The following is a 56,903-nucleotide window of genomic DNA, read 5'->3' on the forward strand; positions in this document are numbered from 1 at the left end:
GGCATCCGTGATCTCGAAGAGCTGGTCCTTGGTCTCTTCGGACACCGAGGATGCCTGACCTTCGAATTGGAAGCGCACCAGAGCCGCCGACCCGTCATCGGAGATCAGGCCCGAGATCGACTCGTCATACGGATCACTGACCGCCAGGACTCCGTCGATGCCCTCGATCTGATCGATGGTGGCCTCGATCTCGTCGGGGAACGGCGCATCCTCGACCGTCGTGCCGTCGGGGGCGACGACGATGAACTGCGCGCTGGTCCCCGAGACCTCGGGAAAGGTCCGTTGGAGCTCCTTGAGTCCTTCCTCGGACTCGGTGCCCGGGATGGAGAACGTGTTATCGGTGCCCTGCTGAAAGAGCAGTGCGCCGCCGCCCGCGAGGATCAGCACGAGAAGCCAGGAGGTCAGCACCCGCCACGGATGCCGATACGCCCATCTTCCGAGGGCATACAGAGCGGTGGACACGGGTCTTCCTCCGGGAGTCGTCGAGTGAGGGTTCGATACACCGGTGTATCCGATACGCATGTGTATCGTAGACGATTGCAGAGACGCCCAGGCTGAAGGCTCGGTGTGAACGCGTCGACGGGAGGAGGTCGTGATGGAGCAGTCGGATGACGCTGCCACTCGCCACATCCTGGACGCCATCGACGGGATCGTGCCCGAGGAGGCCCGCGGCCGCGAACGCACGAAGGCCCGGCTCATGCGAGCCGCGTACGAGGTGTTCGCCGAGGTCGGCCTGGACGGGGCATCCGTCGAGGCGATCTGCGAGCGCGCGGGGTTCACGCGCGGGGCGTTCTACTCCAATTTCTCCACCAAGGATGAGCTGTTCTTGGAGCTGGTCCGCGCCGTGACCGATCGCAAGCTCGAGGCGGTGTCCGACCGGGTGGACGGGTTGCGCGCCCGGGACGCGACGTTGACGCCGAGCGAGCTCGTGCAGAACGTCCTCGAAGGCACCGTCGAGGGGCTGCTGGATGTCGTCCTCATGAACGAGATCCGACTGCGTGCGATGCGCGATGACGAAACGGCGCGCGCCTACCTCGCCTGGCTGTCGAGTCTGATCGACCGGGTGCAGCAGATGATCGAAGCGCTGGCGGACTCCTACGGCCTGCGGCTTCGGCTCCCGGCGCGGGACTTCGCTCGACTCGTGCTGATCGTCTGGGAGGATGCGCTGGTGTCAGCGGCGATCGAGCGGCTCGACTATGTCGGATTGCGGACTCGGGCCGAGAAGCGTACCCAGCAGCTCGCGATAGCGCTGGTCGACACGTCATCCTGAACGATCGGCCGCGTCGGTACCGGAGTCACCCGACGGATGCGGCAAGCAGCGCGTGGCACCGCGCGAGGCGTTCTGCCCACCAGCGGCTGCGTTCGGCGGGCGCCGCGTACTCCGCCAGGGCTGACGCATCGACCTCGGGCCTGCGAACCGGGACGGTTCCGTGCTCGGGTCGCAGCGGGTCGACGGTGACGTCGGCCCCCAGCAGCGATGCGGTGCCGAGACCACAGTCGTAGTCCAGCCGGGGGAGCGCGCCCGCGAGGGCTGCCCCCATCGCCAGTCCGACGGAGGTGTCCAGGGCGCTCGAGACGACCACCGGCAGACCCGCCTCGGCCACCAGCTGCAGGACGCGGTGCACCCCACCGAGCGGCTGCGCCTTGATCACCAACAGATCCGCGGCGTCCGCGCGGGCGACCGCGAGCGGGTCGTCGGCCTTCCGCACGCTCTCGTCGGCGGCGATCGGCACTCCCATATAGCGGATTCGGCGACGGAGCTCCCGCAGCTCGTCCAGGCGTGCGCAGGGCTGCTCGACGTACTCGAGGTCGAACTCCGCGAGCGCGTGGACGGCGTGCTCGGCCTCGTCGAGGCTCCAGGCTCCGTTCGCGTCGATGCGGATGCGGCCAAGGGCGCCCATCGTCTCGCGCACCGCACGCACGCGGGCGATGTCGTCAGCCAGGGTGCCGCCGCGTTCGGCGACCTTGACCTTGGCGGTGCGGCATCCGTCGAATCGCGCGAGAACCTCCGGCACGGCAGCCGCCGAGACGGCGGGAACCGTCGCGTTCACACGGATCTCGGTGCGATGCGCGGTCGGGGCATTCTGCCAACCGAAGTCGATCGCCGCCGCGAGCCAGGCGCTCGCTTCGGCATCCTCGTACTCTGCGAAGGGAGAGAATTCGGTCCACCCCGCGGGTCCTCGCAGCAGCATCGCCTCGCGGTGCGCGAGGCCGCGGAACGGGGTCACCAGGGGAAGCGAGACGACGTACGCGTGAGCGCGCACCTCGTCGAGTGGAGGAACCGACGGAAGGTGCAGGGCGGCTGGCATGCTCTCATCCTGCCCTGCGTGCGAGGTGTCTGCTCGAACCGTCGGCCCGGTCGAGCCGTCGGCCCGGTCGAGCCGTCGGCCCAGCCGAACCGTCGGCCTCGGCCCGGCCCGCAGCCGGGTCCAGGTCCGTAGGCTGACCATATGGCCCTCCTCGAGACTCCCGTCCGCCTCGGCATCCAACTGCGCCCCCAACACGTCGCGTACTCCCAGATCCGGGACGCCTTGCTGTGGGTCGAGGACTTCGGGGCCGACATCGCCTTCACCTGGGATCACTTCTTCCCGCTGTCGGGGGACCCCGACGGTGCGCACTTCGAATCGTGGACCATGCTCGGCGCCTGGGCCGAACAGACCGAACGGATCGAGTTCGGCGCGCTGGTGAACTGCAACAGCTATCGCAACGCCGATCTGCAGGCGGACATGGCCCGAACCGTGGATCACATCAGCGCCAAGGGCGGCGGCACGGGGCGGTTCATCTTCGGAACCGGCTCCGGATGGTTCGAGAAGGATTACGACGAGTACGGCTACCCGTTCGGTACCGCAGGATCACGGTTGGACGATCTGGCGTCGAGCCTGCAGCGGATCGAGGAGCGATGGGGAAAGCTCAATCCGGCCCCCACCCGCGCGATCCCCGTCATGATCGGCGGCGCTGGAGAGCAGAAGACCCTCCGACTGGTGGCGCGCCATGCCGACATCTGGCACAGCTTCGTCGGCCCCGATGACCTCCGCCGCAAGCTCGACGTGCTCGAGGAATGGGGGCAGCGCGAAGAGCGCGACCTCTCCCAGCTCGTGGTCTCGAACGAGATCGGCAGGCGCGAGACGGACGAGGTCGAGAGGCTCTACGAGAGCGGTGTCCGCCTGTTCACTCTCGGCCTGGACGGGCCGGATTGGGACTTCGCCGCCGTCAAGCGCTGGATCGCGTGGCGGGACGCGAAGAACGCCGACTGACCGGCCCGCTGCCCGCAGGGCTCGGCGCCGTCAGTCGACGGGCCCGCCGCACACGCCGCAGATCCCGCTGGGGGGAACCTCCACGAAGCAGGTCGTGCAGACGGAGGCCACGCGCTCGGGCGCTGACGGCGCGCGGCTGGTGCGCGGTTTCGGTGCCGGGCGCGACCGGGCACGTGCAGCGGGCGCGGACGCCGGCCGGGGAGCGGCGACGGCGGGACGGTGGGTGAGGCAGTAGAACCGCACGAATCCGGCGGGGTTGTTGGGGTGCCGGTGCTTGACCACCCACAGCTCGGTGCGTGGGAGCGGAGCGGATCCGGAGGGGCAGCGGGCGCAGCGGCTGTCTTCGCCGGGCACGACCTCGGATGCCTGCAGCGGAGTGTCGAAGGGGAGCGCGTCCCGCCAGTCGGACGACGTCCTGATCTGCATCCGCGTGTCTCCTGCCTGTCCCTCCCAGGCTACCGGTCTCGCGCCCCCCGGTCGTTTGCCGGCCGGTGACGCCTCGAGGAACTCCAGGCCGTCTCGCTGCCCGCGTAGGCTGGGCGCGTGAGCGTCTCCGAGCTGTTCGATCCGGATGCCTGGGTTCTTGCGCCCGGCGCGGAGGACTACACCGACATCACTGCGCACGTCTCGACCGACGGGCGCATCGCCCGCATCGCGTTCGACCGGCCCGAGGTGCGCAATGCCTTCCGCCCGCGCACCGTCGACGAGCTCTACCGCGCGCTCGATCTTGCCCGACAGGACTCGCGGATCGGCGTCGTCCTGCTCACCGGGAACGGCCCGAGCCCGAAGGACGGCGGCTGGGCGTTCTGCTCCGGGGGTGATCAGCGTATCCGTGGTCGCGACGGCTATACGTACGCCGCCGACGACGCGACCGCGCCCGATCCGGCACGAGCCGGCCGACTCCACATCCTCGAGGTGCAGCGGCTCATCCGCTTCATGCCGAAGGTCGTCATCGCCGTCATCCCCGGCTGGGCGGCCGGTGGCGGGCATTCTCTGCACGTCGTCTGCGACCTGTCGATCGCGAGCCGCGAGCACGGGCGGTTCAAGCAGACGGATGCCGACGTCGGCTCCTTCGACGCCGGGTACGGCTCGGCGTATTTCGCCCGGCAGATCGGTCAGAAGTTCGCGCGGGAGGTGTTCTTCCTGGCCGAGGAGTACTCGGCGCAGCGTGCCTACGAGATGGGGGCGGTCAACCGGGTCGTGGGCCACGCCGACCTCGAGCGCGAGGCTCTCGCGATGGCCAGGACGATCCTGACGAAGTCGCCGACGGCGATCCGGATGCTGAAGTTCGCGTTCAACGCCGTTGATGACGGACTCGTCGGTCAGCAGGTCTTCGCCGGCGAAGCGACCCGGCTGGCGTACGGCACCGAGGAAGCCGTCGAGGGGCGGGATGCGTTCTTGCAGAAACGCGATCCTGATTGGTCCCCGTACCCGTGGCACTACTGAGCCTGCCGGGACGGCAGCCGGAAGACCTGCTCGCCGCCCTGGCGGATGCCCAGGCCGACACTTCCGTCCTCGTCGAGACGTCGGGGTCGACGGGATATCCGAAGACGGTCGTCCTCCCGATCGCGTCGCTGCGTGCGAGCGCCGAAGCCACTGCCGCTCGCATCGGGAAGGGAACGTGGCTGCTCGCTCTCGCGCCGACGTATGTGGCGGGGCTGCAGGTGCTCATGCGCAGCATCCACGCCGGAACCGTGCCCGTCGTGGTGCCGCCGTCCGCGTCGGCGAGGGAGTTCGCCCGCGCTGCGGCCGCGATCGCCGCGCCGCGGTACACCTCTCTCGTTCCCGCGCAGCTGGCCCGGCTCCTGGATGCCGTCGATGAGCCCGCCGTTGCGGATTGCCTCCGCGGGTTCGAGGCGATCCTCGTCGGCGGCCAATCGTTGCCCGCGGAGCTGGCGGATCGGGCGTCGGTCGCGGGTGTGCGCGTGGTGCGCACGTACGGCTCGAGCGAGACCAGCGGCGGATGCGTGTACGACGGTATCCCGCTCTCGGGAGTCGGCGTGCGCATCGTGGACGGGGAAGTGCAGATCTCGGGTCCGGTCCTCGCGAGCGGGTACCTCGACGACCCGGAGCGCACGGCGTCGGCCTTCGTCACGGATGCGGCCGGAACGCGGTGGTACCGGACCGGCGACCTCGGCGAGTTCGATGGCGTCCTGCGGGTGACCGGCCGCCGCGACAACGTCATCGTCAGCGGCGGCATCAACGTGTCCCTCGATCGCGTGGAGCGCGTCGTGCGCACCGTGCCCGGACTCGAACGGGCGGTGCTGCTCGGGGTCGACGACCCTCGCTGGGGGCAGGCATCCGTCATCGTGATCGAGCGACAGTGCGCGGGAGATGAGGGCGCGCTCGACGAGGCGCGGCGGCGTGTCGAGCGGGAGATCGGCGCGGCCGCGCGGCCCCGCCAGGTGGTCGCGGTCGCGCAGTTTCCGCTCCTGCCCTCCGGCAAGACGGACGTCAGGGCGCTCCGCGAGCAGATCGCAACGCTCTAGGATTGCTCCCCGTGGCAGCACCCTCGAAGAAGAAGAAGCGTTCTCGGCCTCGGAGCACGCCGCATCCGGGTTCGACCAACGCCGCGCGCCGCGATCACCGTTCCCCGGTGGCGGCGCCGACACCGGCGACCGCGCGCGACTGGATCGGGGCAGCGCGCCTGCGGACCCTGCCGCTGGCTGTCACCCCGATTCTCGTGGGGACCGGTGCGGCGCTCCTGGTCGAGCGGCCGCTTCACTGGGTCATCGCGCTCGCGTGCCTCGTGGTCTCGGTGAGCCTGCAGATCGGGGTCAACTACGCGAACGACTACAGCGACGGCATCCGTGGCACCGACGCGTACCGGGTCGGCCCCGCCCGCCTCACCGGCGCAGGCAAGGCCAAGCCGCGTACCGTGCTCGTGGTCGCGCTCGTCTTCTTCGGGATCGCGGGGGCCTCGGGGCTCGCGATCACGATCCGCACCGAGCAGTGGTGGCTGATCGCCGTCGGCGCAGCATGCATCGTGGCCGCGTGGTTCTACACGGGCGGAAAGCGACCCTACGGATACGCCGGACTGGGCGAGCTGTTCGTGTTCGTCTTCTTCGGGCTCGTCGCCACGCTGGGTACCACCTGGGTTCAGGCGTTCGCGCTGCCCCAGGAGGCATGGTTCGGTGCCGTCGGGACGGGTCTGCTCGCGTGCGCCGTGCTCCTGGCCAACAACCTGCGCGACATCGACCAGGACCGTGTCGCCGGCAAGCGCACGCTCACGGTGCTGATCGGCCGCCGCGCGACGCAGGTCGTGTTCACGGTCTTCGTGCTCATCCCCTTCGGGATCGCCGCCTACCTCGCGCTCTTCTACCCGGTGGCCTGGCTGACGGCGATGGCGCTGCTGCTGGCGCTTCCGGCCATCCTCATCGTGTGGACCTACCGTCAACCGCGGGAGCTGGTCATCGCGCTCGCGCTGACCTCAGGGACGTCCCTCGCCTACGGGGCCTTCCTGTTCTGGGCGTTCGCCGGCTGAGCGTGTGGCGTCGGCATCTGCCGCTTCCGCCCGATCACGAGGGTCGGCCGCGCCCGTCGGCGCCGCCTCGCCGACGGCAGCATCCTCGACCTGCTCATCGGTCGGGGCCGCGCGCCGCGTCCGCCGAGCGGCCAGCGACGCGGACACCTCGTCGAGCGGTCGGCGCAGGAACAGGACCGACAGGCTCAGGCCGATGAGCGCCGCGAAGATCGCCGACAGCCAGTAGAACTCGCGGCCGATGGGCAGCAGCATCAGGATGCCGAACGGAACGAGGAAGAACAGGATGCGCAGCACCGTATACAGCCAGAAGGAGCGCGCGTTCACCCCTCCATCGTAGGCGCCGGCGTGGGTGCTCGATTCGAGCGGGCGGTCAGTGCCTGCCCAGCCCCGGTCGGCTGAACCGACCTAGGATGGAGATGTGCCCCGCGTGCTGTTGATTCTGGCGTTGGTGGCGACCGCGTTCTGGGTCTACACCATCGTCGATTGCGCTGTGCAGCCACCGACCCGACACCGGGGCGTCAGCAAGCCGCTGTGGATCGTGATCGTCCTGGTGCTTCCCGTCGTCGGTGGCGTGCTGTGGCTGCTTGTGGGCCGCGCCCGGCGTGCGAAGGTTCAGCCGTCGCGCGCTCCGGATGACGATCCCGAGTTCCTGGGTCGTATCGGGTCCATCTCCGATCAGGACGAGCGCATTCGCCGACTCGAAGAGGAGCTCGCGATGCTGGATGCCGAAGAGGCGTTCGAGGCTCCGACCCAGCCAGGACCCACCACCGATCCGGAGGCGGCAGCCACACCGCGCGATGATGACGATGAGCCCCGCGGATCACGCGGAGCCGCGTGACGGGCATCCGGTGAGCGACCATCCTCGCGGGGGGACGCGTTCGCCCGCGACCGACGCCGCGGCGGCGCTGCTCGATCAGCTGATCGAGCTCGGGATCCGTGACATCGTCCTGAGCCCGGGCTCGAGGTCACAGGCCCTCGCGCTGGTCGCCGCCGACGCCGAGGAGCGGGGGTGGTTACGACTGCACGTGCGCATCGATGAGCGGGTGGCGGGATTCACCGCGCTCGGCATCGGCCGCGAGTCACGGATGCCGGCGGCTGTCGTTTGCACGTCCGGCACCGCGGTCGCAAACCTCGCACCTGCCGTCCTCGAGGCTCACCACTCGGGCGTTCCGATGCTGCTGCTGACCGCCGATCGCCCGCCGGAGCTTCGGGGCGTCGCGGCCAACCAGACCACCCGTCAGCCCGGGATCTTCGGCCCGAATACCCGCTTCGATCTCGACGTGCCGACTCCGACCGAGATCGACGACACCGGTGACGGCGACTCGTCGGCGGCCCTCCGCGAGATCGCCACGCAGGCGATGACCGCCGCCCTCGGCGACGACCTGCGTCCCGGAGGTCCGGTCCACCTCAACCTGCCCTTCCGTGAGCCGCTCGCCGGTGCTCTGCCGCCGTGGTGGTCCTCGTCGTATCCGCGCACCGCAACCGTCGACATCCGCCCCGAGCACGGTGCGGCCGCCGAGACGGACGCGGCGTCCGAGCCGGGGTCCGAACAGTCCGGCGCGCTGTACCAGGGCGGCGGGGGTATCGGCGATGCGGAAGACCTGGTGCCCACGGGCGGCATGCCGCACGTGCTGACGCGCGGCGTTCGCACCCTCGTGCTCGCCGGTGATGGGGCGGGTCCGGGAGCGGAGGCACTCGCGTGGGACGGCGGCTGGCCCCTGATCGCCGAGATCGTCAGCGGAGCGCGCTTCGGGCGTCATCTCGTGCACGGCTACCGAGAGCTGCTTCGCCGACCTGAACTGCGCGACCCGATCCAGCGGGTCGTCGTGCTCGGACACCCGACGCTCGCGCGGGAGACCACGGCGCTCCTGTCCCGCGCCGACGTCGAGATCATCGCGCTGCGCGGCCCCGGTGAGACCGTGAATCTCAACGGCGCGACCGTCGCGGTCTCCGCGCTCGCCGCGGCGCCGCTGGCCGAGACCACGCCGGAAGCTGTCGAGGCCGATCGCGCGTGGCTGGGTACGTGGATGCGGGCATCGCGCGCGGCATCCGTCGATCTCTCGATGCCGGCGCCGGACGGTGCGGCGCTTGCGTCCACCGACCCGCAGACGCGACTGGGGGCGATCTCTGCCGAGCTTGCGGTGCTGCGCGAGAAGGTCGACCGGGTTGCCCTGGTGGATGCGATCTGGCGGGCGAGCTGGCCACACGACCGACTCGTGTTCGGTTCCTCTCGTCTGGTGCGTGTGGCCGATGACGTCCTGCCGGGCAAGAAGGTGGTCGTGCACGCCAACCGCGGGCTTGCCGGGATCGACGGCACCGTGGCGACCGCGATCGGCGTGGCGATCGCCAGCCAGTCGGAGGGAGCTGTCGGTGTCACCCGAGTGCTGGTGGGGGATCTCGCCCTGCTTCACGACGTCGGAGCGATGCTGCTCAGCCCCACCGAGCCCGCACCGCGCATCCAGCTGATCGTCGGCAACGACTCCGGCGGCACGATCTTCGACGGTCTCGAGGTGGCCGCGCTCGGATCGCAGGCCCTCCGCGACCGAGTGTTCTACACCCCTCACGAGGCCGACCTCGGCGCGTTGGCGGCGGCATATGCATGGAGCTACGTCCGCGTCGACACGCGCGCGCACCTCGATCAGGTGTTGACGTCGCCGGTCCACGGGCCCCAGCTGGTCGAAGTGCCGCTCCCGCGCTGAGCGCTGTGCCGGGTCCATGATGGACGGGTGATCGCGAGAAGTCAGACGTACTGGACCGGCGACGTCGCCGAGCTCCTCCGGGTCGGGGAGGGCTTCGTGCTCTCGAGCGTGGAGCCGGGCTCGACTCCCGGCTACGGAAGCGACAAGAAGCAGGCGGCGCAGGACCTCGCCGCAGGGGTCGCCGAACTCGGCCTGTTGCAAGAGAAGCTGTTCGCCCAGAGCAGGGTCGGCGCGACGGATGCGGCGGTTCTGCTCGTGCTGCAGGGCATGGACTCGTCAGGCAAGGGCGGTATCGTGCGTCACGTCGTCGGATCGGTCGATCCGCAGGGGGTCTCGCTCGCGTCCTTCGGCGCGCCGACCGAGCAGGAGCGCGCCCACGACTTCCTGTGGCGGATCGAGCAGAAGCTGCCCCCCGCGGGTCGGATCGGCGTCTTCGACCGATCCCATTACGAGGACGTGCTCATCGGGCGGGTGCGTGCTCTCGCGGATGCCGAGGAGATCGAGCGTCGCTACAGCGCGATCAACGAGTTCGAGCGGCAGATCGCGGCCTCCGGAACCCGCATCGTCAAGGTGATGCTGCACATCTCGTATGCGGAGCAGAAGGCTCGACTCATGGAGCGTCTGGATCGTCCCGAGAAGCACTGGAAGTTCACGCCCAGCGACGTCGACGAACGCACCCGCTGGCCGTACTACATGGCGGCGTACCAGACCGTCTTCGAGCGCACCTCGACCGAGCATGCGCCCTGGTATGTCGTCCCTGCCGACCGCAAGTGGTACGCCCGGCTGGCCGTTCAGCATCTCCTGCTCGAGGCGCTCGAATCCATCGATCCGCAGTGGCCGAGCGCGGACTACGACGTCGCGCTCCAACGGGAGCGTCTCGCTGCGACGTGAGAGTTCACCGACCCGTACCCGGTGTCTGCAAGGATGCGGCCCATGGATGACGAGTTCGAGGGATTCCTGCAGCAGGTGACGCCGCTGCTGAGAGAACGCCGACTCGACGAGTTGCGCGCTCTTCTGGCCGACGAGGATCCCGCCGAGATCGCCCAGCTGCTCGAGCGCGAAGACGCGCGCGACCGGGCGGTGCTCTACCGGCTGCTCCGGCGCGACCAGGCGCTGGAGGCGTTCGAACTGCTCGATCCGGGGATGCGCGCCGAGCTCATCGGTGGCCTTCGCGAAGAGGATGTCGCGAAGGTGTTCGAGGAGCTCGACCCCGACGATCGTGCCCAGTTGATCGATGAACTGCCGGCCGGTGTCGCGAGGGAACTCATGCGCGGCCTCTCGCCCGCCGAGCGCGAGCTGACCGCGCCGATGCTCGGCTACCCGAAGAACAGCGTCGGACGGTTCATGAGCACCGAGTACGTGCGCCTCTCGCCGCAGCTGACCGTCGGGGACGCGCTGACTCACGTGCGTCACCGCGGCATGGATGCCGAGACCGTCTACATGCTCCCGGTCACCTCGCCCCACCGCCGGGTTCTCGGTGTCGTGGGTCTTCGCGAACTCGTGATGGGGCGGTCGGACTCGAGTGTCGACGAGCTCATGACCGAGGCGCGCACCGCGCGGGCAACGGATGCCGCAGAAGCCGCAGCGCGGTCGCTCGTTGACTCCGGCCTTCTTGCCATGCCGATCGTCGACAGCGAGGACCGGCTCCTCGGCATCCTGACGGTCGATGACGCGGCCCGCATTCTCGAGGAAGCCGAAGACACGGATGCCGCGCGCCAGGGCGCATCCGAGCCGCTCGGGCGCCCCTACCTCACGACTCCCGTGCTGAGGATCGTCCGCGCGCGCGTGGTATGGCTGTTGGTGCTCGCCGTCTCGGCGCTGCTGACGGTGCAGGTGCTCGGGATCTTCGAGGCGACGCTCGAGCAGGTGGTCACCCTCGCCCTGTTCATCCCGTTGCTGACCGGCACCGCCGGAAACACCGGGTCGCAGGCGGCAACGACCGTCACCCGTGCCCTCGCGATGGGTGAGGTGCGAAAACGCGATGCGCTCACGGTGATGTGGCGGGAGATGCGCGTCGGGGCGTTCCTCGGTGGACTCTTGGGCATCCTCGGTTTCACGCTGGCAAGCCTGGTGTTCGATCCCGCTCTGGGCGCCGTCATCGGGCTCACGCTGCTGTTCATCTGCACGCTGGCAGCGACGGTGGGTGGGCTGATGCCGATCCTCGCGATGGCCGTGCGCGCCGACCCTGCCGTGTTCAGCACGCCCTTCATCTCGACGTTCTGCGACGCGACGAGCCTCATCATCTACTTCGCCGTCGCGACCTGGATCCTGCAGCTGGGCTGACCGCCCGGCGGGATCAGGCGAGGGCGTCGACGATGGGCCGGAACTTCACCCGGGTCTCGAGAAGCTCGGTCTCGGGGTCGCTGGCTGCGACGATGCCTGCTCCCGCGTGGGCGACTACGGGGATCGTGTCGGAGTACATCGCGAACTGCCGTTGCTGCTCAGCGCCGATCTGCGCGCAGCGCAGGGCGATCGCCCACTCGCCGTCGCCGCGGGCATCGATCCACCCGACCGGTCCGGCGTAGCGACCGCGGTCGAACGGTTCGAGGCGGCGGATCACCTCGAGGGCGGCATCCGTCGGCGTGCCTGCGACAGCCGCGGTCGGGTGCAGCACGCGGACGAGGTCGAGGGCAGACGCGCCGTTCGACAGTCGGCCCGAGACGTCGGTGGCCAGGTGCCACAGATTCGGGAGCTCAAGCAGGTGCGGCTCGTCGGGAGCGACCAGATCGCGGGTCAGGGGGGCTAGCGCCTCCACGACGCTCGTGACGGCGAATCGGTGCTCATCGAGGTCCTTGCGGCTCGCCTCGAGCGCGTGCGCGGCCGCGGCGTCCTCGTCGGCATCCGCGCCGCGCGGGGTGGTGCCGGCGAGCACACGCGCTGTCACGGTGCCGTGGTCGACGGTGATGAGGGTCTCAGGGCTCGCGCCGATCAGGCCGTCGACGGCGAACGTCCACGTGTCGGGGTAGTTCGTGGCGAGTGCGCGAACGAGGCGCCGCAGGTCCGCGCCTGCCGGAATCGTGCCGATGAGATCCCGCGCAAGGACCACCTTCTCGACCTCGCCCGCCACGATCGCCTCGATGCCGGCACGCACGGCCTGCTGGTAGGCGTCCGGCAGCAGCAGACCCGGTCCGAGGGTCGCCGACCAGTGAGGGCCGTACGGTTCCGGTGACGGGGCCGCGCTCTCGTCATCGGTCTGGCCCTCGCGGCGGATCGTGGTGGTCCACGCGCGACCCGCGTGTACCCCGGTGATCGTGCTCGGCACGACGAGGTACGGGCGTGTGGTGGAGGTCGGGTCGAACCCGAGCGCTCCGAATCCGACCAGACCGGTACCGGGCAGCTCCAGGGGATCGGACACCCGGGCATCTGCCGTGATCTCTCGCCAGATCTCGGCGAGCGGGATCGACATCGGGGGCGCACCCCGGCCGCCCATCTGCATGACCGGGCGGCCCGAGCCGACGATGCCTTCGCCGCGACGCAACCACGCGAGCGGGTTGCGCGGGTCGGTCAGGACGAGCAGATCGTCGACCGGTTCGATCTCCCTGGTCTCGACCACCAGGGGTGGCAGACGAAGCGAGCGGGTCACCTCACCAGCCTAGACTTCCGACGTGGATGCGGATCGAACGGGCAGGCCCGCGCCGGGCACGGTGACGCAGTTCCGGTGGCGCAAGTGGGATGGCGGCGTGCACTGGGTGCACGACTGCGTCTATCTCGGTCACGACGAGTGGGGCGAGTGGTTCGGACAGCCCGTCGGATGGCGCAGCATCCGTCCCGGCCGGGACGTCGTGACCTCGGCGCCCAACGTGTCGCTCATGCCCCCGAGCGGTCAGTACGCGCTGACGGTGAACGCCGCGCCCTCCCGGACTCGCGTGTACATCGATCTCGGCTGGGACATCGGCTGGTCGCCGTCCGCTCCCGGCGTCGCCGAGGGCATCGACATGGACCTGGATGTCGTCAAGACGCTCGACGGGCGCGGAATCTGGATCGATGACCGCGACGAGTGGGACCAGCACCGCGTGCGCTACGGCTACCCGCGCGAGGTGGTCGTACGCCTCGAGGCGCTCGCCGTCGATCTTGAGCGGCGAGTGCGGGCGAACGAGGCGCCGTTCGATGACGCGACCGCGGATGCCTGGCTCGAGCGGCTCGCCGGACTCGGACTTCCGCCTCAGGAGTTCGGTCGTTGAGCGAGCGCAGCGAGACGAAACGCCTCGGACTGGCCCCTCAGGCTGCGCTCTAGACTCGACAGGTGAGTTCCGACCAGGCGCATCGCGCAGACCTTCAGAAGGACCCGGCCCGCGTCAGCGGGATGTTCGACGAGGTTGCCGCGGGTTACGACCGGACCAACACAGTCTTGAGCGTCGGCAACGACCGCTTGTGGCGGAAGGCGACCACGCGTGCTCTGTGCCCTCGCCCGGGTCAGCGCATCCTGGATCTGGCGGCGGGAACGGGCACCTCGAGCGTCGCGATCGCCCGCACGGGTGCTGAGGTCGTCGCCGCGGACTTCTCTCCGGGAATGATCGCTGAGGGCCGGCGGCGCCACGCGAACGTACCCGGTGTGACCTTCGTCGAAGCCGACGCGACAGCTCTGCCGTTCGGCGACGCGGAGTTCGACGCCGTGACGATCTCGTTCGGCCTCAGGAACGTGCAGGACCCGGATGCCGGCCTTCGCGAGATGCTCCGCGTCACCAAGCCCGGTGGACGCCTCGTGGTGTGTGAGTTTTCGCACCCGACCTCACCGGCGGTGGCATCGCTGTACCGGCTCTACAACGATCGTGTCCTTCCCCCTGTCGCGCGCCTCGTGAGTTCGAATGCCGACGCCTACGACTACCTCAACGAGTCGATCCGGGCGTGGCCCGACCAGCCGACACTGGCGGGGCGCATCCGGGCCGCCGGTTGGGTCGACGTCGCATGGCGCAACCTCACGTTCGGTGTCGTCGCCCTGCACCGGGCCCGCAGACCCGTCGAGGACGGTGGGTCACAGCCCCGGTAGGCTGTTTGCGTGACCCCTTCCGCGTCAAGCTCCCGAATCGCGAGCCAGCTGGGTCTCGCGGAACGGATCTTCGCGGGGCCCCGAGCGCGGCGACTCATCGACGGCGTCGAGGCCGGTCTTGATCGGGTCGACACCAGCCTGGAACGCGAACTGCACGTCTCCGACGCGCTCGCAGACGCGACCAGCCGCTATTTGTTCGAGGCCGGCGGTAAGCGGGTGCGCCCGATGCTCGCGCTCCTGACCGCCCACCTCGGTGACGGTGTGACCGACGAGGTCGTCGAAGCCGCAACGGCTCTCGAGATGACACACCTCGGCTCGCTGTATCACGACGACGTCATGGACGACGCCGACAAGCGCCGGGGCGTCCCCAGTGCCCACTCGGTCTGGGGCAACAACATCGCGATTCTCACGGGCGACCTGCTCTTCGCGCGGGCGAGCCAGATCATGGCGCGGCTCGGTGAGGGCGCCATCCGTCTGCAGGCGAACACGTTCGAGCGTCTCGTGCTCGGACAGATGCACGAGACGGTCGGCCCGGCGGATGCCGACGACCGCGTCTCGTTCTACCTCCAGGTGCTCGCTGACAAGACCGGTTCGCTCATTGCGGCGGCAGCGCAGTCCGGCGTCGTCTTCAGCAATGCCCCGGACGAGTACGAAGAGCCGGTCCGGGCCTTCGGCGAGGCGGCAGGCGTCGCGTTCCAGCTGCTCGATGACGTCATCGACCTCTCGGCCGACCCCGATGAGACGGGGAAGGTGCCCGGAACAGATCTGCGGGCGGGCGTGCCCACGATGCCGTATCTGCTCCTGGCGCGTCGTGACGACGCGGAGGCGCGCGTCCTGCGGGAGCGCATCGACGACGGTGTGGCCCAGATCGCTGACGGAGCCGACCCCGCACTGCTGGATGAGCCGCTGGCGATGCTGCGCGCGGACCGTTCCACACGCGAGACCGTCGAGCTGGCCACCGCCTGGTCGCGCGACGCGATCGCCGCCCTCGATCCCATCCCCGACGGCCCGGTGCGCGAAGCCCTCACGCGGTTCGCGCAAGCGGTCGCCGACCGCTCGAGCTGAACGATCCCGGCGCCTCGCGTCGAATCACCGTGCTCTCGCGTCCCGAAAGGAACCCATGACCACTCTGAGGTTGGCCATCGTCGGTGCAGGCCCGGCAGGCATCTACGCCGCCGACATCCTGCTGAAGGCGGAGCGGTCGTTCGACGTGTCGATCGACCTGTTCGAGCAGCTGCCGGCCCCCTACGGCCTCGTGCGCTACGGTGTCGCCCCCGACCATCCACGCATCAAGGGTGTGATCTCAGCGCTGCGCGAGGTGCTCGACCGCGGCGACATCAGGATCTTCGGGAACGTCGAGTTCGGTCGCGACATCACGCTGGACGACCTCAAGCGCCACTACAACGCCGTCATCTTCGCAACCGGCGCTGTGCGAGACGCGACCCTCGACATCCCGGGTATCGACGCGGACGGCTCGTACGGCGCGGCCGACTTCGTCAGCTGGTTCGACGGGCATCCGGATGTGCCCCGTACGTGGCCGCTGACGGCCCAGTCCGTCGCGGTCGTCGGCAACGGCAATGTCGCTCTCGATATCACGCGGATCCTCGCCAAGCACGCCGACGATCTGCTGTCGACCGAGATCCCCGCGAACGTGTACGACGGACTCAAGGCCTCCCCCGTGACCGATGTGCACGTCTTCGGCCGCCGCGGACCCGCGCAGGTCAAGTTCACCCCTCTGGAGCTTCGCGAGCTGGGCGAGCTGCGCGACGTCGACATGGTGGTCTACGACGAGGACTTCGACTACGACGAGGCGTCCCGCACCGCGATCGAGAGCAACAAGCAGGTCAAGGTCATCGACCGCGTGCTGCAGGAGTGGCGGACGCGTCCGGGCGCGAACAACGCCGGAGGGACGGCATCCCGGCGCCTGCACCTGCACTTCTGGGCCAAGCCGCTCGAGGTGAAGGTCGACGACGAAGGCCACGTGTCGGGCTTCGTGTACGAGCGCACCCGGCCGGACGGGCAGGGCGGCGTCGTCGGCACCGGTGAGATCCGAGAGGTGCCCGTTCAGGCCGTGTACCGCGCTGTCGGGTACTTCGGCTCCCCGCTCCCCGAGGTGCCGTTCGATGAGCGCCACGGCGTCATCCCGAATCACGAGGGTCAGGTGCTTCACGCCGACTCGAACGAGCGTGTGCCCGGCATGTACGCGACCGGGTGGATCAAGCGCGGACCGGTCGGACTGATCGGTCACACCAAGTCCGACGCGATGGAGACCGTGCGTCACCTCATCAACGACCAGGGGTCGTGGTGGCAGCCCGAGGACCCGTCCGAGGCCGCGATCCCCGCGCTTCTTGCGCAGCGCGGGGTCCAGTGGACCGATCTGCAGGGGTGGCACCGTCTGGACGAGCATGAGATCGCGCTCGGCGAGCCGGAGGGGCGTGCGCGCATCAAGGTCGTGCCGCGCGACGAGATGGTCACCATCTCCCGGGGCGAATGACCTCCGCGCGGGGACTGTCGCCGGGGCTCATCGCAGCGCTCGGCTTCGTCGCCGCGGTCGGTCCGTTCGCGACCGACATGTACCTCGCCTCCTTCACCGACATCGCCAGCGATCTCGGTGTCGACGCTGCCGCCGTGCAACTGACACTCACGTCGTTCCTCGTTGGTGTGGCATCCGGTCAGCTCGTGCTCGGCCCCTGGTCCGACCGAGTCGGTCGGCGACCGGTCCTGATTGCGGGCGGAGTGGTCTTCGCGGTCTCGAGCATCGCCATCGTGTTCGCGCCGACGATCGCTGTCTTCGTCATCCTTCGGTTCGTGCAGGGCTTCTCCGGGTCCGCGGGAATGGTGCTCGCTCGCACCGTCGCCGTCGATCTCAGTCCGAAAGAGACGGCGGTTCGCGCGCTCAGCCTGATCGTGGTGGTCGTGGGCGTGGCGCCGCTGATCGCGCCGCCGATCGGTGGTCTGCTCAGCGAGGCGGTGGGGTGGCGCGGGGTGATGGCCTCACTCGCTGTCGTCGCGGTGGCGATGCTGGCCGTCTCGCTCTGGGTCGTTCCCGAATCCCTCGCGCCCGAGCATCGCCATTCGGGCGGGATGGGGGCAACGTTCCGCTCCTTCCGGAGCCTGCTTGCCGATCGCGGCTTCCCGCTGTACACGGGTGCCTTCGCGTTGACCTTCGGCGCGATCATGGCGTACGTGTCAGCCTCGCCGTTCGTCGGTCAGGTCGTGCTCGGCATGTCGCCGGCGATGTACTCGATCTCCTTCGCGGTGGCAGCGAGCGGCGTCATCCTCTCGAACCTCGTGAACGCGCGGATCGCGGTACGGTTCGGGCCGAGACGGATGCTGGTCGTCGGCCTTGGGTTCACCACCGGCGCCGCGGCGTTGCTGCTGGGTCTGACTCTTGCCGGCGCGCTCACGGTCGTCGGATTCGTGACCTGCGCGTTCTTCCTGACCCTCGGCCTCGGATTCACGATGTCCAACTCGAGCGCGCTCGGACTGGCTCGCGCCGACCGGGCCCGCGGCGCCGGATCCGCGATCATGGGCACATCGCAGTTCGTCGTCGGTGCGATAGCCTCCCCGCTCGTGGGGCTCGCGGGAGAGGACACCGCGGTGCCCATGGCCGTCGTGATCGCCGTGATGATGGCGCTCTCTCTGCTGCTCGGCCTCCTGGCCCTGCGAATGACCCGGCGCGGCCGCCGGTGAGGCCTGCGCGTGCGGGGTGACCACGGCGCTGTCGTAGATTGAGGGTGTTGATCTGCACCGGTGAGTGACCGACGTGCACCGAGTGAAGGAGTCGCCGTGTTCCGATCCCGCCTTGCGCCTGCCGCCGCTGTCATCGGCATCCTGCTGCTTGCCGGATGCGCGCCGACACCCGAGCCGTCATCCACCCCCAGCGCCGCAGCGAGCGAGAACGACGGTGCCTCGGCGGAACCCACCGTTTCGACCGAATCGGCCATCGCGAACGTTCCGACCGACTGCGCCGCCGTCGGCACTGCCGAGAGCCGCGCAGACACCGTCGACCAGCTCACGCTCCAGGGCGACGGGGTCGGTTTCGAACGCCCCGTTCCCGAGGGTGCCACACTCCTGCTCGGGTGCGATTGGATCGCCGGCGACACCACAGGGCTGCTGTTGCTGATCAGCGAGGTGGATCCTGCAGCCGCCGAGGCGTACGTCGCCACTCTCCCAGACCAGGGCTACACCTGCGTCACCGGGGATGCCGGCAACCCCGTCTGCCAGATGGTGACGCCCAGCTCGGAGTACCCCGTGGACACGGTCGAGACGATCACCAGCCGTGAGGACATCTGGATCTACTCCTCCTCGACCAACCTCGATGCCGACATGCTGCTGAGCGACCTGAACCAGCAGATCTGGGCGAACTGAGACACCTTCGTATTGCCGCTCCCGCGCGCCCGGGGCGGGAGCGGGCGTGGCAGGATCGACAAGATGAGCACGAACAGCCGCAGCGATGGTCCCCAGCCCATGAGTCGTCGTGGTCTTCTCGCCTCAGCCCTCGCGGCGGGCACCGTCGGTGCACTGGCCGGTGCGGCGGCGCCCGCGGCAGCCGCCGAACTCCCGCCCCAGGAACCCGATTCGCCGTGGGTCAAGGGCTCGGGTTTGAAGCTTGCTGACGAGTGGGTGCCGTTGCCGGCGGACTACCCCTGGCGCCCCGGCCGGATGATCTACTACACGATCATCGAGGGCGACCTGTCCGTACCGGGACGACGCCAGTGGGCTGTGGTCCTTCCGGATGGCAGTCAGCGCTCCTTCCCCGAGACGGCCTTCTTCTCCCAGCTGAGGATGGCGTTCGCTGAGCGTGGCTGGCGGTGGGAGTCGACCAGCCATCCAGCGGCGTCGCACGTCGTGGTCTACCTCTCGCTGAACGACTTCCTCGCCGCGGGACTGGGAAACGCGCCTGCGATCGCGTGAGCCGGTGCGGCGATAGTCTCGACGTATGGAAGAGGCCTGGCTTCCTGACCTTCTGGGCGGCCGCTTCGCGCAGCGCACGCTGCACCTGGGTAGCGACGACGAGGGTGAGGTCGTCGCGACTGTCGTGCGGCTCCTCCCGTCGTGGCCGGCCTCGTGGACGGGCTCGCTGCGCGATGTCGACGTCCTCTACGTCCACGGATGGTCGGACTACTTCTTCCAGACCGGCCTCGCGCAGTGGTGGGCCGAGCGGGGTGCCCGTTTCTACGCGCTCGACCTGCGCAAGTACGGCCGGAGTCTGCGCCCCGGCCAGACGCCCGGCTACGTCTCGTCGCTGACGGAGTACGACGCCGATATCGCCGCGGCGCTGTCGGTGATGGGGCGTGGCGAGAACCCGGGTCGGCGTCTTGTGCTGTTGGGGCACTCCACCGGAGGTCTGACCCTCTCGCTGTGGGCGGCCCGGCATCCGGGGGTCGCGTCCGCGCTCGTGCTCAACAGTCCGTGGCTCGAGTTCCAGGCGGGGGCGTGGGGACGAGAAGCGCTCTCGCCTCTCGTAGCGGCCCGCGCACGGTGGGATCCGCTGGGCACGCATCCGGTCGTCGACCTCGGCTTCTATACGCGTGCGCAGCGGGAGGTGGGGACTCTGCCGGACAGTCCCGACGGTTGGCGGCCGGAGCGCGGATTTCCGACTCGCCCCGGGTGGTTGAAAGCGGTGCTGGACGGACACGACACCGTTGCGCGGGGGATCGAGGTCGGATGCCCCGCGCTCGTCCTGCTCTCGAAGCGGTCGAGCTCGCCGCTGTCCTGGCGTCCCGAGATGATCGAAACGGACTCCGTCCTCGTCGTCGACGACATCGCTCGCGCCGCTACGCGTCTGGGCCGTCTGGTGACGATCGCCCGGATCGAGGGCGCGCTCCACGACGTGTTCCTCTCGCGCCAGCCGGCGCGCGACGAGAGCTACCGGGTCATGGCGGAGTGGATGCGGTAGTTCTCGGCCCGTTAGGTGTCCCCGCTCTCCGTTAGCGTTGAAGGGTTGCGCAGATCGAGGGGACACAGTGTGGTCACGGGTGAGCTGAAGCGTCAGGTCGACAAGGTCTGGGATGCCTTCTGGTCGGGCGGCATCGCCAACCCCGTCGAGGTGATCGAGCAGATCACCTATCTGCTGTTCATCCGGCGCCTCGATGACCTGCAGTTGCTCGCCGAGAAGAAGGCGTCGCGTTTCGGGGGCGAGGTCGAGAATCCCGTCTTTCCCGAGGGTTACGACAGCGATCTGCCGAGCCGTCGACCGTATCGGGATTTGCGGTGGAGCGTCTTCACGAACTTCTCGCCCGTCGAGATGTTCGAGGTTGTGTCGGAGCATGTGTTTCCGTGGCTGCGTCAGCTCGGCGCCGAGGGGTCGAGCTACGCACGCAACATGCGCGATGCGCGTTTCACGATCCCGACGCCGGCGCTGCTGACCAAGGTCGTCGACCTGCTCCGCGATATCCCGATGGAGGATCGCGACACCAAGGGCGACATCTACGAGTACATGCTCTCGAAGCTCGCGACGAGCGGCACGAACGGGCAGTTCCGTACGGCCCGGCACATCATCCAGCTCATGGTCGACCTGCAGCGCCCGCGCCCGGATGACGTGATCATCGACCCAGCGTTTATGCGCAAGTCGGATGTCTCAAGAGACATCCAAGCGCCGGTCAGGCTGGTGCTTGGAGGTTCAAGTCGGTCGCTCTGCTCTCCCGTGAGAACTCGAGCCACCACCCTGCGAAGGCAGCCGGCGCAATCACTTCCAGCCTGTGCACGCCTTCGCCAACCGGAAGGACCTTGACGAGGCGCGCGTCAGCCTGCGCGGATGTTCCGACCGGCGAACCAAACTGGGCCGATGGGTCCTCTCTGAGGGCTTCCATGATCGAGTGCGCGACTCTTTCCACGGCCACTGCGAGAAGCGTTTCAACGTCGCCATGGAGGTCAAGCTCGTAGGCGGACCACACCGCGGCGGGGTCGAGGTCACAGGTCACCGAGGCTGCGGCACGTGCCTCAGCGACGCCCTTGCGATCGATAGCTAGAACCTGCTCCAACGTGCCTTGCGGATGCGCCCACACCCCGTGGTCCGCAAGCAAAGTGAGGAGCCGCGCCTTTCGGATGCCCTCCGCAGTCGACTCGTCATCGAGACCGGCCAACCAAGCTCCCCTCGATGCGGGATCGCTCGGAACCTTAGCCTCATCCGCTTTGCGGATTAGGGGACGCAGCACCGTTGAGATCCGACCGGGGCTCTCGGCGAACGTCTCCGTGATTGCACTTGAGAGCCCCGGCAGTGAGTCGAGGGTGCGCTGCATCTCGGGGTCGAACAGCGCGTCAAGATCACACACCGCGCGTACGTCCAAGCCCAGCTTCGTGCAGATCTCCAGCCATAACGCCACACCGCCGCTCCCGCCGCAGTCGACGAGATCTGTCTGCGCGACCACTTCCGCCGACGCGACGCGTGTAAGAGTTGTAGACATCGCGGCGACATCCGTCACACCCTCGAGCAGAACAGGTCGGGGCGAGAACACGATGTCGCTTACCAGTTGTGGATTCTGTGCGAGCGAAGCCTCCACGCGGTCCGCTTGCACATCCAAGACGCTCTCGCTCATCCGGCGCGGCGGCGATCCGGCGCCGAAGACCCAAATCGACGCCAAGTCGCTGGCGAGTCGTGGCCGCAAGAAGCTCGGCTCGTGTGTGACTACGATCGCGGATCGTCCCGACTGCTCGCATTCTCTGTTCAGCTCGGCGAGCCACAGCCTGGCCATGGAGGGGTGCAGGTGGAGTTCCGCCTCATCGACAACAAGCAACCGCCAGTCATCTCGATAGACCGCGGCGAGGAGGACCACCAGCTCGCGAAGACCGTGACCCTCGTCTCGAAGCAACGAGTACTCGACTGATCCCATGCGCACGTACGGGTCTAGGAATCCGGCTGTTTCGCGCAGTTCGATGGATCGCCCGAGAGCGCGACGGATGAAAGCTGCAACGCGTAGCAGGACCTCTGGCTCCTCACGAAGCGCATAGAGCTCAGTGGTCGCGAGACCAGCGAGCCTTGCCATCTCGAGGATCTGTCGGCGTTCTTCCTCGCCGATTGGGACGCCGCGGTACTCGGTGGGTGTTGAACCCCAGCCGTGGTTAACAACGTTCATCAACCCGACCAGGCGATCGGTTGTCAGGATCCGCTCGCCTGTGGCCAAGGCGATCGCGCGAGCGGCCTTTGACTTTCCGCTGCCATTTCGCCCGACGAAGTACTGGACTGGGTGCGACCAGTCCGAGATCTCGATGAATTCGTGCTCAGAGCCAACCGAGTCGATCCCAAAGACGCCAGCTCGTCTGATGGTGACCGAGTCGGGGAACTTGTCACCATCAGTCGGCATTCGACTGATGGACGTCACCTTGAGCGGAGGGTCCCAGGTGTGGATGGCGAGGAACTGATCTGCAGCTTCCCGCTCACTGCCCGCGTCAACCTGCTGACGGTCGATACTGCCACCATTCGGCGCTACCGCCGACACGAGGAATCGGGTCATTGATCGTGTCCAGACTCTGGTCAGTTCTCGAAACCGGAGCTCGGGTCGAACTTGAGAACGCGCGCGTTCTCGGAGATCGTGCGCACTTCGCCTTCGTCGAATCCGTCGCTCTTGCTGGCCTGGATGTCGATGGTGATCTCGAGCTTGGCGCCGGCGCCGGCGAGGCGGTCGATGATTTCGCGAGTCACGTTTCCGATGTCGCGCGAGTACCGGTCGGGGTCGACCTTCACGGAGCCGAAGTAGCGGCTCGGGCGTCGCGGCGCGGAGCTCTCTTCGTTCGATCCCTCCTCGTCTGCTTCGTCATCGATCAAGACGACGTCCACCGGGCCGACCTCGGCGGCGCCGTCCTCTGCTGCGCGCCGGGCGGCTTCTCGAGCGGCGGCGGCACGATCTGCAGAGGCCTGTTCGTCGGCCTTGTTCCAGTCCACGAGGAGCGTGCTGTCGGTCACCTGGAGCGCGGCGTTCTGCGCAGGCGGCACGATCAGTCCGCGGTAGCGACTGGCCTCAGTGTCCTTCGCTGACGCGATCGCGAACTTCTCGCCGTCGACGAGGACCGAGTTGAGCGAGCGTTCGATCGCGGAGTCGAGCGTCTCCCTCTTGACGAGGCGCGGCAGGTAGACGTAGCGCGTGAAGTAGCCCCACAACTCGCCAACGCTGATCTCGCCCTTGTCGCGCCACAGCTGCCCAAGCTCCTGATGGAGGGTCGCTCCGAGGATCGGCGCACCCAGCTCGGTCACAAGCTGATCGTCGCGGGACAGCTTTGCGGCGACGCGCTCGGCAAGCGAGCGGCCGCTCGAGTCCGGCACCTTGTCGGTGATCAGCTCGAACGGCTTGGTGGCGTCGAACTGCTCGGGGTAGACCGCCCACACGAAGGTGTCGCGGATTCGATCCGAGACGGTCCGATCCAGGCGCGTGACCCAGTCGTCGGTCTGCTTGCGCTGCTGTACCGACAGGTTGAGGCTCTCGCTGGTCGCCTGCACGCGCTTCCACGCGAGATAGCTGCGAGCAGCGGCCTCCAGGCTCTCCAGCTCGCTCTTATCGGCCACCAGGAACACGAGAGTGTTGCGGTGCACGCGCTGGCTGGCGCCCTTGGTCTCGATCGCCTCGCGCACCCACTGGTGGGCTGAGGAGTTGGCACCGTCGGACTTCCGCCGCGAGTGGCGCGGGTGGACGATCACCAGGCGCGCGTCTTCGAGGTCGGGGATGTCGGCGCTGGATGCCGGCGCGACGTGAACTCGATCGAAGACACCGCGCGCACGTTCCTCGCTGCGAAGTCGCTCGGTGATCTCGTTCCACACGGTCTCGACGTCTTCGCGGAGTCGCTCGGCATAGTCGTTCGCAGTCTTCGTCACCGACGGCTGAGTGTCGAACCAATAGTGGCCCTGTTCCTCGTAGAAGTACGTCGACCGCTGCGCGAGCAGCTCGATCGCACTGCCGAAGTTGCCGAGCGTGTCACCGGGCGCCGCGGTTCCGAGCCAGACGTACTGCTTATCCAAGCCTTTCCGCGACGCCTTGATCCTCGGGGCAGCTCCCATGAAGATCGTTCGCGCGATCCGCTGCGTCACGAACCGCTGGCCCAGATTGGGGCGGTCGAGGTCGATCTGTTGCGCCATCGACCCCGGACCGTCGATGTCCGAGTCGATGATCGGCTTCCACTGGTCCTCGAGATACTGAGTGAGGTCGGTGTTGACCGTCGTCGCTTCCAGCGGCACGTTGCCGGGGAGGATCAGCGGGGACGTGTCGTTCGAAGCCCACAGCTCGTGCACGATGGACGACACGAGCTTGAGCACGCCGCGGGTGCGCTGGAACCGTTCCAACGTTGACCAGTCCTCGTAGAGGCGATCCAGCAGCTCGGGGTGCAGCGGGTACGACGCGCGAATGCGCTGCTCGTAGTCGTCACTCGGTGCCGCGGCATCCCGGGGGAATAAGGCGGTGTTGCTCCGATAAAGAGTGACGAAGCTGCGAGCTACGGCGGAGATCGTGGTCAAGCCCTCAGCGTTCGGCGCCTGGAAGATCCGGCGGCGGACGATCTCGAACGACTCGTCCTTGCTCGACGGTCGCCACTGGTCGGCGACCCGGCGGATCACGTTCTGCAGGCGCTCCAGCGCAAGCTGGCCGTTGGCGCCACCGATCTCGATGTCGCTACCGCTACCCGCATCACCGGTATCAGATGCCGGGATCGAGACGACGAGCATCGCGCCGGGCACTGACCGCACGACCTCCGTCAACGACTGCGCGAACGTGAACTGTGTCTCGAACGAGCCTGACGGAAGCTCCTTGTCCGTGACGAGCTGCCGGGCGTACGCGACCCACTCGTCGATCAGGATCAGCGCCGGCGAGTACTTCGCGATCAGCGTCCGCAGCGCTTCACCGGGGTTCGTCCCAGCACGGTCATCGTCTGCGATGAGGTCGTACGCCGCGCGGCCGCCGAGCTGCCACGCGAGCTCGCCCCAGAGCGTGCGCACCTCGGTCCCGTCGTCCTTAATGAGAGGTGATCCCGCCTTCAAGTACGTGCCGACGAGCGCGACGCGCTTCACGCCCAGCGCCGCAAGATCCGGGTTTCCGGTCTCGGCGATGAGCTCCTGCAGCTCCTGCGGGAAGTCCTTTGCGGGGGTGCCGCTGAAGAGGTGGTAGAGAGCGAGCATCGAGTGCGTCTTGCCACCACCGAAGTTGGTCTGCAGGTTGACGACCGGACTCGCGTTGCCGTCCCCGCCGCCCACGCGTCGGAGCGCGCGCGACAGCAGATCCCGCAGACCCTCTGTGAGGTAGGTGCGGGTAAAGAACTCGACCGGGTCGCCATACTCGGGGCTCGTCGCCTGACCGGTTCGCACGAGATGCAGGTCGGCAGCGAACTCGGATGCCGTGAACTCGCCGCGTGCCACATCATCGTGCGGGCGGATAACCTCGCGCCACGGCCGCAACCCCGAACCCGGGTCGAGCGTCACTGCCGTCCGCTTGACCTGCTTACGCGTCTGATCCTCGAAGACCGTGCGCTGTAGGTCGACCCGGAGCTTACGGACGTCCTCGGCCGAGTCCACCGCTCCAACGGCATGAAGCAGTCGCTCGATCGTGTCGAGCGCGCGCGCCGCGTCATCAGAACTGAACGGCTCGTTGTGCGCCCACAGATTTCGCGTCTCGCGGAGCTCTGAGCCGAAACCCTGCTGCGCACGCGACAGCACGTCCTTGAACCGGTAGCCCTGCTCGGTGATCGCGCGAAGCTGCACCTGCACATCATGCTTAGTCAGCGTTCGGGCTAGTCCACCCCGGCGCTGCGCGTCTTCTTGTGCCCACGCGGCAGGCCAATCCGACGTACCGTAGGCTGCGGTCATCACTTCATCGACGGAATCGAGCAGACCCTCCGACAACAGGTCGAAGGCCTTTCCCACGCGATCACGGTTGTTCATCGCCATCGAGCTCAGTCCCCATCCTCATCGAAGTCGAACGCCTGCTGAACGGCCCGCGGCGTACCGGCGTGCTTTCGCGCCTGCTCGTTCACGTCACCCCACGCACTCACCAGCCCGTTGAAGAGAATCGCGTCTTTGGTGTCGCGCTTCTTCTCGGCCTCGTGGAATAGCAGGAATCCCAACTCCTTCACCGCGTCGAGATTCACCCGCGTCTGAACTGAAGGAAGCAGGGAAGCGACCTGATCGGCTCCGTGCTTTGCCATCACCGCCGCAAGGCGAACCGTCGCCTCCCACACGCTGACGCGCTCGTCGGCGCTCACGTCCCATGCGCCTTCAAGCTGGGTCGGCGAGAGAAGTCGCGCCTTCCCGCCCTTTGCCTCGAAGATGCCCCCGCGCTCAAGCGCTCCGATCGACGTATCGGAAGAGCGCGCAAGCTGGTCAGCAATGCCGGAGTTCTCCTGGGTCCAGCCGTATTGGCGATACCACTTGACTGCGAACCGAGTGTCGGGATCGAAGTCCGACTCTTGCTCGCCGATTACTTCGTCCAGCGTGGCGTTTACGAGCAGGAGTGCGTCCTTCACACTCATGTCGGAGCCATCCGCCTCCCGCACCCGCGAGTACCGGGAGAACACGGATATGCCGGGTCCAATTGCCGCCTGCGCGAGATCGACGGGTGCAATCGCGCCCTGCATCAACGTGCGTAGCGCCTCTGGGAGCTCCGCCTTCAGTGCGGCCACGAACGCTCGTCGGGTCGTCGTAGGCGCATCGCTCGGGCGGGGGCGACAAGCCAGGACAATCGAAGAGGCCAGGGCGTTGGCATTTGAACCGATTAGCCTTCCGCTCATCTCGGTTCGCATGGGCCACGTCGCGGTTATCTCCCACCCAGAGTCAATGAGACCGTCCAGTAGCGTGTGCCAGCCGGTAGAGGAGGTCCCCTCGGCGTTGGCCTCCTGTTGCTTGTACGCGTAATAGACAGTCAGCGGGACATTCGGGTCTGCGCCCTCGCGGACTCGGGCAAAGACCGAGTTGAAGCCCTCGATGAAGAACTTCTCCGCTCCTGCTTTGCCATCATGTCGGTACGGATTAGCGACAAGCTCCTCGAACTTCGGAGTGAGCATAGTCCCAACCGTCTTCGAGTGGATCGTTGAAAGAGATCGTCGCAGCCAGACGTAAAAGAAGTCCGATAGGTCCGAGTAACCGATGTTGTCGTAGTAGGGCGGGTCGGTGGAGATGACGGCGCCCGAGTAGTCACGTGTCGAGGCATCCGCCTGACGTGCGGTGCTTCGACGTCCCGCCGGGAGACGGTCGATGGCGTCGGCCATTCCATCGATCTGGGTTATGAACCCTCCAGACCATGTCGAAAACACATTCGCCTCTGCGTAGTCCCACGCCATGGGAATGGCCTGACGAGAGAACACGTTTCGGATCTTCTGGAGACTGCTGTCCCAGCCGCAACTTGATGACGAGGCGTTGGTTTCTCGGCTGACCGCCAGCGCGAGATACGTTGCGACGGCATCTGCATAAGCCTCCGCGCCAGTCCCTCCATTCTCGAGTCGGTCGCCCTTCGGGAGACCCGCGGCAAGCGCGTCGTCGCGGACCTTCTCGCGGGCGTCCGCGACGAGATCACTCAGCGTGGTCAGCGCAACGAGCTGCCTATTGGTGAAGAGGTCGGAGAACTTCGTCAATCCATAGGCCGGTGGCGAAAACCAACGGGGGTTCGTTGGTACGTCGGCATCGATAGATGAATCCGGACGATCGACCGCCGCGGCCGCGGCCTGCTCTGCAGTGGGCGATAGGTAGAGTCGGCCGCGCGCGCCCTCCGCCACTACGGCTATGAGGTGTGCTCCAAGCTCGCCCCGCTTCCCCGCTTCGCGGACGTAGTCATACGTGAAGGGTGTGCCATCAGCAACCGAGCGGGCGCCTTTCCCGTGCTTGATGGTGCCGTCGTCATCACCCTTCGGGCCGTTGGCGTCATTGTGCACCTCGTAGTGGATCTTTCTGCCGACAACCCGGGCTTCGATCCACGCCTCGCTACCCTTCTTCTTGTTCAGCCACCAGGAGCGAACCAACGGAACCTCGATTGGGTTTGCCGGATTCGGGCTATTGACGGTGCGGGCCCAGATCCAGGCAATGACAGTGTGCTGCGTACCGTCTGGTCCGGTGACCTTGGGGTAAAGATGCCCGATGGTCCGCTCGGCTTGGTCTCGCATCCAGTTGCCGTACGCGCGAACATCCTCCGCCAATCCCTCGGAGCGGCCCCACGCATTGCGGGTCCCAGCAGCGCCTGGATGGACAGGTGGTCGGCCGGCGAAGGTCGGCGGAATCTCGATGAGCGCCTTGTTGATGAGGACCGCGACGGGGTTTAGGTCGCTCGCGTGCGCTTCGAGCCCCAGCCGCTGCGCTTCGAGTGGAATGGCCCCACCGCCGGCGAACGGGTCCAGGACGGAGGGTAGCTTGCCATCGTTGCTCTTGCGGATTTCCGCTCTCGCCTGGGCAAGAAGCGCATCATCATTGCTGTTCTCCCAGATGATCAGCCGCTCGAGCAGTCGATGCAGTCGTGCACGCTCCGCGTCCTGCGCATCGACTGTGGGGAACTCTTCCGGACGAGACGCAGGGTCGTCGACCAGCTGGGCGAAGAGAACGGCGCGTGCGACCGAAATAGGGCGGCGCGCCCAGTAAAGGTGCACCATCAGAGGTAGCCCTTTGCGGATCGACTTTTTCTCACGAGCGGCGGCGAAGTTGATGGCTTCGAGCGGCAGAGACGTCTCGATGAGCTTCTTCTTGGGTGCTGCGTTCACTGATGCATCTCTCGTGGGTCCGTTAGTCGTGTCGCCTGAATCTGTCATCGCGGTGGGCCTCCGCGATCCCAGTAGTCGTGCCATTCCTCGTTGTACGACCGTGTTGTCGCGGACGGCTCAATGTGGGTAAACGCGTCCATGACATAGCGAAGTCGGTCCCGCTTCTCGCCGTCCGGCGACACGAGGACGAGGGCGAGTCGGTGACGGTCGCCCTGCGTCTGCGCGAACGTGACCTCGTTCGTCGTGATGGTGAAGGTGTCGGACCCCTCGATCCGCCCCTTCACCTCGATGTAGTGAATGCGCCCGTCGGGATCGAAGGACTGGATGTCGTATCCGGGATTGTTCCTGGGCATCTCGTGGGGCGTGCGGCCGAGTGCGCGTTCGGTAGCGAGAACGGCTTCGACGGCTCGGCGTTCGACGAGCTCGGTGTTGCGCGCGTAGGTCTGAGGCGCGGCATCCTCGTCGCCAGGCGACAGTCGTTTGCTCGGCACGACGAGTGCTGACCCGCGGACAACGGCGGGAAGTGCGACGAGTTGCGTGCTCTCGTCGAGGGCGCGGAGCCGCTTGTCGAGTCGTTCGTCGAGCTGGCGGGCTCGCTGGAGCGCGGCGTCGGCGCGGAGGCGGCCTATGGTGCCGGAGCGTTCGAGCGCTTCGAGGCGATTGTGCTCGCGGTCCCAATGGTTGATCTCGGCCAGGAGGCGTTCCTTGACCTGCACGCGGGTGCGGTCGACATCCACGGCTATCCGCGCGGCGAGTTCGTCCATGCGAGGTGCGAGTCCGTCTCGATACGCCCACGTCCGGATAGAGCGTTCATGGTCGCTGTTTGCCCACTCGTCCGCGAGGACCTCGGCGATTGCCGCAGCCTCACCCGCGTGTGGTGCGTCGTAGTCGAGGTAGGGCGGCGCAGCAGCGAGCGTGACAGCCCCCGTGGTGTCGAGGACGGGGTAGTCGAAGTGGTGCGACACGGTGTCGGCATCGGTGGTGGCGTTCTGGATGCGCTGCTCGACGGCATACAGCAGTGCAGTGTGCTCGGATTGCTGTTCACGGCGATCGACGAACACGGTTCCTCGTTTGAGCACGGGCCCGAGGTCTTCGATCGTGAGTTCGATGACCGCTTGGAGGAGCGGGTGGCCGGGGGCGAGAAGTGCCGCCTGTGTCTGATTCTCGGGGCGAACGTGTGCAGTCTCGAACGTGGCTCGTTCGTACCGCTCCGGCACAGGTGCCCACCGGTTGAGTCGGCGTGCCGTGTCGATGACGCGCTGTGGTATCCGCGTGATCTCGTATCGGCCCTTCTCGCGCCGACGGATACGGCCACCGAGGCGTTCGAAGGCGGGGAGGAAGAACGCCGCGATGTATCCGGGCTGCAGGCGTCGCTCGCGGGCCTTCTCCATCCGCTCACGGATCTCTTCGAGATTGAGCGAGGAGTACATCTCGGGGTGCAAGGCTCGTTCAGCGACCATGGTGTCGAGCCCGTGGGCGACGCTCGCGTCGATGACTCGGTCGAGCTCGGCCTTGCGTTCCGGCTCGTCGCCGTACCGGATCGCCTCGATCAGCAGTTCACGGAGCGACTTCTCCTGGAAAGCATCCGCGTCGCCGAGAACGTTGAACAGGTTGCCGTTGTACGCGATCGACATCTGGTCGATCTTCGACAGCAACCGCGTGAACACGTCCCCCTCGCGTGTGTCCTTCGCGACCATGTTCCACAAGTGGCACACTTCCCGCTGGCCGATGCGGTGGATGCGGCCGAAACGCTGCTCGATCCGGTTCGGGTTCCACGGCAGGTCGTAATTGACCATGAGGTGCGCCCGCTGCAGGTTGAGGCCTTCGCCCGCGGCATCCGTCGCCAGGAGCACGACGGTGTTGCGGTCGTAGGTGAACTGCTCGCGCGCCGCCTTGCGGTCTTCGCGGCGCGTGCCGCCGTGAATCGTGATGACCGACTCCGGGCGACCCAGCTGCGTCGTGATCTTCTGCCGCAGGTAGTCAAGGGTGTCCTTGTGCTCGGTGAAGATGATGATCTTGCGCGGTTCGCCCGAGTCGTCGTGCACGAGTAGCCGAGGTTCTGTAAACGCACCTACCTCTCGATGAGAGCTAGGAAGGCGGTGGCTGAGATGAGCCACGATCAGCAGGAACGAACCGCAGGCAATGAGCCGAACGACCAGGCGACGGCGCAGGCGTCGCCGTCGTTGCGGGCGGTGGTGTATGTGCGGATCAGTGATGATCCCGAGGGCACCGAGCGCGGTGTTGACCGGCAGGAAGCTGACTGCCGGGCGTATGCGGCAGCGCACGGGTGGGAAGTCGCCCAGGTGTACCGGGAGAACGACACGTCGGCGTTCAAGCAGCGCACGATCACACTCCCGACGGGTGAGCGGGTGCGGCGCGTGGTGCGCCCGGAGTTCCGCGCGATGTTGAAGCACCTCAGCGAGCAGCGCGCCGGGGTGATGATCGCCTACGACCTGGATCGGGCGGTGCGCGACCCGAGAGACTTGGAAGACCTGATCGACGCCAAGGTACTCAACGGCTTCAGCGTCCGCTCCGTGACCGGCTCGCTGAGGTTGGATACGGATTCTGATGTGGCGATGGCGCGGGTGCTGGTCGCGATGGCGAACAAGTCCTCAGCCGACACCGCCCGCCGTGTCGCTCGGGCGGCGAAGCAGCAGGCCATCGAGGGCACTTGGCATGGTGGGCAGGTGCCGTTCGGCTACCGCGCCGAGAACCACACGCTCGTGATCGACCCCGAGGCTGCCGAGTTGGTGCGGGAAGCCGCGCGGCGGGTGCTGGCCGGAGAGACGTTGTACCGGATTCTCACCGACTGGAACCGGCGGGGTATCCGTACGACGCACGGGTGCCGGTGGTCGGATCGGACACTCAAACTGGTGCTGCGCAACCCCTCGATCAAGGGGGTACGGGAGTATCGACCGTTGTTGCCGGACGGCACCCGGTCGAAAACCTCCCTGATGCAGACGACCGCCGCGTGGCCCGCGATCTTGGACGAGGACACCTGGCAGCAGGTCTCCGATGTGCTCGATGCCCGCAAGCAGGCCCGAAACTTCCATCAGCCCGGCAGTGGGGCGGCGAAACGGCTGTATCCGTTCTCGGGTCTGATCCGCTGCTCGACCTGCGGACGCGCCATGCTGCATCGCGGCCAGGTGTATCAGTGTGTGCAACAGGTGCCGGGCGGGTGCAACCGCTCGATCCGTTCCGGCGACCTCACCAAACTCGTGGAGGAAGCCGTGCTCGCGACGTTCGAGCAGATCACCCTCAACCCCGCCAAGCGCCAGTCTCCGGGCGCGGATCAGGCCGCACGAGTGGGGCTTGCCGCGACGCTCGATGCCGACCGGGAACGCCTCGCCCGGCTCGATGATGACTACTACGACGGGTTGATCGACAAGTCGATGTGGGTGCGGCAACGCTCACGGATCGCCGAACGCATCGAACGCACCCGCCGCGAGTACGCCGCCACGGTGCCGGAGCACACTGGCCCGTCGATTGATATGACGACCGTCGCACAGGAGTGGGCCGACCGTACCCCGATGTGGCAGCACCAGGCCGCCAGTCTCGTCCTTGAAGCCGTCCTCGTTCACGCCCTGCCCAGGGGGATGAACGGCGCGACACCGGCGAGGCGGCGCAATGAGACCGTCGAAGCGTTTCATGCCCGCCGTGAGGTGTACCGGGCGGGGATTCTCGCACATCGGGTCGAGTTCGTCTGGCGCGCCTAACGCCCCCGCGCCTTCGGCAGGCCGCAGAGGGCTTGCAGTTGCTCACGCACCCGTGGGTCAGCGATGACCGGAGGCAGGCCCTGCGCTGCGCGGCTCTCCCGCGCGAGGCGTGCGCCGAGTGGTTCGGGGGCATCGGTCGAGGCTGGTTCGGGCGTGGTTGTGGTGGTCTGCGTCGAGGTATCCATGTAGACAGGTACGACAGGCAAACCACAACATCTAGTTGTACGGGGTCAGGACGTTGGTTGCAGTCGGCTGATCGGGGGGTTGCCTCCGAGGGCTGAGTGGCGTCGTCCAGTGTTGTAGTGCTCGAGCCAGGGGTCAAGTGCTGCGGTGCGGTCGTCGTTCGAGGTGAACGGTTGCCGGTAGGCCCATTCGGTTTGCAGGGTCCGGTTGAACCTCTCCACCTTGCCGTTCTGCCACGGGCAGTGCGGTTTGATGAACTTCTGCCGGATGCCGTGCGCGCCGCAGACGCCGCGCAGCGACCATCGGTAGGCCCAGGCGTTGTCGGTGATCAGCCGCTCGATGCGGGGGATGCCGTGCGCGGCGAAGTAGCCGATGGCGCGTTCGAGGAACGCGGCGCAGGTCGGGCCCTTCTCGTCGGGGAGGACCTCGGAGTATGCGAGCCGGGAGTGGTCGTCGACGACGGAGTGCACGTAGTCGTAGCCGACGACGGTCTGTTTCCGGGCGGCTGTGGAGCCCATCGCTCTGCCGTGCGCCTTCCACCCGCCGCCGTCGGGGATGCGACCGAGCTTCTTCACGTCCATGTGCACCAGCTCGCCGGGCTGCTCGCGTTCATAGCGGACCGCTGTGGTCTTCGACGCGCGGATCCGCTCCCCGGTCATCGGGTCCAGATCGACCAGACGAGGCAGCCCGGACCGGGCGATGATGCGCGACACCGTCCGCGCCGGCACCCCGGTGCGGGCCGCGACCTCGTCACGGCCGACTCGTTCCTTCTTCCGGATCGCGACCACCGCCGCGGCCCTGGCATCGGGGGTGCGGTTGGCGACGTGGTGAGGCCGCGAGGAGCGATCGTAGAGACCGGCTTCACCCTCGGCGCGGTAGCGGTCCAGCCACCGCTTCACGCAGCGTCGGGACACGCCCATTGCCGCGGCGATATGCGCCTGCTTCCACCCGGCACCGGCACGATGGACGATGAGCAGCCTGCCGTGCACGGTCAAGCGGGCATTACGGTGGGACACGAGAACCTCCGAGTTCGTGAAGACGTCAGACATCTCCACTAAGCCCGGAGGTTCTCCCCTTTCACAAGACCGGAAACGCCACCAACCTCATGGCCGGGTACATCTAGTACCTGGCATCGAGTTGAGGTACTATATGCAGACTTATCCACAGGGAGCTACCTGCGACCGACCCCAAACGGGGTATGTCACGGGGGTGCCGATTCGGTACCCTCGTGAACCGGCTCAACGGTGCCGCAAATTTTGCGGCACCGTTCGCGCCCGTGACGGCCAGCCGAGCGGAGCGAAAGCGCAGGTCCGACGGTGGTGGCGATTCGACACCACCGTGAACGGTCGCGGTGAGGTCGCAGCGGATGCGGCTTGGTTCGCGGGGGCAACGGCGAAACTCCTGGTCGGACGGTGGTGCCAATTTGCCACCACCGTCACGAGAACCACAACGAGCAGCACAGCGGGCCGAGGTCGCAGGCTGGACGGTGTGGGAAATTTTCCCCGACCGTCGCCCCGCGAGTGTGGTGCCGCCGATTCGACGGAACCACCCCGGCCGGGAGTAAAAGCCCTGGTCGCACGGTTCCGGCAATTTGCCGGAACCGTCACCCCCACCCCGACATGCAGGCGCGCCGGAGCGTATCGCGGTCGCGTGGTGGCGGTGCTCATCGTCGGGTTCCTCCGGTCGTGTGGGCAGGTGTCAGTAGGTAGGTGCGCACCCGTTCCCACGGGAGTCGTCGGCGCGTGCGGTGGCGATGCCGACGCCCGGCCCCGCCCGGCTCGCGGACGGTGGGCCGTAGCGCCGGTACTCGATGGGGGTCACGCCCATGTAGCGGCGGAAGATGCGCGAGGCTTGCCCGCAGTGGTGGCACCAGCCGACCCGTTCGGTGATCGTGCCGATGAGCAGATCGGTTTCGCGGATCAGGCGCGCCATCTCCTGTACGCGCAGGATCGACAGGTACACCGGCGGCGTCACCCCGAACGAGTCCTTGAACACCCGATTGAGCTGACTCGGCGACAGGCAGGCGTGCGCGTCCAGTTCGGTGAGCGGCCACTGCCTGGCGATGTTGCTCTGCATGAGCGCCGCCGTGCGCATAATCTCGCGGCGCACCGGCTTGAACTCCCGCCACCGGGGAGGCGCGACCCGCACGGCCCGCTGCCGAGAGGTCAGCGGCGGCACCTCCACCGGCGCGTGACGAACCAGCGGCGCGATGGCGGCGAGCACCGTGAACAGCAGCGCATACGCACGGAAGTAGCCGCGCGGCGATTGGTCTTCGCCGGTGAGTGTGGCGAGTTCATCGAGGATCGGCCCGAGCCGTTCGGCCTGCGATTCTCCGACGCGCAGCACCTGCACCGGATCGGGATACAGGTGAGTTGCGAGGTCGCGTGCGGCTTCGCCGTCCGCGAGCACGTCGAGGTGCTGCCAGAACAACTGCTCGACCAGTAATCGGTATCCACTGCCACTGTCCTCACCGTGACGGTGCCCTCGGGTTCGTACCCGAACTCGACGTTCGGGGCGACCAGCACCACATCACCCACCGACGCCGACCCGCCCGCATCGGCATCGGCATCGGCATCGGTGAGGATGATCGAGCCGTCGCGCACGACCACGAAGCGCACACAGTCATAGGCGGTCGCCGCCAATATGCGACGGTGACGGATGCTGGTGACATAGACGCAACTCCACGGCTCGACCGGCTGCACTATCGCGGGGTGCGGCGACTGCGGCGTCCTTGTAGGCTCATGACCGGTCGGCGTGGTCGCCGGGCGTTCGAGTAGCAGCGACATGACGACCTCCCTTCTCTGACCACCCCCGAGCAACCAGGGGGAAGAACCGGCCTACCAAGCACCGGCGGTCGCGGCGAAGCAGGAGACGAGCAGGCCGGGCGTTTCCCGGTCACTCCGGCACTTTGCCGGGCAGCGCGACCGGCTCGGTCATGGGAGGTCGGTCATGAGCGGGCGCATGTCTCGGTAGCGGCTCGGTGTCACTCCGGTGTGCGCTGTGGATGCTTCTACCGCGCGCGACCGGCTCCGCCACCCCACCCGCTGCCCGGTGGCGGTGACGGTGATGTTCGTCTCGCGTAGGAGCCGCGCCATCTCTTGCACGCGGAGCATCACCAGGTAGGCGGTCGGGGTCTTCCCGAACGTGTCCGTGAACACGCGCACCAGGTGCTTCGGAGAGAGCCGCACCAGGGCTGCCAGTTCCGCGAGCGTCCACGGGTGCGTGATCCGGCTGTGCAGCGCGTCGCGCACCAGCATCGCCTCACGACGCAACGGTTCAGGCACCCGACTTCGAGCGGAGAACGGGCGAGCGCGGGCACGTTGCAGCCGGGTCAGCCGCACCGTCGAGACGCGGATGCACGGCGCGATCACATCGGTGATGAGGAACCAGAGCGCCTGCATCCGATGGAACCGTTCCAGGTACTTGCCCTCGACGGTGAGGGCGACCAGCTCGTCCAGCCACGGCAACAACCGCCCGGCTCGATCCCGGCCCAGGTGCAGTACCTGGGCAGGTTCGGTGTACACCTTTCCCGCGAAGTCGTGGGCGTCGAGGCGGTCGTGCAAGATCGCGGAGTGTTGCCAGAAGAACTGATCCAGCGCCATGTCGGTGTCGATGTAGACCGTCGTATAGGTGACCCGCCCCTCGGGTTCGACGCCGAACAGCACGCTCGGCCCCAGCAGCACCGCGTCGCCAAAGCTGACGGGTTGCTGTCCGAACTCGCTGAACACGATGGCCGTGCCGTCACGGATCACAACGAGCCGGACAACGTTGTACGCCGCCAGGCCCACAGGTCGATGCGTCGTCCGTGTCCGAGCCGACAACGGCGGGGAGATGCGCCTATCCACTCATCGGGTGCTTTTCTGTCAGTTCACTGGGCCATGCGATGAGTTGCGTGCGAGTGTCGTCCTTGGTGGAAGTCTCCGCGACTGCCGCTCCGAAGTCGGCATAACTGATCGCTTGTCGGGTGAACGCAGTCTCGTCTGTGGAAGGGGAGACTCGTTCCCAGCGTGCTGTCGTCGGCCCCTCCGGTTCGTAGACGGGCGGCGGGATCAGATACGCCCATTCTGATCCTGCGTTGCCCGCTTCGAGGTGGTCGCGCAGCATGGCGTGTGCTCTCCCGCGCGGCAGTGTGGGTTCTGGGAACCGGGGGTCTTGCCAGAACCGTCTGTCTCCAGGGAGTCGGAGTGCTCCTGCTCCGCCGACCGTGACGATCCGGGCCGGAGCGCCGTTGGCCTTGGTGCTTGCCTCGATGAGTCGATCATGTACGGCCACGAGTTCGGTCGGGGCGATGTCCTCACGCAGTCGGATCGCGTTCATGACGACGTCGATGCCGTGCATTGCTTGCGTGAGACTGGCGTTCTCAGCGATGTTCACGACCGTGGAGGTCAGCGATGCAGCAGTCTTGGCGAGCCGCGTGGTGTCTGCCGGATCGCGCAGCGCAGCGGTCGCCTCGATGCCTGCGGGGAGATGAGCGAGGATGGCGGCTCCGGTGCGCCCGGTCGCGCCGAGAATCAGGATGCGAGTCATACAGGTACCTCCGAAGCGGGCGTGCGGGTGAGTCGGGCGAACCCGGTGAGGCTGGCGACGGCGAGCACCATGAGCGCGGCGAGACTGACGAGCAGGATCGGGAAGTCCAAGCCCAGGTAGGCAGTGAGTGGGCCGACGCTGGCACCGAGGAACAGCACGAATCCGTTGAGCGCCATCCCACCGGCCCGGTTCGGGGCGGCGGTCTCGCCGAACAGGGTGATCATCGCGGGCACCGCGAGCGCGACCCCAGTGACTCACACGAGACTCGCCAGCGCCGTGCCCGCGAGGGATGCCGAGAGTGCGGCTTCGATCAGCAGCCCAATCGCGGCGAGGGCGAACCCGGCACGTGCAACCCCCGCGCCGCCGAGACGCTTCGCAATAGCGCCCGCGAAGAGGGAGGCGAACATGCCCGGCAGCCCGACGAGGCGGAGCCAGATCACCTGCGATGAGTCCAGGCAGAGGTCGGTCAGGTGCGGGCCGAGGCCGGTGTACATGCCGACGAACGACAACAGCAGCGTTAGGTGCGCGAGGCTCAGTAGCAGCACCGAGGGGCGTGTGGCGACCCTCCCGACTACGGCGAAGCGACGCACCAGGCTCGCATCGTCTCTGCGACTGTGCGGCTCGGTGACGAGCACGGCGACGCCGATCATGCCGAGGCCGAGCATGATGCCGGAGAGGATGAACACCCACTGCCAGCCCAACGTCAGGCTGAGCGCGGAGGCGAGTACTTGGCCTGCGATCCCGGCAACGAGGAATGCCGTCGACATGGCCCCGATCGCCGTTGCCCGACGCTTCAGCGGGGTCGCTTCGGCCAGATACGCGAGCGCAACCGGCGCGAAACTCGACGCCATCACCCCCTGCACCCCGCGCAGCGCAGCAAGCATCGGCACCGTGGAGGCGAAGCCGCAGGCGATGGTCGCGACGGTGAGATACACCAGGCCGATGAGCATGATCCGCTTCCGCCCGTACTGATCGGCCAACGGCCCCCAGATCAGGAACCCGACCGCATAGCACACGCTGAACACCGTCGAGAGCGCGAACGTCACATCAGAGCCGAGTTCCGCACCGATCGGGGCGATCAGCGGGATTGCCGCGTACAACTGCGTGAGCACCAGCAGCGCCGTGACCACGAGCAGCACGACCACGCCGTTCCCTGCCGGGTGCTCGCGCGCCTCGCCTGCTCCCGCTATCTGTTCCGTCGAGTTCGCAGACACCACCACTCCAAATCCAACGTTTCCGTTGGATTTGACTGTAGTAGGCTAACCGCGAAGACGCAACGTGAGCGTTGGGTTTACCGCACGAGACGGGAGGTGGGAACGATGGGCTGGGATGTTGAGGGCAGGAAGCGCCGCATCCTCGACGCGGCGGTGGCCGAGTTCGCCGCGCACGGGCCGCACGGCACGACCATCGAGCGCATCGCCAAGGCCGCCGGGGTGAACAAGGAGCGCGTCTACACGCACTTCGGGGGCAAGGACAGACTTTTCGCCACCGTACTGCGCGAGGAACTGGCGAAGGTAGCCCGCGACGTGCCCGTCGAATCATTCGCAACCGAGGACGTGGGCGACTACGCCGGGCGCGTCTACGACTACCACCGCGAGCACCCCGAACTCGGCAGGCTCATGCGCTGGGAAGGGCTCGTCTTCGACACCGAAGTACCCGACGAGGCCGAGCGGCGCGAATACTACGGATACAAAGTCGCCGCCATGACCGACGGACAGGCCAAGGGCACAGTAACGAGCGACCTCGACGCCGACCACCTGATGTTCCTCGTGCTCTCACTCGCCGGATGGTGGTCAGCGGTACCGCAGGTCGCCCGCATGATCACCGGAGCCGAGAGCGACGCCGAACACGCACGCCGCCGTGCCTCCGTCGTCACCGCTGCCCGAAGACTCATCGGGCAGTAATCAGGTCACGAAGTTCGCCGAGAAGACTAGTCACTTCATCGAACCGAACTCCGAAAGTTCCCTCGAACTTTGTGACGCCAACTCTTGCCAGCGACACTCTGTGCGACGCTCTCGCGCTGACGCTCGGCTCCATCAGTCATCTGCCCCCTATCTCAGTGAGGGCAGCGTCTACGCCCGCGAAGTCAGCGGCGGAGGCAAGCACAGCCGCACCGTCGCCCTCCCCGCCGAGTACGTGAGCGAGTGGGCGCACCTGTCGTATGCCGCGACCGCCTACGGCGTCCAAGGCGCAACCGTCGATGCCTCCCACACGGCCTTGTCGGAGGCGACGAGCGCGGCAGGCGTCTACGTCGGCATGACGAGAGGCCGCCAACAGAACCAACTCCACGTCGTCGCCGCTGATATGGCGGATGCGCGGGCGCGGTTCGTTGAGGCGATGGAACGCGACCCGGCAGACCGTGGCCTCGACCACGCCACCGCCCAAGCCATCGACGCCGTGCAAGGCCTCGTCAGCGATGGCCCCGTGCAGCTCATCACCGAAGAACTCGCCCGCCTCACCGCCGAAGCCGAACGAGCCGAACGTGCGGCGGAACGCTGGGAGCAGACCGCTGCCAGGTTCGACGCCCAGCGCGCAACACACAAGACCGAGGACGACGAGCACGCCGACGTGCTCCGCCACGCCGAGGACGAGGCGGCGCGCATCCGTGCCGAAATCGCGGAACCGTTGACGGTGCAGGCCGAGGCAGACGGCACCACCTATCTCGATGCTGTCGAGCGCGAGGCCGCCGCAAGCAGCCGACTCGCCACCGTCGGCAGGCTCGGCAGGCGCAAGGCCCGCGCGGAGCACCGCCAGACGAGCGAGCACACCCGGACGGTTCGGGCACGGGTGCGCGAAACATGGGGCGAACCACCCCGCACCACCGACACCCTGCCCGAGTGGGCGGCACGACAGGCCGAGCGTCGCGCCGAGGCCGATCCCCGCGTGATCGACGCCGCCCAGCACGTCGAGGCCGCGCGAGCCGACCGTGACGAGTTGCGGCAGCGGCACGAGCAGGAACGCCGGGCGTTGCTGGTCAGCGAGTACGGGCCGCAGGCGGTGATGCGCCACCGGGTCGGGATGCGACTGCCGAACCCAGCACAGCAAGCAGGACAGGCGCACCAGCAAGCCACCGCGCTCCGAGCCGAGGCCGACTACCTCCGCGCGCTACCGATCCGCGACGCCGCCGCACGGATCGAAACCACCCGCGCCGAGCACGAAGCAAGGCAGCAAGCACTCGCCGAACGCGAACGGCAACTCCGCGAGCCGACCGAACGCGACCCGCGGCGCAACGACCCGCGACATGACGGGCCAGCACGCGGCCTATGAGCATCAGCAGCACGTCGCGTCGGCGTGACGTTCACAGCAGCCCCGCAACCCGAGCCACAGACGCCCAGCGCGATTGTCGGCCGTTCGACGTACACTTGAATACATGACACCCGACACCGCAACTCTGATCCGAGACGGCCTCGCGCTCGACGCCGATCAGCGCGCGGTCGTCGCTAACGCCCTGCTCGAAAGCCTCCATGATGCAGACGACGAGAGCGAGGTCGATGCAGCCTGGCGTGCCGAGGCTACCCGGCGACTGGCCGAGGTGCGTGAGGGTGCGGTCGATCTGGTGGATGCCGACGAGCACTACGAGCGTTTGCGCGCCTTGCTCACCGCATGACCTTGGCCCAGCGAGAGCACCCCGAGGCCGTCGCGGAGTTCGACGCCGCCGTGCGCTGGTACGAAGACCAGGAGCCAGGGATCGGCCTTGCGCTCATCGACCGAGCAAGGCAAGCCCGGAAAGACCTCGACCAATGGCCGAACGCCGCCCCACCATTCACGACCGCTGACGATGGCACCGTGATCCGCAGCAAGGCCGTTCGCGGATACCCGTACCGCATCGTCTACACGGTGGAGCCGGACACGATCCTGATCCTCGCCTACGCCCACGAGCGCCGCGAACCCGGCTACTGGCTCCACCGGCTGAACGACTGAACAGCACGCCGCCGGGCTCATGGCTCGGATCGGGTCTCGCGTACATTTCTGGCGCCGTCGAACCCGGTGGTGAGGTCAGCGAGGAGCAGCTCCGCCGTCTCATGGGGCACGGCCAGGACCCCAACACGAGCGAACAGTTGGGTCGTCCGTACCGCCGATTCGCAAGCACTGCCGAGCGAGTTGCCCGTCGGCTTGAGAAGCTTCCCGAGACCCTCGCTCCCGCTGATAGGGGTGCACAGGTGGCGTTGATCGAGGCGGAAGAGGCAGGGAAACCGACGGGTGTGTTCGGCGAAGTCGGTGAGGCGGGCGAGGTTCTGTCGGGTCTTGACGGCGAGGTAGCGGCCGTTGACTTTCCGGTCTTCGTTGATCTCAAGCAGGGCTTCGGCGGCATGCTGGCGGACGTAGGGGTCTTCGGCGTCGTCGGCGGCGATCTGTGGCCCAGACTTCGCGAATTCGGGCAGGGGTACTAAAGCCCACCCCCTGTTCCCGATCGGGCACACTGCAGAACTTACTCTCTCCCTCGCCGCCATCTGCAGTGCACGCGACTTCGCGATGGTTTGGACGCGGCTGTCGAGCGAGCCGAAGGTGAGGCGAGCAAGGCAGATCGCGCCTACGTTCGAGCCATCACCTTCGCCGCCGGTCAGTTGCTTCGCGCAGTCGCCGAAGTCCACCGGGCAAGCCTGGCGAGCCGTATTCGTCGGCGGTCTCGAGGCAGCGGTCGTGTGTGCAGCGCATGATGGCGGAGAGCCGGTCCTGCGTGTAGTCGAATGTCCAGGAGCCGCGCGAGGCGTTCTGCTGCGTCTCCAGAGCGCGCTGAATTTACCAGATCGGTGACGATTTTGGTGTTCTTGGTGGACTAATGACCGTTCTCGGGCAGGTCAGAGTCCCGCGCGGCGGCTTCGCCGTTGTCGAGGGACGCAAGCGTGGCCATCTGGTCGGTGCTAAGGCGGAAGTCGAAGACCGAGAGGTTCTCGACCAGGCGTTTGGGGTCTGACGATCTCGGCACCGGCACGAGGCCCTGCTGCACGTGCCAGCGGAGCACCACCTGTGCCGCCGTTCGTCCGACGTCCGCCGCGATCTGCACGATCGTCGGGTTCTCCCGCAGCTCGGGCCCGCGGCCGAGCGGGCTCCAGCTCTCGGTCACGATACCGAGCACCTCGTGCGCGCGTCGAGGAACGGTACGGGCGATGTCGGGGCTGAGCTGGATCTGGTTCACGTCGGGCACGACCCCGGTCGCGTCGATGATGGAGGCGAGGTGGGCCGGTTTGAAGTTGGAGACGCCGATGGCTTTGACCCGCCCCTCCTCCAACAGCTTGACGAGACCCTTCCAGGCGTCGACGTAACGGCCTTGAGCCGGGACCGGCCAGTGGCAGAGGAAGAGGTCGAGGTGGTCCACCCCGAGCCGCTCGAGACTATCGTCGTAGGCGCGCTGGACGCCGTCGACGCTGTGCGACTCCTTGTTGAACTTGCTGGTGATGAAGATCTCGTGGCGGGGCAGCCCGGAGTCATGGATCCCCCGCCCGACGGCGACCTCGTTGCTGTACTTGAATGAGGTGTCGATGAGCCGATAGCCGCTCTCGATGGCGACGCGCACGACCTCCTGGCATTCATCGCCGACCATCGGCCAGGTGCCGAGGCCGAGTGACGGGATTCGGTGGCCGTGCAGGAGGGGGAGCAGGGGCGCTGGGGGCGCAGGTTCGAGCTCTTCTGTAGTCATCGGTCGGTGGTCCTATCGTTGGTCGCTATCGGATGCCGAGGCCGGCGTGTTCGAGGTCGGCGAGATGGAATCGCCAGACGTGCTGTTCGTTGAAGGCCGGTCCGAGATCGGGCAGATCGTCGAGGTCGGCCGGCGCCACAGCGGCCGGCGTCACACCAGCCTGAAGGACCTGCAGCTGGATGCGAGCGAGGGCGTCGACGTTGATCGCGTTGATGACGGCGGATTCGACACTCGATCCTGTCGCCGTGAGCCCGTGGCCACGGAGTAGGCAGACCGGGCGATCGCCGAGGGCGTCGACCATGGCGCTGCCGAGCGCGTCCGAGCGGATCAAGACCGACCGGGCAAAAGTGGGGATGCCCGCCAGAGCCATTCGCATCGCCGGGATGTTGTAGGCACCCACCACGCCCAGAAGAGGGACACCGATCAGCGTCAATGCGACGACGGCTGGCGGGTGGGCGTGCACGACCGCGCTCACATCCGGGCGTGCGCGGAGGGTGGCGAGATGCAATGGCAGCTCGTTCGGCGCCGAGTATCCGTCGGGCAGCTCGGTACTCCCATCGAGGCGGACCAGGTGGATGTCGTCGGGCTGCGTGAACTTCAGCCCGCGTTCTTCGCGGCCTCTGCAGCGCACGAGCAGGGAGTCTTCGCCCACTCGAAGGCTGATGTGCCCCAGGATGTCGTCCACGAGCCCTCGCAGAGCGAGGATGCGGCATCCCTCGGCGACGAGCAGCCGTTCCTCTGAGTAGTCGGTCACCTGCATTCCGTGCTTCTCCAATCGATCCGGTGGTCGTTCTCCAATTGACCGCTTCCGCACATCAGAGTACATTTCTGCTAGACAGATAACAATCCATACTTCGACGGAGCGTTCAAGATATGACAGACCACACGATCTACGACGATGTCAGACGCGGCATGATCCCTGCCCACATCTACAACGACGAAGAGATCTTCGCGCTCGAGCGGGAGCGCTTGTTCAGTCGCGCGTGGATCTTCGTGGGTCACGAATCAGAGATCCCTCAGCCCGGCGACTACGTGGTGCGGCGAGTGCTCGACGACTCGTTCATCGTGGTGCGCGACGAGAGTGGCTCCGTCAAGGCGATGTTCAACATGTGCCTGCACCGAGGAATGCAGGTGTGCCGGGCGGAAATGGGCAACGCCTCGCACTTCCGCTGCCCGTATCACGGCTGGTCGTACCGCAACGACGGACGAATCGTGGGGCTGCCGTTCCACGAAGAGGCGTACGGTGGCGAGGCTGGCTTCAATCGCAAGGGAGCCAAGACCGAGCTCCTCGCACAACTGGATCTTGTCGCGAAGCAGGGGCTATGCAACGAACCGGGAGGAGAGCGAGGAGGGCGTGGCCTCGGTGGCCGTGGCCGTTCCCTCGGCGAGCGGGCTGCGGTTGGCGATCAACGCATCTGCCCCGGTGTTCCGCTTGCCTCCCCGCAAGGTGAAGACCCTCGTCGCACTCCTCGATGAGGCAGCCGTACGTCTGGCCGACCTGACCTCCTGAAGGCTCGTCGTCTCTTTCCCCTGCGACCTGGTGCAGGGGTCGTTCGGCGCGTTCTGAAGAGAGCTCGAGCCATGCTTGACTGTTGGCGCCGCGCAAGCTATTGTGTCTTCTAGTTAGGAACAAGTTCTGCTCAGCAGATAAATATGCGAAGAGGATGATCAATGCAGATCGTACTGGTGCACGGCGGATGGGTAGGCGGCTGGGCGTGGGACGGCGTCGCCGACGAATTGCGCAGAATGGGGCACGAGGTGATCGCGCCGACGCTGCGCGGTCTCGAAGACGGTGACGTGGACCGCTCCGGCGTCACGATGAGCATGATGGCGCGCGATCTGATCGATCAGGTAAGAGAGCTCACCCAGCTCGACATCGTGCTCGTCGGTCATAGCGGCGGAGGTCCGCTCATCCAACTCGTCGCTGAGGCGATGCCCGAGCGCATCGGCCGGGTCGTCTTCGTCGACGCCTGGGTGCTGCGCGACGGCGAGAGCATTAACGACGTGCTCCCCGATCCGTTGGTCGCAGCGATGAAGGCGCTTGCGAGTCAGTCCGACGACAACACCATCGTCATGCCGCCTGAGCTCTGGGCCGCGACTATGCAGGACATGTCCCCGTTCGAGCAGCAGCAGCTCGCCGCGCTCGAGCCGAGGCTCGTCCCAACGCCGGCAGGCTGGTCCAATGAGCCGATCCGCCTCGACCGGTTCTGGGCGAGCAGCATCCCGTCAAGTTATGTGTTCCTCGCTCAGGACCAGACCGTTCCCGCTGAGATCTACCAGGCCGCGGCCGGGCGGCTTGATAGTCCGCGCACGATCGAGATCGACGGAAGCCATTTGGTGATGCTCACGCATCCGGAGAGGCTCGCACGGGCCCTCGACGCCGTCATTGCCTAACAGGCCTGGGGAAGCTATGGATTCGATTTCACGCCCAGACGACGTCGCGCCGATCTCGTACACCGAACTGGCGCCGTCGGGTGCGCCTGCTCGGTGGATCGTCCTCGTGCACGGGGGTGGTGCCTCGAACGAGTACTATCTCGAGACGCCCGACGGCCGACAGGGCTGGGCGGCACGATTCGTATCGCTTGGCTACGGTGTGCTGGTGGTGGACTGGCTGGGGTTGTCCTATGAGGCGGCCCAACACGTCGATGATCGTGCGGCGTCTGCGCGGCTGGACTATGAGAGCGTGTGCCGAGGGATGGGCGTGTTCCTCTCTGGTCTCGGCCGGAACGTCGTGCTGGTCGTGCACTCGATGGCAGGTCCGATTGGCTTCCGCCTCCTAGAGACGCATGGCGATCTCATCGACGGGCTCGTAGCCGTCGCTCCGGGCCCGCCTGGAAATATACAGGCGGTGCCCGAGATCGTGAGGGAGTCCGACCAGGAGGTCTCCATCCGTGGAGCGGCCATCGACTGGACCATCCCGAAGATGGGTTTCTGGGAACCCACAAGCGCCTTCGTGAACGACAAGGCCATCGGACCCAGCCGGCGGTTCCCCCGCGAGTGCATCGAGGTGTTCCGCCGCACCCTTCGGCCGATCCCGGCCCGGATGCTTTATCAGCGTCAGAACATCGGTGGGAGCCAAATGAGGATCGGGCCGACCGACGCGTTCACGAACAAGCCGATTCTCGTCTTCACGGGTGGAGCCGATACCGACCACCCCTCGCAGCTGGATCAGGACATCGTGGCCTGGCTCACCGATCAGGGCGCCGCCGTCACCTTCTGGTCGTCCGAACTGCCTCTTCTCGCTGGGAACGGCCACATGCTGATGGTCGAAGACAATAGCGACGAGATCGCTGACGAGATCGCGCGGTGGATCACGGCGCTCTGACTCGCCACCGTATCGTCCCGGCCATTATTTCAGCCGACCCGACGTCCCCAACAGCGGAGGAGAACGCCAGTCGTTTCCTTCGTGTCACTCGAGGGAACGCTGTGCCAGCTCGTTGCCGACTACGACTTGGTCGATCGGGCCCTTGCTCGAACTCCTCATTTCATACGTCTGGCGATGGACTCAAGGGAGATGTTCGCCGACGGCCGCGTGCAACTCCAGGTCATCGGTGGACAGCTGAGGCGTCTGCCACGACGCATCGAGACGATCGGTTCGCAGCTCGAACGGAACGTTCGGGCTGAGCATAAGGATGTTCCGAGACCTCCAGGAACGCGGATGGATCGGTTCGTTGGTCGGGGAGCTGACGACCACCCTGGTTGGCGTGGCGCTTATCGTCGCTGCGGTGCTACTTTCGGTCTCGGGGGGTGGCCCCCAGCTCGCCCCGACGTCGCACTCCTACCGTTCCTAGGGGCGGGGTGGTCGGCCTCGCGGGCAGGCTCCTCGTGCTGAGGCCGCTGCGCACCTCCTTGATGCGCACCACGCTGATCGCCGGATCCTGGCAAACTATCCCGCGACGCGAATTCGCAGGGGGTGTCGGCGCGACTTTCGATCGACGTACAGTGCCGTCCGTTAACAAACGATCGGTTCGTGCGACCGAACTGTCGAACGCCTGTGCATCGCTGCGGCGAGTTCCTCATGGCGCAGTACCTGGGTTTCGCTTCCGGAAGAAGATTTCACGAACCCCAGCGACACGGTGTTGCGGTGACGTTCGACGAAAGAGAAGAAGGATGGCCCGGCGAATCCCAATCGCGCGAAGTCTCGCCTTCGAAATGACAGAAGCGCTCCTGTGCTCGCGCGTCGGTTACTTCGCACCTTCTAGGTGTGACGTTATCAATTAGGGTGATGACGACCGGTGACGGGTACCGGTACCTGCTGAACTCTGTCGTGTCCGGTGACGGCGACCGCGACGCCTCGTCTGTGTTGACGCGGTATTACGCGGAGGCCGGGACTCCTGGCTCGATGTAGCGCCGAGGGGGTCGCTACTGGTCGGTTCCGACGTTGTGTTCAACCCAGTCGCGCAGATGCTTCAACGGGGCGGCTGCGCTGTGTCCGAGGTCAGTAAGTTCGTACTCCACGCGAGCGGGAACCTCGGGGTAGACGGTGCGAGTGAGCAGGCCGTGGTCTTCGAGACGCTTGAGGGTCTGGGACAGCACCTTGGGGCTGACGCCTTCCAAGCGTCGTTTGAGTTGCCCGTTGCGTTGCGGCCCGTCTTCGAGCGCACCGATGGCCAGGGCGCTCCACTTGTTGGCGAGCAGGTCGAGCATGTCGCGGCACGGACACATGGCCGCGTACACGTCGTTCCGGTCGCACTCATCCACGGTCTGACTCATACGTTCATGGTATCCGATGGGTACTAGGTTGCCTTGACGGTAACCAGTAGGTCTGGGGAACCATAATTGGCATGACGGCTACGACTGCGATCGGATACGAGAAGAACCTCCCCGCCACCGACCCCGAGGCGCTGACCGCCCGCGAGGTCGAGGTGCCCGAACTTGGACCGCATGACTTGTTGGTCGAGGTCGAGGCGGTCTCGGTGAACCCGGTCGATGTGAAACTGCGGGAAGGCGCTCCTGCGAACGGGTTCAAGGTGCTCGGCTTCGACGCCGCCGGTACGGTGCGCGACGTCGGCTCAGCGGTGACGCTGTTCGCTCCGGGTGACGAGGTGTACTACGCGGGCAGCATCGACCGGCCAGGTACGAACCAGCGCCTGCATGTTGTGGATGAGCGGATTACGGGGCGCAAGCCGCAGGTGCTGTCGTTTGCCGACGCTGCTGCGCTGCCGCTGACGGCGATCACCGCCTGGGAGACCCTGTTCGAGCGGCTCGCCCTTACCGAGGACTCGACCGGCACCCTGCTGGTGATCGGCGCGACCGGCGGAGTCGGATCGATCATGCTGGCACTGGCCGACGCGCTCCTGCCGAACGTCACCGTGATCGCCACCGCCTCCGACGATGAACGCTCCGCCTGGGTGCGCAACCTGGGCGCGGAGCATGTGGTGAACCACCGCGACGACCTGGCTGAGCAGGTGCTCGCCGTCGCGCAGGATGGCGTGGACTGGCTGTTCACCGCGCATTCCGCGGGGCAGATCGAAACCTATGCGCGGATCGTTCGAGCGTTCGGGCATATTGTCGCCATTGACGACGGTCCGCGCGACGTGTTCCCGCTCAAGGGCAAGAGCATCGCTTGGCACTGGGAACTGATGTTCACCCGCCCGCTCAGGCAGACCCCGGACATGATTGAACAGCACCAGCTCCTGAACACTGTCGCTGACCTTGTAGATCAGGGCCGCATCCGCACCACGGCCACAACGACACTCGCGCCGATCTCACCGACCACACTCCGCGAGGCGCACGAGTTGGTCGAGAACGGCCGCACAGTCGGCAAGGTCACCGTCCACAGATGGGAGTAGACTGAAACCGCGCGCACGCGCATGTTCACAGGCGAGTGCGTTTGCAGAACCTCGGCTAGCTGGTCGTCGAGGATCGTGCGCAGCTCCACCCACTTCTTGTCGTCATCCAGCAACCGGACGCGGCGCGCGACGCGGATGAGGTCTTCGAGGATCGCGATCTCAGCGCGGAGTTCACCGATCGACTCGGCCGCAGTGGCAAGGTCGACCACCTGGTCGACACGGGCCTCGAACTGTGCTCGTTCTTCTTCGGAGATTTCTTCATCGAGGTCATCGAACTCGTCGGGGTTGAAGCTTGGCGCCGAAGCGGAGGCGTCCTCGAAGTCGAGTGCGACGCGGCCGGTTGACCACTCGTCAATAGACGCAGTCATGGAGGTGCTGTAGCGGGCCTCGTCGGTCGCGCGCTGCCATTCCCGCAGACGGGTCTCGAGTCGCACTTGGCGTCGCTCGAGCGATCGGAGGATCGCCTCCGGACTTGAGGCGAGGCGTCGCTGCAGCACGGTGAGCGCGAACCCCACGTTGTTGCCGCGCTTCTTGTCGCCCGCCTGCGCGAGCCGTTCCGCACGACCCATCTCGGTGCGCACGTAGCCGGTCACCAGCTCATATAGCTCACGCTCGGGGTCGCTCAGCTCGTACTCGACCGTGTACGCGCGACGCTCGGGGAACAGAGGCTTGCCCTCGAAGGTGAGGAGCTCTTCCTTCACCATGCGCCGCATCAGGCCGCGCGTGTCAGTGCGGTGCACGCCGGCGCGGAACTGGCCCTCGAACCGGTCGCGGTCCAGCAAGGACATGAACAGCTGGAAGTCTTCTTCCTTGCCTGCGTGCGGGGTCGCGGTCATGAGGAGGAAGTTGTGCGCGGTCTCGGCGAGCAGCCGCCCCAGCCGGAACCGCTTCGTCTCGTCGACTTGACCCGCCCATGACGAGTAGTGCGCGGACATGCGATGCGCCTCATCGACGACGACAGCGTCCCAGGTGACGTCGGAGAGCTGCTCGATCAGGTCATCGCTGCGGGAGAGTTGGTCCATCCGTGCGATGAGGAACGGGTGCTCGTCGAACACATTGCGGCCCTGCGCGTCGTCGACCATCTGACGGTTGAAGATCTCGAACGAGAGGTCGAATTTCTGCGACAGCTCTTCCCGCCACTGCTCCACGAGGCCGCCGGGCGCGACGATGAGCGCTCGTTCGCAGTCGGCGCGGAGGATGAGCTCCTTGAGGTAGAGGCCGGCCATGATCGTCTTGCCCGCGCCGGGGTCATCAGCGAGGAGGAACCGCAGCGGGATTCGCGGGAGGAGTTCCTCGTACACTGCGCGGATCTGATGCGGCAACGGATCGACGTCCGAGCTATTCACCGCCGCCATCGGGTCGTAGAGCGCGGCGTACTTGATGCGGAGCGCCTCGGCCGCGAGGCGGAACTCATCAGGGTCGCCGTCGAACGCGGGCGCGTTACCCAGCTCCGTGACTAGTTCGAGCTTGCCGGCATCGAGCTCGGTGATGGTGCGTTCGCCGGTCCGACCCGAGTCATCGCGGAAGAAGATCTCGACGAGCGCGTCGTCCAGCGGTGTCACGCCGACGAGTGTCACCGGCTGCCCGGGCAGGACACCGCGCAGGCGTTGCCCGGCGCGCAGCGATGCCAGCGTCACCGCAGGTGCGTCCACGTGGTTCCTCCCCTGGAAAATGGCAAGTCGATCAGGATACGTCGTGCCGCCGACATCGCGGCCGACTGGGTCAGTCCGGAGATCCTGCGTCCCCTCTGCGTACCCAGTCGTCGACCTCGCTCGCCTGGAACTTCCACAGACGCCCGACCTTGTGCGCCGGCATCCCCTTGTCGGAGATCCAGGCGTAGATCGTGTCCTTGGTCACGCCCAAGTGCTCAGCGATGTCGTCGGCAGAGAGCCACGGCTCGGACATTCACGCCCCCATGCGGATTGAACCGGATTTATCCGGGTATGGCCGATCCTATCGGGACCCCTTGCCCTCGTCGCCATTAAGGTGCCCGACTTCGTCAACGGCCGCCAGCAGCTCTTCGAGGTGCATGTGAATTTCGTCGTACGCCTGCATGAAGAACATCAAGTCCATGTTGAGTGGGGGCGTATCGTCCAGGTCGGCGAGGACCTCTCGAGCCTCGCGGACCGCTGTCTGCAGCCGAGTCTCGATTCCCGGCAGGCTCAGGATCCAGCCGTCGATCACGCTGAACGGGACTGGTGAGAAGTCGTGGGCGTCGACGCCGACGTGGAACTGATGCCCATTCGGGCCATGGTCCCGTGCGTGGGTGTGCCCGTGGATGAGCGGGATGCCGTCGTCCCAGCGCGGGCGATGCGAAGTGTGTCGATCCTGTTCCTGGCTGTCGCCGGCGTAGGGGTAGTGCGAAGCGATGATCCGGTACCCGCGGCGGGTGCCCTCGACGACCTCTGGGAGGATCTCCCAGCCCGCCGCTTCGTACATGGGCAGGAATCGCTCGATCGCCCGTTTCGACTGCGTCGCGGGCGAGACACGATCGTGGTTGCCGGGGACGAGGAGTCGGCGTCCGTGCAGGTGTGCGGTGAGCGGAAGGGATTCAGCGATCGCTCCGAGCGCGAGATCTCCCAGGTGCAGCACGACGGAGTCAGGAGCGACAACGTCGTTCCACCGGCCAATCAGCGCGGCATCCATCTCCGCGACGGTTGAGAAGGGACGGTCGGCGAGCTCGCTGATGCGGGCATGACTGAAGTGGGTGTCAGAGGTCACGAAGTCGACTTGGTCGAAGTCGAACCAGGGGTACTCACGCATCGCCAGGATCCGGGGCGTCGGGATCCATCTCGAAGGCGCGAAGCAGCGTTCGTTCGAGGTCGCTGACCGGCTCCGGCGGCATCCCAGCGATCTCGTCACGCAGCTGACCGAGAGCGGCCTCGATTGCGGTCCGATGCTCGTCGCGCCAGGCGCGAACGCTCGGATCGCGGAGGACTCCGTCGTCACGACTGCCCGGATAGTCGAGCAGGAGCTCGGTCTCGATCGCCGACGCCATTGCGCGTGCATCGACTGCGCTGGTCATGCGGAGAATCGAGAGGTGGGTCGCGGCGTCCGAGCCCGACACCTCGACGAGGTAGCGCTGGATATCGCCATCCTCGCCGTGCGTGGTCGCGACGAGCGAGACCGTGACCGTACGGCCTGCGATTGAGATCTCGCGCATGCTTCCTCCTCGACGTAGAACCGGCCAACCTATCAGGCGGTGATGGATCAGTCAGTCTCCGGCTCGGGATAGATTCGTCCCGGCCGTACGACGTCGTCGTGTCCGGGGATGAAGGCGATCGCGCCCAGTCGGGTCCAGTAGCTGATCAGCCAGCGCTGGATGAGCTCGGTCTGTTCACGGCGTTCGAGGAGTGTCCGTCCCGGGTCTTCGATGACGTCGTCCCACGCGATGCTCGTGAACATCGCGTTCAAGAGTTCGGCGCACGACGGCCCAGTGCCATGTGTGTCCCACCATGCGATCGTCAGCCTGCCGGCTTGGGCTGCGGTGCTGGATCCGGCGGGCTCCTCGATCGTTCCGATCAGGGCGGTGAGGTAGGGATCTTCCACCGCCATGACGAACGACTCCTGGTTGAGTTCCGCAGCGCCCATACAGTGCAGAATGCCATACAGATTAGGCCTCTCCTGGTAGTCGCGGGCTGTCACCCGCAACGCCGAAGTGCCTCAGCGGATCGTGAGGTCGGGCGTCACGCTGGGCAAGAGGTCGGTGAGCTGAACGTCGAGCACCTGAGCTACCGCCAGCAGAGTCTTGACGGTCGGATTCGCGGGAGTTCCGGGCTTCGACTCACCCTTCTCGAGCTTCTGGTACGTGTAGCGGCTCAGGTTGGACTCGTACGCCACACGGTCCTGGCTGTATCCGACACGCGCTCGTTCCCGCTGGATGTTCTGGCCGAGCTCGCGAGCGTAGTGGTCCCACGCATCAGGCGAGGTCGCGGGGGAAGGCACCCATCAAGCGTCACGAGTAGGCCTCTGCAGTAAGGCCTAATCTGTATGGCAATCTCGATGGCTCGACAACCCGGCTCGGACACAAAGACGCCCTCCACGAGGGAGGGCGTCGGGCCACGGTTGGGATGAACAACCGGGCGGGGTGTATCCACACTATACACACGATCGCTGGTAGGAAGGTGATCACCTCGTGCACCGATTTGGAGTCGTCTGTTGTCAGCCTCACCCGTTCCTGGACCGCCGCACGAGCGCCTCATCGTCTACATCGACGGCTTCAACTTCTATCACGGCATGCACGACAAGTTCGGACGCTCGACGCTCTGGATCGACTTCGTCGCACTCGCGCAGAGCCTGCGCCCACGCAGCCACATCGTCGCGGTGAAGTACTTCACCGCACCTGTGCTGGGCGATGCGGGCGCGGCCAGTCGTCAGGCCTACCATCAGGCAGCCGTCGCTGCGCGTCACACCAACGTCTTCAGCGTCACGCAGGGCCGATATCAAGCGAAGACCGTGACGTGCTTCAACTGTCGCGCAACGCGTACGGTGCACGAGGAGAAGGAGACCGACGTCAACATCGCCGTTGCTCTTGTGGGCGACGCCGCTGCGAACGCGATGGACTCGGCACTGATCATCAGCGCCGACAGCGATCTTGCGCCCGCGGTCAGGGCGGCCAAACAATTCCGCCCGCACATGTTCATCGGCGCCGCCTTCCCACCCAAGCGGTTCTCGAGCGAACTCAAGCAGCTGATGCCCGCGTCGTCGCAGATCGGTCGCGACAAGATCCGCCAGGCTCTTCTGCCCGAGAGCTTCACCGTCGGCGCGACCACGTACACCCGACCTCCGAAGTGGCGATGACACGAGCAGCAGCAGCGCCCGTCATCCCCGGCGTGAGTCCGCGTTCGGGCGCTTCATCGGAGTGACGTTGTGGCTCGGGTCATCGCCACGCAGCAACTGGTTCTCGACGTGCAGCTCGGCGATGGCGGTCGCGGCGATCGTCAGCTGTGCTTCGAGGCTGCTCACTCGCTCGCGGAGCTGTTTGATCTGGGCTGCACGATCGGCCAGCGAGCTTCGCAACGACTCGATCTCACGATCTCGCGGCTGGGACCCGTCGACGCGACGTGCCCACTCATCCATGACCGCAGTCGCACGGTTCATGGTGGCGCGGCTGACGCCAGCTTCGCGATAGAGGTTCTCCTTGATGAGGCGTCCGTCGGTGCGGATCGCCGCGCCGGTGAGCAGGCGCTCCATCGCGTCGCGCAGTCGGCGTTCGGTCGCGGCAGAGATCTCAGGCATCCGTGAACTTCCTCGTGATACGGCGAACGTCTTCAAGTTCTGTCTCGAGTTGTTCGCGATTGTGTGGTGCCATCTTTCGGTCGCGCAGCTTCGCGACGAGGTCGCGTTCCTCCGCGATCCAGATCGGCGCGTGCTCCTCGGTGACGACGGAATTGCCGCAGGCGGTGGGTTGGCAGCGATTAGGCATGACGCCTCCTGCGGCCGCTTCGGCGGGCAGCCCCTTCAAGCACGCCGCCTGCTCAGGGATGCCGAGGCAGTGGTTGACGGTTCCCCATCGGAGCGTGCTGAAGCGATCGCGCAGGAGTGCGCGCAGTGTGCGCTCGTCGCCGACTTTGACCTCGTTGCTTGCGACGGCCTCGACCTTCTCGAGCTCGTCTCGGAAGCGCTGTGCGCCTGCGCCTGCGAGCCTCATCTCGTGGTCTTGGTGAGAAGACCAGGCGCCGACCAACCGTGACGCGACAGCTTCCTGAAGCTCATGCTCGAACTCCGCGGCCCACTCCGGCGTCTCGCTCGCGTACCCGGAGGTCGTGCCGTTCGCGACGGCGCGTCGCGCTGCGTGCTTGAGCTGGATGCCGAGGGCGATCTCGCCGTCTGGCTGTTGCGCGGTGATCACGGCCATCGTCCGCCGGAACATGTGCGGTGCAAGCTGGAACGCGGGGATCGGTTCGAGACCGGCATCCGCGGATTGACCATTGAGCTGAGAGATGAACTGCTTCAGCTCGCTGTGACGATCGAACCGACCTGCTCCGTCGTGCGCTCGATGTTCACGTCGAACAGAGCTGAAGACGTCGTCGCCGAGAGCAAGTCGTTCCGCGACGGCGATTGCTTGCGCAACGGGTTCGATGATCCACCAGTTGCGTCGCTGGGTCCCACGCCGACCCTTCCGGAGCTGGGAGGTGACGGCGGGCGCCCCGTACGAAGTGGTGAGCGCTCCCTTCTTGATGCTCAGCAGTTCCGAGTCGCGCATCATCGTGAGAGCCGCGCAGAAGACGTAGCACGCGTTGCGGAGGAGCTTCAGTTGGACTCGGATCGTCGCCGGGTCGAATCCGTCGATCCACGGACCGACGGATCCATCGGCGCGTTCGATCGCCGTCGCTTTTGTGGCGAGCCCACCGCGCGCGGTCGCGAGCGTGCCGGAGCCGATCGCGTCGACGATGTCCTGACGTCGGCGGAGGACGTCAGGACGGTCCAACTCGGAGAACATCTGCTTGCTGTGCCCATCGGAGACGAGCAAGGAAAGAAGTGTCCAGTGGATCTCGCCCTCGCGGAATCTGCCGTACGTCATCCGATGCAGGGGCACCCGATTTCCGGGCGTTACGATCCATCGCGCGAGCGTGTCCTCGGGGTGTCGTACCTTCACGCGCTCGGCTTTGGGGCGGTCGAGCGCCGACCATTCCGCGGCGGCCGCAAAGATGTCGTGCGAGAACACGTTGATGTACTGCCAACACGCCCGCAGGAGCGGCCACCACACCTGCGGTGGAATCACCGGCGTGCTCAGCTCGGCGCTGGACTTCTGCCCGCTGAGCGCGATCGTGTGGAGATCTCCCCATGGACGGAATGGGATGCCTCCGCCAGAGAGGACTGCCGCGTAGGTGTGCAGTTCGCGAACAGCATCGACTGCTTGTCGCGTTCTGGAGGGGATCCCCATCGTCTTGACCTCAGTGAGGAAGCCGTCGAGGTGCGACTGATGGAGATCACGGAGTGGAGTGTCAGGGAGGTTGTCGGCGTACCACGCGGCGAACCGCTTCAGGCCCTCGAGCTTGGAACGGATCGTCTTCACATGGGCGGGCGTTGCTCGCAGATAGATCATCTGCCCGCGCAGCACGGGATGCACAGGGTTGAGAAGTGCCATTGCGAGTTCGCGAGCACGAAGGTTCCACTCACCGATGAACGAGTCGAACAACAGCACCGCGGAATGGCGGCCCGCAGCAGGGTTCCACCCCAGGGCGCTGAGGTCCCAGCGATCCTCATCTCCGAAGAAGGGGATGGGGAAGTCATGTTCGAGGTGTCGATCTGAGATGACCGCCGTGTCGCTCGCCCAGTAGTCGCTCGCGAACAGCGACACCGGCTCGGCAGAGTACTCGCGATCGACGCTCACAGGTGGACTCCTCTCTGGGTGAGCGGCACATGGACAGAGGCGGTCTCGCACGCCGTCCGCGCGTTCTCGATCTCCGTCGGGGAGAACTCGTGGAGGATGCGTTCGACGTTGACCAACTGCTGACCGTGTACCGCCGCGAACTGGGCCGGGGGCATCTCGTTCTCGTGACCGCGGAGAATCTCTCGGTACGCGAGGACTCGCGGCAGGTGATCTGCGAACACGATCGCGTTCGGGCACGCGAAGCACATCGATGGCCGATGCTCGCAGAGCCGCCCCGCCGGCGTGAAGGGCGATTCGTACGGTGACGTGCACTGAGTCACGTTGATTCCCTGGTCAGTGGCGCTCGAGGCCAACTCGGCGGCTGCGGCAGCACCCAGGTCGCCTGCTGCGTCGTCGACGGTGCTGGCCGCAGCACGAACGAAGACCGGCCCTCGTACTCGATCGAACACCTGACTCTGCGCCGCGTTGACTGCGTTGCCGGCCAGAACATGCACGGTTGTCGACTGCGCGTAATGGCGTTGGTAGACAGCGATGCTGTGGTCGTCTCCCGCCGCGGCGTCAGCGCTGCGGAGCACTGCTGCACGAACACTCTTCACTGTCTTGCGTAGCCGGCGGGAATCGTATGGCTT

General features: G+C 66.6%; 56 protein-coding genes and 3 pseudogenes (2 of these 59 running past the window's edge). 31 read left to right on the plus strand and 28 right to left on the minus strand.

Translation table 11 applies throughout. The features are described from left to right. Positions 1-462: the beginning of an MMPL family transporter gene (locus ACSGC5_RS01310; protein ID WP_434968821.1), read on the minus strand. It extends 2,436 nt beyond the left edge of the window; the window shows 462 of its 2,898 coding nt (coding positions 1-462); its start codon is at positions 460-462; its stop codon lies off the left edge, out of view. 133 nt (positions 463-595) lie between these two features. Between ACSGC5_RS01310 and ACSGC5_RS01315 the strand changes: the two genes are divergently transcribed. Beyond that, entirely contained in the window at positions 596-1,270 is a 675-nt protein-coding gene (locus ACSGC5_RS01315; protein ID WP_434968822.1) for a TetR/AcrR family transcriptional regulator, read from the plus strand. A 25-nt stretch (positions 1,271-1,295) separates the two neighbouring features. Here the strand turns inward: ACSGC5_RS01315 and ACSGC5_RS01320 are convergent, their stop codons facing one another. Beyond that, positions 1,296-2,309 (minus strand): o-succinylbenzoate synthase, encoded by a 1,014-nt coding sequence (locus tag ACSGC5_RS01320; protein WP_434968823.1) that lies wholly within the window; start codon positions 2,307-2,309, stop codon positions 1,296-1,298. Between the two features lie 141 nt (positions 2,310-2,450). Between ACSGC5_RS01320 and ACSGC5_RS01325 the strand changes: the two genes are divergently transcribed. After that, entirely contained in the window at positions 2,451-3,254 is an 804-nt protein-coding gene (locus ACSGC5_RS01325) for an LLM class F420-dependent oxidoreductase (protein WP_434968824.1), read from the plus strand. 30 nt (positions 3,255-3,284) lie between these two features. On the opposite strand, the gene ACSGC5_RS01330 is transcribed toward ACSGC5_RS01325, so the two are convergent. After that, a complete protein-coding gene (locus ACSGC5_RS01330; protein WP_434968825.1) occupies positions 3,285-3,680 on the minus strand; it encodes a glucose-6-phosphate dehydrogenase in 396 nt (131 codons plus the stop codon). Between the two features lie 117 nt (positions 3,681-3,797). Here ACSGC5_RS01330 and ACSGC5_RS01335 point away from each other — a divergent pair, with 117 nt between their 5' ends. From ACSGC5_RS01335 to ACSGC5_RS01345, 3 genes are read left to right on the plus strand one after another with little or no spacing between them, the layout of a single operon-like run. Beyond that, a complete protein-coding gene (locus ACSGC5_RS01335) occupies positions 3,798-4,700 on the plus strand; it encodes a 1,4-dihydroxy-2-naphthoyl-CoA synthase (RefSeq protein WP_434968826.1) in 903 nt (300 codons plus the stop codon). Continuing rightward, a complete protein-coding gene (locus tag ACSGC5_RS01340; RefSeq protein WP_434968827.1) occupies positions 4,688-5,743 on the plus strand; it encodes an AMP-binding protein in 1,056 nt (351 codons plus the stop codon). Before ACSGC5_RS01335 ends, ACSGC5_RS01340 begins: the two co-directional genes overlap by 13 nt. Positions 5,744-5,754: 11 nt before the next feature. Continuing rightward, on the plus strand, positions 5,755-6,738 hold the full coding sequence (locus tag ACSGC5_RS01345) for a 1,4-dihydroxy-2-naphthoate polyprenyltransferase (protein ID WP_434968828.1): 984 nt from the start codon (positions 5,755-5,757) through the stop codon (positions 6,736-6,738). On the opposite strand, the gene ACSGC5_RS01350 is transcribed toward ACSGC5_RS01345, so the two are convergent. Continuing rightward, positions 6,685-7,062, minus strand: coding sequence for a DUF4229 domain-containing protein (locus ACSGC5_RS01350; protein WP_434968829.1), 378 nt, complete (start codon positions 7,060-7,062; stop codon positions 6,685-6,687). The two genes, ACSGC5_RS01345 and ACSGC5_RS01350, sit on opposite strands and share 54 nt — an antisense overlap. A gap of 94 nt (positions 7,063-7,156) precedes the next feature. On the opposite strand from ACSGC5_RS01350, the gene ACSGC5_RS01355 reads away from it, so the two are divergent. From ACSGC5_RS01355 to mgtE, 4 genes are read left to right on the plus strand one after another with little or no spacing between them, the layout of a single operon-like run. After that, positions 7,157-7,576, plus strand: a complete 420-nt coding sequence (locus ACSGC5_RS01355) for a PLDc N-terminal domain-containing protein (protein ID WP_434968830.1) — start codon at positions 7,157-7,159, stop codon at positions 7,574-7,576. Next, entirely contained in the window at positions 7,545-9,437 is a 1,893-nt protein-coding gene (menD, locus tag ACSGC5_RS01360) for a 2-succinyl-5-enolpyruvyl-6-hydroxy-3-cyclohexene-1-carboxylic-acid synthase (RefSeq protein ID WP_434968831.1), read from the plus strand. The genes ACSGC5_RS01355 and menD overlap by 32 nt, the downstream gene beginning before the upstream one ends. Before the next feature lie 27 nt (positions 9,438-9,464). Further along, complete coding sequence (locus ACSGC5_RS01365) at positions 9,465-10,328, plus strand: polyphosphate kinase 2 family protein (protein WP_434968832.1); 864 nt, start codon at positions 9,465-9,467, stop codon at positions 10,326-10,328. A 42-nt stretch (positions 10,329-10,370) separates the two neighbouring features. After that, the gene (gene mgtE / locus ACSGC5_RS01370) at positions 10,371-11,720 is read left to right on the plus strand and encodes a magnesium transporter (RefSeq protein WP_434968833.1); all 1,350 of its coding nucleotides are present in this window, start codon (positions 10,371-10,373) and stop codon (positions 11,718-11,720) included. Positions 11,721-11,733: 13 nt separating this feature from the next. Here mgtE and ACSGC5_RS01375 read toward each other — a convergent pair whose 3' ends face one another. Then, positions 11,734-13,020 carry an isochorismate synthase gene (locus tag ACSGC5_RS01375; protein WP_434968834.1) on the minus strand — a complete coding sequence of 429 codons (1,287 nt, stop codon included), beginning with the start codon at positions 13,018-13,020 and terminating at the stop codon, positions 11,734-11,736. A 22-nt stretch (positions 13,021-13,042) separates the two neighbouring features. Between ACSGC5_RS01375 and ACSGC5_RS01380 the strand changes: the two genes are divergently transcribed. The 9 genes from ACSGC5_RS01380 to ACSGC5_RS01420 all read left to right on the plus strand — a co-directional run bounded on the left by ACSGC5_RS01380 (position 13,043) and on the right by ACSGC5_RS01420 (position 21,160). Continuing rightward, on the plus strand, positions 13,043-13,618 hold the full coding sequence (locus tag ACSGC5_RS01380) for a hypothetical protein (RefSeq protein WP_434968835.1): 576 nt from the start codon (positions 13,043-13,045) through the stop codon (positions 13,616-13,618). Between the two features lie 62 nt (positions 13,619-13,680). Further along, a complete protein-coding gene (locus ACSGC5_RS01385) occupies positions 13,681-14,424 on the plus strand; it encodes a demethylmenaquinone methyltransferase (RefSeq protein WP_434968836.1) in 744 nt (247 codons plus the stop codon). 9 nt (positions 14,425-14,433) lie between these two features. Then, positions 14,434-15,489: a polyprenyl synthetase family protein gene (locus tag ACSGC5_RS01390; RefSeq protein WP_434968837.1), complete on the plus strand. Its 1,056-nt coding sequence runs from the start codon at positions 14,434-14,436 to the stop codon at positions 15,487-15,489. 55 nt (positions 15,490-15,544) lie between these two features. Continuing rightward, a complete protein-coding gene (locus tag ACSGC5_RS01395) occupies positions 15,545-16,918 on the plus strand; it encodes an FAD-dependent oxidoreductase (RefSeq protein WP_434968838.1) in 1,374 nt (457 codons plus the stop codon). Continuing rightward, positions 16,915-18,117: a multidrug effflux MFS transporter gene (locus ACSGC5_RS01400; protein WP_434968839.1), complete on the plus strand. Its 1,203-nt coding sequence runs from the start codon at positions 16,915-16,917 to the stop codon at positions 18,115-18,117. Before ACSGC5_RS01395 ends, ACSGC5_RS01400 begins: the two co-directional genes overlap by 4 nt. Before the next feature lie 96 nt (positions 18,118-18,213). Further along, positions 18,214-18,795 carry a hypothetical protein gene (locus ACSGC5_RS01405; RefSeq protein WP_434968840.1) on the plus strand — a complete coding sequence of 194 codons (582 nt, stop codon included), beginning with the start codon at positions 18,214-18,216 and terminating at the stop codon, positions 18,793-18,795. Positions 18,796-18,858: 63 nt separating this feature from the next. Beyond that, a complete protein-coding gene (locus ACSGC5_RS01410) occupies positions 18,859-19,341 on the plus strand; it encodes a hypothetical protein (RefSeq protein ID WP_434968841.1) in 483 nt (160 codons plus the stop codon). A gap of 25 nt (positions 19,342-19,366) precedes the next feature. Next, positions 19,367-20,326, plus strand: a complete 960-nt coding sequence (locus ACSGC5_RS01415; RefSeq protein ID WP_434968842.1) for an alpha/beta hydrolase — start codon at positions 19,367-19,369, stop codon at positions 20,324-20,326. Between the two features lie 69 nt (positions 20,327-20,395). Then, entirely contained in the window at positions 20,396-21,160 is a 765-nt protein-coding gene (locus tag ACSGC5_RS01420) for a type I restriction-modification system subunit M N-terminal domain-containing protein (protein ID WP_434968843.1), read from the plus strand. 538 nt (positions 21,161-21,698) lie between these two features. On the opposite strand, the pseudogene ACSGC5_RS01425 reads toward ACSGC5_RS01420, so the two are convergent. From ACSGC5_RS01425 to ACSGC5_RS01440, 4 genes and pseudogenes are all read right to left on the minus strand, one after another. Next, positions 21,699-22,880: pseudogene (locus ACSGC5_RS01425) on the minus strand (hypothetical protein); the annotation flags it as partial. Positions 22,881-22,900: 20 nt separating this feature from the next. Continuing rightward, positions 22,901-26,266: a DUF499 domain-containing protein gene (locus ACSGC5_RS01430; protein ID WP_390178391.1), complete on the minus strand. Its 3,366-nt coding sequence runs from the start codon at positions 26,264-26,266 to the stop codon at positions 22,901-22,903. Positions 26,267-26,295: 29 nt separating this feature from the next. Then, a complete protein-coding gene (locus ACSGC5_RS01435; protein ID WP_228177893.1) occupies positions 26,296-29,082 on the minus strand; it encodes a DUF1156 domain-containing protein in 2,787 nt (928 codons plus the stop codon). A gap of 44 nt (positions 29,083-29,126) precedes the next feature. Continuing rightward, complete coding sequence (locus ACSGC5_RS01440) at positions 29,127-31,127, minus strand: helicase-related protein (protein WP_434968844.1); 2,001 nt, start codon at positions 31,125-31,127, stop codon at positions 29,127-29,129. 63 nt (positions 31,128-31,190) lie between these two features. Between ACSGC5_RS01440 and ACSGC5_RS01445 the strand changes: the two genes are divergently transcribed. Then, the gene (locus ACSGC5_RS01445) at positions 31,191-32,798 is read left to right on the plus strand and encodes a recombinase family protein (protein WP_024476692.1); all 1,608 of its coding nucleotides are present in this window, start codon (positions 31,191-31,193) and stop codon (positions 32,796-32,798) included. 230 nt (positions 32,799-33,028) lie between these two features. On the opposite strand, the gene ACSGC5_RS01450 is transcribed toward ACSGC5_RS01445, so the two are convergent. The 6 genes from ACSGC5_RS01450 to ACSGC5_RS01475 all read right to left on the minus strand — a co-directional run bounded on the left by ACSGC5_RS01450 (position 33,029) and on the right by ACSGC5_RS01475 (position 38,728). Next, positions 33,029-33,997, minus strand: coding sequence for an IS481 family transposase (locus ACSGC5_RS01450; RefSeq protein WP_101852925.1), 969 nt, complete (start codon positions 33,995-33,997; stop codon positions 33,029-33,031). Positions 33,998-34,679: 682 nt separating this feature from the next. Continuing rightward, a complete protein-coding gene (locus ACSGC5_RS01455) occupies positions 34,680-35,411 on the minus strand; it encodes a helix-turn-helix transcriptional regulator (RefSeq protein WP_051317669.1) in 732 nt (243 codons plus the stop codon). A 503-nt stretch (positions 35,412-35,914) separates the two neighbouring features. After that, a complete protein-coding gene (locus ACSGC5_RS01460) occupies positions 35,915-36,769 on the minus strand; it encodes a helix-turn-helix transcriptional regulator (protein WP_024476689.1) in 855 nt (284 codons plus the stop codon). 49 nt (positions 36,770-36,818) lie between these two features. Then, a complete protein-coding gene (locus tag ACSGC5_RS01465; RefSeq protein ID WP_024476688.1) occupies positions 36,819-37,508 on the minus strand; it encodes an NAD(P)-dependent oxidoreductase in 690 nt (229 codons plus the stop codon). Beyond that, positions 37,505-37,732, minus strand: coding sequence for a hypothetical protein (locus tag ACSGC5_RS01470; RefSeq protein ID WP_197425747.1), 228 nt, complete (start codon positions 37,730-37,732; stop codon positions 37,505-37,507). The genes ACSGC5_RS01465 and ACSGC5_RS01470 overlap by 4 nt, the downstream gene beginning before the upstream one ends. Positions 37,733-37,762: 30 nt before the next feature. Beyond that, entirely contained in the window at positions 37,763-38,728 is a 966-nt protein-coding gene (locus ACSGC5_RS01475) for an MFS transporter (protein WP_218016042.1), read from the minus strand. 99 nt (positions 38,729-38,827) lie between these two features. Here ACSGC5_RS01475 and ACSGC5_RS01480 point away from each other — a divergent pair, with 99 nt between their 5' ends. The 5 genes from ACSGC5_RS01480 (at position 38,828) to ACSGC5_RS01500 (ending at position 41,899) form a co-directional block, all read left to right on the plus strand. After that, positions 38,828-39,412, plus strand: coding sequence for a TetR family transcriptional regulator (locus ACSGC5_RS01480; RefSeq protein ID WP_024476687.1), 585 nt, complete (start codon positions 38,828-38,830; stop codon positions 39,410-39,412). A 100-nt stretch (positions 39,413-39,512) separates the two neighbouring features. After that, a complete protein-coding gene (locus ACSGC5_RS01485; protein WP_434968845.1) occupies positions 39,513-40,775 on the plus strand; it encodes a hypothetical protein in 1,263 nt (420 codons plus the stop codon). Positions 40,776-40,878: 103 nt separating this feature from the next. Then, complete coding sequence (locus ACSGC5_RS01490) at positions 40,879-41,115, plus strand: addiction module protein (RefSeq protein ID WP_024476685.1); 237 nt, start codon at positions 40,879-40,881, stop codon at positions 41,113-41,115. Beyond that, positions 41,112-41,429 (plus strand): type II toxin-antitoxin system RelE/ParE family toxin, encoded by a 318-nt coding sequence (locus ACSGC5_RS01495; RefSeq protein ID WP_024476684.1) that lies wholly within the window; start codon positions 41,112-41,114, stop codon positions 41,427-41,429. The genes ACSGC5_RS01490 and ACSGC5_RS01495 overlap by 4 nt, the downstream gene beginning before the upstream one ends. A gap of 44 nt (positions 41,430-41,473) precedes the next feature. Further along, entirely contained in the window at positions 41,474-41,899 is a 426-nt protein-coding gene (locus ACSGC5_RS01500; protein ID WP_231734932.1) for a hypothetical protein, read from the plus strand. Positions 41,900-42,053: 154 nt separating this feature from the next. Here ACSGC5_RS01500 and ACSGC5_RS01505 read toward each other — a convergent pair whose 3' ends face one another. From ACSGC5_RS01505 to ACSGC5_RS01515, 3 genes are read right to left on the minus strand one after another with little or no spacing between them, the layout of a single operon-like run. Next, complete coding sequence (locus ACSGC5_RS01505) at positions 42,054-42,248, minus strand: hypothetical protein (protein ID WP_120298671.1); 195 nt, start codon at positions 42,246-42,248, stop codon at positions 42,054-42,056. A 37-nt stretch (positions 42,249-42,285) separates the two neighbouring features. Continuing rightward, positions 42,286-43,146 (minus strand): aldo/keto reductase, encoded by an 861-nt coding sequence (locus ACSGC5_RS01510; protein ID WP_060958820.1) that lies wholly within the window; start codon positions 43,144-43,146, stop codon positions 42,286-42,288. A 25-nt stretch (positions 43,147-43,171) separates the two neighbouring features. Further along, a complete protein-coding gene (locus ACSGC5_RS01515) occupies positions 43,172-43,900 on the minus strand; it encodes a class II aldolase/adducin family protein (RefSeq protein WP_396643557.1) in 729 nt (242 codons plus the stop codon). Between the two features lie 158 nt (positions 43,901-44,058). Here ACSGC5_RS01515 and ACSGC5_RS01520 point away from each other — a divergent pair. From ACSGC5_RS01520 to ACSGC5_RS01540, 5 genes and pseudogenes are all read left to right on the plus strand, one after another. Beyond that, positions 44,059-44,367, plus strand: a pseudogene (locus tag ACSGC5_RS01520) (Rieske 2Fe-2S domain-containing protein); the annotation flags it as partial. A gap of 148 nt (positions 44,368-44,515) precedes the next feature. After that, a complete protein-coding gene (locus ACSGC5_RS01525; protein ID WP_434968846.1) occupies positions 44,516-44,656 on the plus strand; it encodes a hypothetical protein in 141 nt (46 codons plus the stop codon). A 161-nt stretch (positions 44,657-44,817) separates the two neighbouring features. Further along, positions 44,818-45,540 carry an alpha/beta fold hydrolase gene (locus ACSGC5_RS01530; protein ID WP_434968847.1) on the plus strand — a complete coding sequence of 241 codons (723 nt, stop codon included), beginning with the start codon at positions 44,818-44,820 and terminating at the stop codon, positions 45,538-45,540. 16 nt (positions 45,541-45,556) lie between these two features. Continuing rightward, positions 45,557-46,471, plus strand: a complete 915-nt coding sequence (locus ACSGC5_RS01535) for an alpha/beta fold hydrolase (RefSeq protein WP_169080437.1) — start codon at positions 45,557-45,559, stop codon at positions 46,469-46,471. Between the two features lie 900 nt (positions 46,472-47,371). Continuing rightward, on the plus strand, positions 47,372-47,494 hold the full coding sequence (locus tag ACSGC5_RS01540) for a hypothetical protein (protein ID WP_267189609.1): 123 nt from the start codon (positions 47,372-47,374) through the stop codon (positions 47,492-47,494). A gap of 14 nt (positions 47,495-47,508) precedes the next feature. Here the strand turns inward: ACSGC5_RS01540 and ACSGC5_RS01545 are convergent, their stop codons facing one another. Continuing rightward, entirely contained in the window at positions 47,509-47,859 is a 351-nt protein-coding gene (locus ACSGC5_RS01545) for a winged helix-turn-helix transcriptional regulator (protein WP_024476679.1), read from the minus strand. Between the two features lie 71 nt (positions 47,860-47,930). Between ACSGC5_RS01545 and ACSGC5_RS01550 the strand changes: the two genes are divergently transcribed. Next, positions 47,931-48,938 (plus strand): zinc-binding alcohol dehydrogenase family protein, encoded by a 1,008-nt coding sequence (locus ACSGC5_RS01550; protein WP_434968848.1) that lies wholly within the window; start codon positions 47,931-47,933, stop codon positions 48,936-48,938. Positions 48,939-49,705: 767 nt separating this feature from the next. Here the strand turns inward: ACSGC5_RS01550 and ACSGC5_RS01555 are convergent. From ACSGC5_RS01555 to ACSGC5_RS01580, 6 genes and pseudogenes are all read right to left on the minus strand, one after another. Beyond that, a pseudogene (locus ACSGC5_RS01555) lies at positions 49,706-50,293 on the minus strand (DEAD/DEAH box helicase); the annotation flags it as partial. A 367-nt stretch (positions 50,294-50,660) separates the two neighbouring features. After that, positions 50,661-50,843 (minus strand): helix-turn-helix domain-containing protein, encoded by a 183-nt coding sequence (locus ACSGC5_RS01560; RefSeq protein ID WP_036294314.1) that lies wholly within the window; start codon positions 50,841-50,843, stop codon positions 50,661-50,663. A gap of 48 nt (positions 50,844-50,891) precedes the next feature. After that, positions 50,892-51,701, minus strand: coding sequence for a hypothetical protein (locus tag ACSGC5_RS01565; protein ID WP_195692259.1), 810 nt, complete (start codon positions 51,699-51,701; stop codon positions 50,892-50,894). Continuing rightward, a complete protein-coding gene (locus ACSGC5_RS01570; protein ID WP_195692258.1) occupies positions 51,694-52,101 on the minus strand; it encodes a hypothetical protein in 408 nt (135 codons plus the stop codon). Before ACSGC5_RS01570 ends, ACSGC5_RS01565 begins: the two co-directional genes overlap by 8 nt. 47 nt (positions 52,102-52,148) lie before the next feature. Beyond that, positions 52,149-52,529, minus strand: a complete 381-nt coding sequence (locus ACSGC5_RS01575; protein WP_195692257.1) for a hypothetical protein — start codon at positions 52,527-52,529, stop codon at positions 52,149-52,151. A 72-nt stretch (positions 52,530-52,601) separates the two neighbouring features. Further along, a complete protein-coding gene (locus ACSGC5_RS01580; protein ID WP_036295200.1) occupies positions 52,602-52,883 on the minus strand; it encodes a helix-turn-helix domain-containing protein in 282 nt (93 codons plus the stop codon). A gap of 213 nt (positions 52,884-53,096) precedes the next feature. Here ACSGC5_RS01580 and ACSGC5_RS01585 point away from each other — a divergent pair, with 213 nt between their 5' ends. Beyond that, positions 53,097-53,738, plus strand: coding sequence for an NYN domain-containing protein (locus tag ACSGC5_RS01585; protein WP_036295197.1), 642 nt, complete (start codon positions 53,097-53,099; stop codon positions 53,736-53,738). A 21-nt stretch (positions 53,739-53,759) separates the two neighbouring features. On the opposite strand, the gene ACSGC5_RS01590 is transcribed toward ACSGC5_RS01585, so the two are convergent. The 3 genes in view from ACSGC5_RS01590 to ACSGC5_RS01600 are tightly spaced (each overlapping or abutting the next) and all read right to left on the minus strand, a layout consistent with a single transcriptional unit that may run on beyond the window. Continuing rightward, positions 53,760-54,176, minus strand: a complete 417-nt coding sequence (locus ACSGC5_RS01590) for a hypothetical protein (RefSeq protein ID WP_195692256.1) — start codon at positions 54,174-54,176, stop codon at positions 53,760-53,762. Beyond that, complete coding sequence (locus tag ACSGC5_RS01595) at positions 54,169-56,274, minus strand: hypothetical protein (RefSeq protein ID WP_195692255.1); 2,106 nt, start codon at positions 56,272-56,274, stop codon at positions 54,169-54,171. The genes ACSGC5_RS01590 and ACSGC5_RS01595 overlap by 8 nt, the downstream gene beginning before the upstream one ends. Further along, positions 56,271-56,903, minus strand: partial view of a hypothetical protein gene (locus tag ACSGC5_RS01600; RefSeq protein WP_195692254.1) — the 3' end only. 1,182 nt of this gene lie beyond the right edge of the window; the window shows 633 of its 1,815 coding nt (coding positions 1,183-1,815); its start codon lies beyond the right edge, outside the window; it ends in the stop codon at positions 56,271-56,273. Before ACSGC5_RS01600 ends, ACSGC5_RS01595 begins: the two co-directional genes overlap by 4 nt.

Source organism: Microbacterium sp. bgisy207 (genome assembly GCF_965345035.1).
Lineage (GTDB): Bacteria > Actinomycetota > Actinomycetes > Actinomycetales > Microbacteriaceae > Microbacterium.

Coding starts and splice junctions, on each gene's coding strand:
- ACSGC5_RS01490 (WP_024476685.1), top strand. CDS start 40,879: ATGACACCCGACACCGCAACTCTGATCCGAGACGGCCTCGCGCTCGAC.
- ACSGC5_RS01570 (WP_195692258.1), bottom strand. CDS start 52,101: ATGCGCGAGATCTCAATCGCAGGCCGTACGGTCACGGTCTCGCTCGTC.
- ACSGC5_RS01470 (WP_197425747.1), bottom strand. CDS start 37,732: ATGATCACCCTGTTCGGCGAGACCGCCGCCCCGAACCGGGCCGGTGGG.
- ACSGC5_RS01575 (WP_195692257.1), bottom strand. CDS start 52,529: ATGGGCGCTGCGGAACTCAACCAGGAGTCGTTCGTCATGGCGGTGGAA.
- ACSGC5_RS01480 (WP_024476687.1), top strand. CDS start 38,828: ATGGGCTGGGATGTTGAGGGCAGGAAGCGCCGCATCCTCGACGCGGCG.
- ACSGC5_RS01495 (WP_024476684.1), top strand. CDS start 41,112: ATGACCTTGGCCCAGCGAGAGCACCCCGAGGCCGTCGCGGAGTTCGAC.
- ACSGC5_RS01590 (WP_195692256.1), bottom strand. CDS start 54,176: ATGCCTGAGATCTCTGCCGCGACCGAACGCCGACTGCGCGACGCGATG.
- ACSGC5_RS01530 (WP_434968847.1), top strand. CDS start 44,818: ATGCAGATCGTACTGGTGCACGGCGGATGGGTAGGCGGCTGGGCGTGG.
- ACSGC5_RS01560 (WP_036294314.1), bottom strand. CDS start 50,843: ATGTCCGAGCCGTGGCTCTCTGCCGACGACATCGCTGAGCACTTGGGC.
- ACSGC5_RS01510 (WP_060958820.1), bottom strand. CDS start 43,146: ATGACTACAGAAGAGCTCGAACCTGCGCCCCCAGCGCCCCTGCTCCCC.
- ACSGC5_RS01315 (WP_434968822.1), top strand. CDS start 596: ATGGAGCAGTCGGATGACGCTGCCACTCGCCACATCCTGGACGCCATC.
- ACSGC5_RS01540 (WP_267189609.1), top strand. CDS start 47,372: ATGACGACCGGTGACGGGTACCGGTACCTGCTGAACTCTGTCGTGTCC.
- menD (WP_434968831.1), top strand. CDS start 7,545: ATGAGCCCCGCGGATCACGCGGAGCCGCGTGACGGGCATCCGGTGAGC.
- ACSGC5_RS01565 (WP_195692259.1), bottom strand. CDS start 51,701: ATGCGTGAGTACCCCTGGTTCGACTTCGACCAAGTCGACTTCGTGACC.
- ACSGC5_RS01445 (WP_024476692.1), top strand. CDS start 31,191: ATGAGCCACGATCAGCAGGAACGAACCGCAGGCAATGAGCCGAACGAC.
- ACSGC5_RS01465 (WP_024476688.1), bottom strand. CDS start 37,508: ATGACTCGCATCCTGATTCTCGGCGCGACCGGGCGCACCGGAGCCGCC.
- ACSGC5_RS01320 (WP_434968823.1), bottom strand. CDS start 2,309: ATGCCAGCCGCCCTGCACCTTCCGTCGGTTCCTCCACTCGACGAGGTG.
- ACSGC5_RS01415 (WP_434968842.1), top strand. CDS start 19,367: ATGGAAGAGGCCTGGCTTCCTGACCTTCTGGGCGGCCGCTTCGCGCAG.
- ACSGC5_RS01545 (WP_024476679.1), bottom strand. CDS start 47,859: ATGAGTCAGACCGTGGATGAGTGCGACCGGAACGACGTGTACGCGGCC.
- mgtE (WP_434968833.1), top strand. CDS start 10,371: ATGGATGACGAGTTCGAGGGATTCCTGCAGCAGGTGACGCCGCTGCTG.
- ACSGC5_RS01410 (WP_434968841.1), top strand. CDS start 18,859: ATGAGCACGAACAGCCGCAGCGATGGTCCCCAGCCCATGAGTCGTCGT.
- ACSGC5_RS01535 (WP_169080437.1), top strand. CDS start 45,557: ATGGATTCGATTTCACGCCCAGACGACGTCGCGCCGATCTCGTACACC.
- ACSGC5_RS01550 (WP_434968848.1), top strand. CDS start 47,931: ATGACGGCTACGACTGCGATCGGATACGAGAAGAACCTCCCCGCCACC.
- ACSGC5_RS01395 (WP_434968838.1), top strand. CDS start 15,545: ATGACCACTCTGAGGTTGGCCATCGTCGGTGCAGGCCCGGCAGGCATC.
- ACSGC5_RS01400 (WP_434968839.1), top strand. CDS start 16,915: ATGACCTCCGCGCGGGGACTGTCGCCGGGGCTCATCGCAGCGCTCGGC.
- ACSGC5_RS01330 (WP_434968825.1), bottom strand. CDS start 3,680: ATGCAGATCAGGACGTCGTCCGACTGGCGGGACGCGCTCCCCTTCGAC.
- ACSGC5_RS01325 (WP_434968824.1), top strand. CDS start 2,451: ATGGCCCTCCTCGAGACTCCCGTCCGCCTCGGCATCCAACTGCGCCCC.